This is a genomic window from Cecembia calidifontis, assembly GCF_004216715.1.
Classification (GTDB): Bacteria; Bacteroidota; Bacteroidia; order Cytophagales; family Cyclobacteriaceae; genus Cecembia_A; species Cecembia_A calidifontis.
In genome coordinates this window covers 4,938,529-4,996,199 of sequence record NZ_SGXG01000001.1, presented here as the reverse complement: position 1 = coordinate 4,996,199, position 57,671 = coordinate 4,938,529, and the positions used below count along the sequence as shown (strand labels likewise).

43 protein-coding genes and 1 tRNA gene (2 of these 44 only partly in view) are annotated in these 57,671 nt (G+C 40.5%); 17 read left to right on the top strand and 27 right to left on the bottom strand.

Annotation, left to right across the window (positions count from 1 at the left end; genetic code table 11):
- From BC751_RS21560 to BC751_RS21545, 4 genes are all read right to left on the bottom strand, one after another.
- On the bottom strand, positions 1-1,702 hold the 5' portion of the coding sequence (locus BC751_RS21560; protein ID WP_130277414.1) for an alpha-ketoacid dehydrogenase subunit alpha/beta. It extends 305 nt beyond the left edge of the window; only the first 1,702 of its 2,007 coding nucleotides appear in the window; its start codon is at positions 1,700-1,702; the stop codon falls past the left edge of the window.
- Positions 1,703-1,714: 12 nt separating this feature from the next.
- Positions 1,715-2,593, bottom strand: a complete 879-nt coding sequence (locus BC751_RS21555; RefSeq protein ID WP_130277413.1) for a phytanoyl-CoA dioxygenase family protein — start codon at positions 2,591-2,593, stop codon at positions 1,715-1,717.
- A gap of 95 nt (positions 2,594-2,688) precedes the next feature.
- A complete protein-coding gene (locus tag BC751_RS21550) occupies positions 2,689-3,951 on the bottom strand; it encodes a M48 family metallopeptidase (RefSeq protein ID WP_130277412.1) in 1,263 nt (420 codons plus the stop codon).
- A gap of 11 nt (positions 3,952-3,962) precedes the next feature.
- Complete coding sequence (locus BC751_RS21545) at positions 3,963-5,012, bottom strand: PorP/SprF family type IX secretion system membrane protein (RefSeq protein WP_130277411.1); 1,050 nt, start codon at positions 5,010-5,012, stop codon at positions 3,963-3,965.
- 84 nt (positions 5,013-5,096) lie between these two features.
- On the opposite strand from BC751_RS21545, the gene BC751_RS21540 reads away from it, so the two are divergent.
- From BC751_RS21540 to BC751_RS21520, 5 genes are all read left to right on the top strand, one after another.
- Positions 5,097-10,646 carry a T9SS type B sorting domain-containing protein gene (locus tag BC751_RS21540; RefSeq protein ID WP_130277410.1) on the top strand — a complete coding sequence of 1,850 codons (5,550 nt, stop codon included), beginning with the start codon at positions 5,097-5,099 and terminating at the stop codon, positions 10,644-10,646.
- Positions 10,647-10,650: 4 nt separating this feature from the next.
- The gene (gene yaaA, locus BC751_RS21535) at positions 10,651-11,400 is read left to right on the top strand and encodes a peroxide stress protein YaaA (protein WP_130277409.1); all 750 of its coding nucleotides are present in this window, start codon (positions 10,651-10,653) and stop codon (positions 11,398-11,400) included.
- A gap of 135 nt (positions 11,401-11,535) precedes the next feature.
- Positions 11,536-15,048, top strand: coding sequence for a T9SS type B sorting domain-containing protein (locus BC751_RS21530; RefSeq protein ID WP_130277408.1), 3,513 nt, complete (start codon positions 11,536-11,538; stop codon positions 15,046-15,048).
- Positions 15,049-15,205: 157 nt separating this feature from the next.
- Complete coding sequence (locus BC751_RS21525; protein ID WP_130277407.1) at positions 15,206-16,411, top strand: MFS transporter; 1,206 nt, start codon at positions 15,206-15,208, stop codon at positions 16,409-16,411.
- Positions 16,412-16,455: 44 nt separating this feature from the next.
- Entirely contained in the window at positions 16,456-17,820 is a 1,365-nt protein-coding gene (locus BC751_RS21520) for a glycoside hydrolase family 140 protein (RefSeq protein ID WP_130277406.1), read from the top strand.
- 7 nt (positions 17,821-17,827) lie between these two features.
- On the opposite strand, the gene galK is transcribed toward BC751_RS21520, so the two are convergent.
- From galK to purN, 7 genes are all read right to left on the bottom strand, one after another.
- The gene (galK, locus tag BC751_RS21515) at positions 17,828-18,976 is read right to left on the bottom strand and encodes a galactokinase (protein WP_130277405.1); all 1,149 of its coding nucleotides are present in this window, start codon (positions 18,974-18,976) and stop codon (positions 17,828-17,830) included.
- Positions 18,973-20,043 carry an aldose epimerase family protein gene (locus BC751_RS21510; protein WP_130277404.1) on the bottom strand — a complete coding sequence of 357 codons (1,071 nt, stop codon included), beginning with the start codon at positions 20,041-20,043 and terminating at the stop codon, positions 18,973-18,975. Before BC751_RS21510 ends, galK begins: the two co-directional genes overlap by 4 nt.
- Positions 20,044-20,057: 14 nt before the next feature.
- Positions 20,058-21,089: a LacI family DNA-binding transcriptional regulator gene (locus BC751_RS21505; RefSeq protein WP_130277403.1), complete on the bottom strand. Its 1,032-nt coding sequence runs from the start codon at positions 21,087-21,089 to the stop codon at positions 20,058-20,060.
- A gap of 25 nt (positions 21,090-21,114) precedes the next feature.
- Positions 21,115-22,095, bottom strand: a complete 981-nt coding sequence (locus tag BC751_RS21500; protein WP_130277402.1) for a M28 family peptidase — start codon at positions 22,093-22,095, stop codon at positions 21,115-21,117.
- Entirely contained in the window at positions 22,085-23,578 is a 1,494-nt protein-coding gene (gene cysS, locus BC751_RS21495) for a cysteine--tRNA ligase (protein WP_130277401.1), read from the bottom strand. Before cysS ends, BC751_RS21500 begins: the two co-directional genes overlap by 11 nt.
- Positions 23,579-24,002: 424 nt before the next feature.
- Positions 24,003-25,529 carry a bifunctional phosphoribosylaminoimidazolecarboxamide formyltransferase/IMP cyclohydrolase gene (gene purH / locus BC751_RS21490; protein WP_130277400.1) on the bottom strand — a complete coding sequence of 509 codons (1,527 nt, stop codon included), beginning with the start codon at positions 25,527-25,529 and terminating at the stop codon, positions 24,003-24,005.
- A gap of 109 nt (positions 25,530-25,638) precedes the next feature.
- Positions 25,639-26,196 carry a phosphoribosylglycinamide formyltransferase gene (purN, locus tag BC751_RS21485; protein ID WP_130277399.1) on the bottom strand — a complete coding sequence of 186 codons (558 nt, stop codon included), beginning with the start codon at positions 26,194-26,196 and terminating at the stop codon, positions 25,639-25,641.
- 299 nt (positions 26,197-26,495) lie between these two features.
- On the opposite strand from purN, the gene BC751_RS22690 reads away from it, so the two are divergent.
- Complete coding sequence (locus tag BC751_RS22690) at positions 26,496-26,888, top strand: SPFH domain-containing protein (RefSeq protein WP_341272861.1); 393 nt, start codon at positions 26,496-26,498, stop codon at positions 26,886-26,888.
- Positions 26,889-26,918: 30 nt separating this feature from the next.
- Positions 26,919-27,209: an SPFH domain-containing protein gene (locus BC751_RS22685; protein ID WP_341272852.1), complete on the top strand. Its 291-nt coding sequence runs from the start codon at positions 26,919-26,921 to the stop codon at positions 27,207-27,209.
- A gap of 59 nt (positions 27,210-27,268) precedes the next feature.
- On the opposite strand, the gene BC751_RS21475 is transcribed toward BC751_RS22685, so the two are convergent.
- The 8 genes from BC751_RS21475 to BC751_RS21440 all read right to left on the bottom strand — a co-directional run bounded on the left by BC751_RS21475 (position 27,269) and on the right by BC751_RS21440 (position 35,966).
- Entirely contained in the window at positions 27,269-28,084 is an 816-nt protein-coding gene (locus BC751_RS21475) for an enoyl-ACP reductase FabI (protein ID WP_130277398.1), read from the bottom strand.
- Positions 28,085-28,273: 189 nt separating this feature from the next.
- Positions 28,274-29,926, bottom strand: a complete 1,653-nt coding sequence (recN, locus tag BC751_RS21470) for a DNA repair protein RecN (RefSeq protein WP_130277397.1) — start codon at positions 29,924-29,926, stop codon at positions 28,274-28,276.
- A gap of 41 nt (positions 29,927-29,967) precedes the next feature.
- On the bottom strand, positions 29,968-30,873 hold the full coding sequence (gene porD / locus BC751_RS21465) for a type IX secretion system protein PorD (protein WP_130277396.1): 906 nt from the start codon (positions 30,871-30,873) through the stop codon (positions 29,968-29,970).
- Positions 30,874-30,912: 39 nt separating this feature from the next.
- Positions 30,913-32,121, bottom strand: a complete 1,209-nt coding sequence (gene coaBC / locus BC751_RS21460) for a bifunctional phosphopantothenoylcysteine decarboxylase/phosphopantothenate--cysteine ligase CoaBC (RefSeq protein ID WP_130277395.1) — start codon at positions 32,119-32,121, stop codon at positions 30,913-30,915.
- Positions 32,121-32,435 carry a DNA-directed RNA polymerase subunit omega gene (locus BC751_RS21455; RefSeq protein WP_130277394.1) on the bottom strand — a complete coding sequence of 105 codons (315 nt, stop codon included), beginning with the start codon at positions 32,433-32,435 and terminating at the stop codon, positions 32,121-32,123. The genes coaBC and BC751_RS21455 overlap by 1 nt, the downstream gene beginning before the upstream one ends.
- Before the next feature lie 25 nt (positions 32,436-32,460).
- Entirely contained in the window at positions 32,461-33,378 is a 918-nt protein-coding gene (locus tag BC751_RS21450) for an outer membrane protein assembly factor BamD (RefSeq protein WP_130277393.1), read from the bottom strand.
- A gap of 70 nt (positions 33,379-33,448) precedes the next feature.
- Positions 33,449-34,156: a T9SS type A sorting domain-containing protein gene (locus BC751_RS21445; protein ID WP_130277392.1), complete on the bottom strand. Its 708-nt coding sequence runs from the start codon at positions 34,154-34,156 to the stop codon at positions 33,449-33,451.
- Positions 34,157-34,322: 166 nt separating this feature from the next.
- Positions 34,323-35,966 carry an OstA-like protein gene (locus BC751_RS21440; RefSeq protein WP_130277391.1) on the bottom strand — a complete coding sequence of 548 codons (1,644 nt, stop codon included), beginning with the start codon at positions 35,964-35,966 and terminating at the stop codon, positions 34,323-34,325.
- A gap of 49 nt (positions 35,967-36,015) precedes the next feature.
- Here BC751_RS21440 and tilS point away from each other — a divergent pair, with 49 nt between their 5' ends.
- The 5 genes from tilS (at position 36,016) to BC751_RS21415 (ending at position 43,561) form a co-directional block, all read left to right on the top strand.
- Entirely contained in the window at positions 36,016-37,338 is a 1,323-nt protein-coding gene (gene tilS, locus BC751_RS21435; RefSeq protein ID WP_130277390.1) for a tRNA lysidine(34) synthetase TilS, read from the top strand.
- Positions 37,335-37,871, top strand: coding sequence for a Crp/Fnr family transcriptional regulator (locus tag BC751_RS21430; RefSeq protein WP_130277389.1), 537 nt, complete (start codon positions 37,335-37,337; stop codon positions 37,869-37,871). Before tilS ends, BC751_RS21430 begins: the two co-directional genes overlap by 4 nt.
- 147 nt (positions 37,872-38,018) lie before the next feature.
- Entirely contained in the window at positions 38,019-38,957 is a 939-nt protein-coding gene (gene mdh, locus BC751_RS21425) for a malate dehydrogenase (protein ID WP_130277388.1), read from the top strand.
- 99 nt (positions 38,958-39,056) lie between these two features.
- Complete coding sequence (locus BC751_RS21420; RefSeq protein ID WP_130277387.1) at positions 39,057-41,783, top strand: hypothetical protein; 2,727 nt, start codon at positions 39,057-39,059, stop codon at positions 41,781-41,783.
- A 107-nt stretch (positions 41,784-41,890) separates the two neighbouring features.
- Positions 41,891-43,561, top strand: coding sequence for a mechanosensitive ion channel family protein (locus BC751_RS21415; protein WP_130277386.1), 1,671 nt, complete (start codon positions 41,891-41,893; stop codon positions 43,559-43,561).
- On the opposite strand, the gene BC751_RS21410 is transcribed toward BC751_RS21415, so the two are convergent.
- The 4 genes from BC751_RS21410 to BC751_RS21395 are packed head-to-tail and all read right to left on the bottom strand — an operon-like array spanning position 43,558 to position 49,775.
- Positions 43,558-45,168: a hypothetical protein gene (locus tag BC751_RS21410; RefSeq protein WP_242617564.1), complete on the bottom strand. Its 1,611-nt coding sequence runs from the start codon at positions 45,166-45,168 to the stop codon at positions 43,558-43,560. The genes BC751_RS21415 and BC751_RS21410 overlap by 4 nt on opposite strands.
- Complete coding sequence (locus tag BC751_RS21405) at positions 45,168-46,322, bottom strand: DUF4249 domain-containing protein (RefSeq protein ID WP_130277385.1); 1,155 nt, start codon at positions 46,320-46,322, stop codon at positions 45,168-45,170. The genes BC751_RS21410 and BC751_RS21405 overlap by 1 nt, the downstream gene beginning before the upstream one ends.
- Entirely contained in the window at positions 46,322-49,072 is a 2,751-nt protein-coding gene (locus BC751_RS21400) for a TonB-dependent receptor (protein WP_130277384.1), read from the bottom strand. Before BC751_RS21400 ends, BC751_RS21405 begins: the two co-directional genes overlap by 1 nt.
- On the bottom strand, positions 49,059-49,775 hold the full coding sequence (locus tag BC751_RS21395) for a hypothetical protein (RefSeq protein WP_130277383.1): 717 nt from the start codon (positions 49,773-49,775) through the stop codon (positions 49,059-49,061). Before BC751_RS21395 ends, BC751_RS21400 begins: the two co-directional genes overlap by 14 nt.
- A gap of 158 nt (positions 49,776-49,933) precedes the next feature.
- Here BC751_RS21395 and BC751_RS21390 point away from each other — a divergent pair, with 158 nt between their 5' ends.
- The gene (locus tag BC751_RS21390; protein ID WP_130277382.1) at positions 49,934-50,854 is read left to right on the top strand and encodes a sugar phosphate isomerase/epimerase family protein; all 921 of its coding nucleotides are present in this window, start codon (positions 49,934-49,936) and stop codon (positions 50,852-50,854) included.
- 5 nt (positions 50,855-50,859) lie between these two features.
- On the opposite strand, the gene BC751_RS21385 is transcribed toward BC751_RS21390, so the two are convergent.
- Positions 50,860-52,284 carry an SLC13 family permease gene (locus BC751_RS21385; protein ID WP_130277381.1) on the bottom strand — a complete coding sequence of 475 codons (1,425 nt, stop codon included), beginning with the start codon at positions 52,282-52,284 and terminating at the stop codon, positions 50,860-50,862.
- Positions 52,285-52,474: 190 nt separating this feature from the next.
- Between BC751_RS21385 and BC751_RS21380 the strand changes: the two genes are divergently transcribed.
- The 3 genes from BC751_RS21380 to BC751_RS21370 all read left to right on the top strand — a co-directional run bounded on the left by BC751_RS21380 (position 52,475) and on the right by BC751_RS21370 (position 55,160).
- Positions 52,475-53,062, top strand: a complete 588-nt coding sequence (locus BC751_RS21380) for an HD domain-containing protein (RefSeq protein ID WP_130277380.1) — start codon at positions 52,475-52,477, stop codon at positions 53,060-53,062.
- Between the two features lie 269 nt (positions 53,063-53,331).
- Positions 53,332-54,081 carry a hypothetical protein gene (locus BC751_RS21375; protein ID WP_130277379.1) on the top strand — a complete coding sequence of 250 codons (750 nt, stop codon included), beginning with the start codon at positions 53,332-53,334 and terminating at the stop codon, positions 54,079-54,081.
- A gap of 251 nt (positions 54,082-54,332) precedes the next feature.
- Positions 54,333-55,160, top strand: a complete 828-nt coding sequence (locus tag BC751_RS21370) for an ORF6N domain-containing protein (protein ID WP_130277378.1) — start codon at positions 54,333-54,335, stop codon at positions 55,158-55,160.
- A 474-nt stretch (positions 55,161-55,634) separates the two neighbouring features.
- On the opposite strand, the gene BC751_RS21365 is transcribed toward BC751_RS21370, so the two are convergent.
- The 3 genes from BC751_RS21365 to BC751_RS21355 all read right to left on the bottom strand — a co-directional run bounded on the left by BC751_RS21365 (position 55,635) and on the right by BC751_RS21355 (position 56,863).
- Positions 55,635-55,718 (bottom strand) — tRNA-Leu (locus tag BC751_RS21365).
- A 72-nt stretch (positions 55,719-55,790) separates the two neighbouring features.
- Positions 55,791-56,087 carry a putative quinol monooxygenase gene (locus BC751_RS21360; RefSeq protein ID WP_130277377.1) on the bottom strand — a complete coding sequence of 99 codons (297 nt, stop codon included), beginning with the start codon at positions 56,085-56,087 and terminating at the stop codon, positions 55,791-55,793.
- Positions 56,084-56,863 (bottom strand): SAM hydrolase/SAM-dependent halogenase family protein, encoded by a 780-nt coding sequence (locus BC751_RS21355; RefSeq protein ID WP_130277376.1) that lies wholly within the window; start codon positions 56,861-56,863, stop codon positions 56,084-56,086. Before BC751_RS21355 ends, BC751_RS21360 begins: the two co-directional genes overlap by 4 nt.
- A gap of 104 nt (positions 56,864-56,967) precedes the next feature.
- Here BC751_RS21355 and BC751_RS21350 point away from each other — a divergent pair, with 104 nt between their 5' ends.
- Positions 56,968-57,671 carry the 5' portion of a PhoH family protein gene (locus tag BC751_RS21350; RefSeq protein WP_130277375.1) on the top strand. 298 nt of this gene lie beyond the right edge of the window, so only the first 704 of its 1,002 coding nucleotides appear in the window; the start codon lies at positions 56,968-56,970; the stop codon falls past the right edge of the window.

Below are 57,671 nucleotides of genomic sequence, written 5' to 3'. Positions count from 1 at the left end.
CGGTGACTTTAATGGCCCAGTGTACGCCCATGCCGTAGGTGATGATACTTACGGCTTCACCCTCTTTTTCCAATTTTGCCTTCCCAACTTCTATCGTGTAATAATCATCAGGAACCTGCCCGGAAATCGAGCGGTAAAGCGCTTTGTGTTCAAAAAAGAGATATGGATTTGGGTCTTCAATGGCAGCATTGAGTAATCCTTTCGCATCAGCAGGATTGGATGGATAGACGATTTTTAATCCGGGAGTATGAAAAAACCAAGCTTCATTGGATTGGGAATGAAAAGGGCCCGCAGCTACACCGGCTCCCGTGGGCATTCTGACCACCACATCGGCATTTTGTCCCCATCGGTAATGAATTTTCGCAAGGTTATTGACGATCTGATTGAATCCACAGCTTACAAAATCAGCAAACTGCATTTCTACCATGGATTTATAGCCTTTGATGGACAATCCTAATGCTGCACCAATGATGGCACTTTCACATAAAGGAGTATTCCTTACCCTTTCAGTTCCAAACTGGTCTATGAAACCCTCTGTTACTTTGAAAACACCCCCATAAGTTGCTATGTCCTGTCCCATAAGGACCAGATTGGGGTATTTTTCCATAGATTGTTTTAAGCCCTCGGATATAGCATCCACAAATCTTTTTTCTGTGGATTTTTCCTTATTTGGAGAGATGATGGACTGATGAAAAGGGGCATAAATATCTGCCAATTCTTCTTGGGTATCAGGAGTGATCACCTCCTCTGCAAAAGCTAAATCAAGTCCTTTATTGATAGAGGCTTTAATTTTCTTATTTATCTTTTCTTTAAGCTCTTGGGTCAGTACCCCAATTTCCTCCAGGTATTTTTCGTAATTGTCAACTGGATCTTTTAGGGCCCATGTTTCCATGAGTTCTTTGGGAACATATTTTGTTCCGGAGGCCTCCTCATGTCCTCTCATCCTAAAAGTAAGTGCCTCTACTAAAACAGGCCTTGGATTTATTCTGATATCTTCTGCTAGGTTTTTGATAGTGTCATAAACTTCCAGGACATTGTTCCCATCAATACGGACAGCCTCCATGCCGTAACCTGGGCCTTTTTCTGTAAAATACTTAAAGGCAAATTGTTCTTCACTTGGAGTAGAAAGCCCATAGCCATTGTGTTCAACTACAAAAATCACAGGTAATTTCCATACTGCGGCCACATTCAGTCCTTCGTGAAAATCTCCCTCAGAACTAGCTCCATCACCTGAAAATACCAAAGTGACTTTATTTTCCTTAGAAAGTTTATGCGCTAGTCCAATCCCATCTGCGATGGCCATTTGAGGGCCTAAATGAGAGATCATCCCTACAATATGATGTTCTTTACTGCCAAAATGAAAGGACCTGTCCCTTCCTTTGGTAAATCCGGATTTTTTTCCCTGGAACTGGGCAAAGAGCCTTTCCAAAGGCAAGTCCCTTCCGGTAAAGATCCCCAGGTTCCGGTGCATGGGAAGAATAAACTCATCTTTGTCCAATGCATTCACGGCGCCAATGGAGATGGCTTCTTGGCCCCATCCGCTGAACCATTTCGAAATTTTTCCTTGACGGAGCAGGATCAGCATTTTTTCCTCAATCCTGCGGGGCATTAAGAGGGATTCGTATAGCTTTAATAAAGTGTGGTCATCGTAAGATTTTCTATTGAAAGATATCGCCTGTGTAGCTTCGATCAATTTGGACATATGGGTTTATTTTTACGCCAAATTAGGAGAAAAAAGCAAGGGAAAAAACTGACCTTCCATTTTGTTTCCTTTTGTAATAATCGGTACTCCTTTCAATAATTCTTCATCCGTGTTTGAGACAGTGCCATCGGCAAACACATTCAATACAAAAGCCCTTCTGCTTCGGTTAGACTTGTTTTCGTAACTTCCGTGTACCATCAAAGGATGATGAAAGGTAGCATAACCGGCTTTAAGTTCGACAGGGACAGGCTTGAATGCTGCTTTTTGTTCTTCGGTCAAAAATTGTAACAATCCTTCCATTTGACCAGCTAGTGCGGGTTTTTGGAGTAATCCCCACTTGTGGCTTCCCGGAACATAATAAATACAACCATTCTCAATAGTAGCATCATCCAAACCGCACCAGCAGGTGAGGTGCTGCATTTTAACTGTTCTGGTCCAATAGGAATAATCCTGATGCCAGGCGACAACACCGCCGTGGTGGGCAGGTTTACAAAAAAGCTGGTCATGCCAAAAACGGACACCTTTTCCGCCCAGTAATTGATGGGCAGCCATTAAAAATGCCGGATTCCAAATCACATCATGGAATGCTTTTGAAATCCTCCAATGCCCTAGCGAATGAAAGAGTACTGTGTTGGGATCCGTGGATTCATTAGAATGAAATTCATGAAAAAGGTGATGCAGCGGATGCATGGGGTCTGCTACTTCCTCCAGTTCTTTCTTTAGAACTTCAATCTGTTTTTCATCTAATAGCTTTATTCCGCTAAGATACCCTTGCTCATTGAAAAATTCTATTTGTTCTTTACTTAGGCGGTATTGGTCCCAATCCTGCCTGGATTTGGGCTGTGGAAACAAATCAGTGATAGGGTGATGGTAGTGAGATAGGTCTTCCATTTGGCTTTTAAATTACAATCCATAATTTAAAGACTATCAAGCGAAAGAAAAACAACTATTTGTTAACAGTGTGATTAATCTTTTCAAATTAAATTTTAAGCGGTTTTTTCACTTAAAGCTTCTACCGGTTCTTCCAGCTTGCTTAACCTGTCTAATAAGGGAGGGTGTGAATAATTTACAAAAACATACCAGGGATGTGGGTTAATATTGCTGAGGGTGTTTACAGACAATGTTTTTAAAGCTTCTGCCAAGGGCTTTCCTGCAAAAGTATTTTTGGCAAATTCATCTGCTTCAAATTCATTTTTTCTACTCAAAATATTCATTCCTATTCCCAGGACCATAGAAATGGGAGAAAATAACATGGTAAAGCCAATGATATTGAGGTGGATGGCCATTTGTTTGCCTCCTAAGGCCAGGCTAATGTTTTCACTGAAAATAAACAAAGAAAGGATATAGAGAAGAACTCCCACTTGGACCACCGATGCAAACATTCCCCAGATGATGTGCTTTTTTTTGTAATGACCGATCTCATGTGCCAAAACAGCTACCAGTTCATCAGGAGTGTGCTGTTCGATCAAAGTATCGTACAGGACTACTTTTTTTCTTTTTCCAAACCCTGAAAAAAACGCATTGGCTTTGGAAGATCTTTTGCTCCCATCAATAACAAAAATATTTTCCAAAGGAAAACCCACTGTTTGGGCATAATGGATGATTTTAGACTTCAGTTCCCCATCTTCCAAAGGGGTAAGCTTGTTGAACAAGGGTAGGATGAGGGCAGTGTAAAATAGGTTGACAAAAACCATGAATGCCGCACTGATCAACCAAAATTGCCACCAAAAATCTTTGCCCATGTAGCTGATTAGAGTAAGTAGAACCGTCAAGAGACCACCCCCAATCAGAATGGATAAAAGGTAACCTTTTACTTTGTCACTGATGTAGGTTTTTTTTGTGGTTTTATTGAACCCATATTTTCCTTCGATTCCAAATGTCTGATAATAATCAAACGGAATGGAGATGACATCTGACCCTATAAAAATGACGCCGAAGAAAATTAAGGAAAGCAATATGGGGTTTTCAATCATGCTTCTTAACCAATCATCCACCCAGCCAAAGAATCCAAAATAGATAAAGCAAAAAGTTAAGGTGAAAGAAAAAACAGAGGTTAAGAGCCCAAAGCGGTAATTGGTAATTTGGTATGCTTTAGATTTAAGAAGTTTTTCTCTATCTACATACTCTTTCAGCGTAGAAGGCACAGGTGGTACCTCTCTTTTGATGTTCAAATAACCTAGGATTTTTTCAAAAATAAAACCAATTGTAAGCACACCTAGCAATAGGTATTTGATCCAAACTGCGTCCATGAAAATCATTATTAGAATTTAGGGCAAGGTAGAATGGTGTCCCGGCTTCTGATTTTATTCTGGTTTTTATCTGCCAGAAGAAATGACAGGCTGATTTCATGGGCTCCTCCTGACTGAATACCAAGTCTGGAAACTGTGTAATCAAAGCTGTAACCCACACTCACCCCGCTTATCAGATTGACACCTGCCATTAGGACGATGGCATCGCGATTACTCTGCTGTTCTACCGGTCGGTAAGGTAAACCCCTGTACCAAAGTCCAATGATCAAAGGCTCTGCATAAAGGTACGCGCCCACATCAAGCTGCTCAAAGGGACCCTGTCTTTTGTAATTTAGGGTAGGTACTATATAGCGTTCTTTGAACATGTGGGTAAAGTCATTTCGATAGCCTCCTGTCCCTAAAGAAATTTTATATCCCGTGTGAAAAGAAAGCTTGTAGGGAAGATTACTTATTCCGTTCTCTAAAAAAGATTGATTGGGTTGGTTAAGATGGTCTGCTGCCACACCAAACCAAAACTTATCCGTGAAGAATAAACCTCCTGCTGAAAGGGAAAGTAAATTTACCGGTTCACCAAGTCCAGGAATATCCGATCCGGGCAGTAAAGGGCCTGTTGGATTGTTCCTGTCTATTTGGTTGGCAAATACCAAGTTTTCAAAAAAGCCGATATCTCTCCTTATATAACTTGCCCTGATTCCCGGTCTAAAATATGCCCTTTCACCTAACCTTAACTCATAAGAATACAGGCCGGCCAGTGTAAAAGACCTCAGTTTGGCAGCACCTTCTGTATCGCTCATAACCAAGAGCCCAACTCCGCTGTTATAATCATCCAAAAATGTGTCAAAATAAGCAGAAAATGTTGTAAACTGAGCGTCCAAACCAGGCCATTGGTTTCTGTAATTAAAGCCTACCCTAGGCAGCATTTCAGATCCAGCGAATGCAGGGTTTAAATACAAGGGGGCTGCGTAATATTGACTATATTGGGGATCTTGAGCTTTGGAATCAAAAAATAAAAAAAAGCCAAAGACCAGCAAAAAAAGACGATATAGATAAGACCTTTGCAACTTTTTATTCGTTAATTGGTAAAATGAACACATCAAACTAAACGATCAACTCCTTTAGTTGTTTTAGTGATTATGGTGTAAAATATGAAAACGGCAACAAATTACATAAATATATATTTATTTTTCTTTTTGCTCAGTGGGTTATTTTGTTTTTCGGCCCTGCAAAATGCCTCAGCTCAGGGATTTAATAACAATCAATGGATTTTTGGTTATTGTGGATCCGGCCAGGAAAACAGCTTTTTGTCATTTGGTAGGGGAGAAGATCCGATAGTCCGGACTTTACCGGGGACCATATTAGTAGGGTCAGAGACCGGGAATGTTGATAATAACGCAATTGCAGTAGATCCGATCACTGGGCAAGTTTTATTTTTTACAAATGGTGTCTTAGTTTACAATTACGATAATCTTATTATTCAAGGTGCCCCCAACGGAATAAATGGTCAGACTGATCAAAGACAGTCAGTAGCTATCGGTACTTTGGATTATGAACCCAATGGAGATAGGGTTTTTTATATTTTTCATGTTGCCCCAAATGGTCAGCTTCTGTACTCCGTAGTGGACATGAATGCTGCTGGAGGTGCACAAGGAATAGCACCACCTCTTGGTGCAGTGATTTCACTCAATCAACCTGTAGGGACATCAGCTTCTGGGGCTATTTTAGTAGTAAAAACACCACAGTCCCCTTCTTATCTTATAAGTTTTGAAGGTGGGGAATTGGTGTCGCGAAGAATTGAGCCGACGCAAGGGGATTTTATTGTAAGTGGCAATATCTCATTTCCTTTTACTCCTAAGGCTATTGTATTTGAAGAGTCCACAGGGAAACTGATTTTGATTCCGGAAAATGCCGGGGATGATATTGCCGTGCTTGATTTTGATGCTTCCACCGGTTCTTTTGGTGCCTTTAATTTTGTTTCCCAATCAGGCGGGGCGGACACCATTGAAGGAGCTGCATTTTCGCCCGATGGACAATTCCTTTACTTTTCAAGAGGCAATGAACTTCTCAGAGTTCCTATTAATGACCTGGATGCAGAACCTGAAGTACTCCCTTTAGAAGGAACTATTGATAGGATTTTCGACATCAAAGTTGGTCCTGATGGTAGATTGTATTACATCTATGAGGAGACAGTTGGCGGGCCGCAGCTTATAGGTAGAGTGAATAACCCCGATGAAACGGTGCTGGATGAGTTGGATATTGAAGAAGATCCTTTTAATGGTACAGATTTTTGTGGTCGGGTTTTTCCACAATTTGCGCCTAATCAGGATGTCAACCCTACAGTTGACTTTACATGGGAGCCGGATCTGCCTTGTAGCAATAACCCTGTCCAATTGACCAGTATTATCACTCCTGAAAACTACAGGCCGGTAAGTTTTGAATGGACTTTTAATCCCCCCCTGACCAATGAAGACGGTCAGCCAATTGATATTGATTTTAATCAGGAACACTTGTTGATTCCGGAAGAGGCTACCGCCAATCAAAGTATTCAGGTAACACTTACTGTAACTTTTGCTGACGGTAACACCATTTCGGTTCCAAAAACCATTCAACTGACAGAAAACAACCTTCAGGCAAATTTTAGAGCTCAGGATACTACTGTATGTGAAGGGGCTTGTGTGGATATCGGGTCTTTGCTTGAAGTGCAGCAAGGAGGCGGCCAAGGTGGGGAGAACCCCAATATTGGTGGAGGTGGACAAGGTGGAAATTATGAGTATTTCTGGTCGAATAGAAGAGATGAAGGTTGGGTAACCGATACCAACAACTGTGTTGATCTGCCAGGGCTTTATTGGGTTTTGGTCAGGGAGCCAGGATCGGAATGTTATGCTTATGCGGAAATCAGGGTAAGAATCTGGGATCTTCCAGATCAAAGTAATAATATATGGTATTTTGGAAATGGGGCGGGCCTTGATTTTAACCCTGACCCAGATGACCCCAATGGTCCTGTACCAAGACCGGTTGGTCATAACCGAAATATTCCGGCCGGGACTACCACCATTTCAGATGAAACAGGACAGGTTTTGTTTTTTACGGATGGAGAGTCGGTCTGGGATCTCAATGGGGATCTGATGAACAATGGGGATAACATCGGAGGAAACAATCAAGCTTCCGAGGGGGTAATTGCTGTTCCTGTACCTCAAAATCAGACAATTTTCTATGTATTTACCACTCAAAGAGCTGCTGATGGAAGTAACCGTGTAAGCTACTCGGTGGTGGATATTAAAACGGATAACCCTACCGGGGTAGGAAGTGTGGTGACTAAAAACAATTTTCTTTTCAGTCCGAGTACCGAACATTCAGCCGCTCTTGCGTCCGGTGATACCACTTGGGTATTATTCCATGAATTGGGGAACAATACCTTTAGGGCTTATCCCGTCAGCCAGTTTGGTATAGGGCAACCTGTTTTTTCCTCTGTTGGATCTAATCATAGTTTTAATACCGGTGTTGGAAGTATGAAGTTCAGCCCGGATGGCAGCCAAGTGGCAATTACTATTCAAGACGGAAATTGTTCGAGACTGGAAATTTTTAATTTTAACCAAGGGACTGGGAGGCTTACGGAATACGCTTTATTGGATTTGGGCTGTACGGGTGAGGAAATTTATGGGCTTGAGTTTTCCAATGACGGAAGTAGGGTGTTTGTTTCATTTACAGGTAGTCCTGGAAAAATTGAAGAGTATTTCATCAAACGTCCCGAATCGGCTGTGGTAGGAGAGGATATTGATACAAACCTTTCTTGTTTCGATTGTTTCAATTCGGCCAGCACAAGAGCACAAAGGGAAAATTGTATTTTGGCATCCAAAAATGTTTTGAGTACCTCGGGACCATTTGGGGCTTTGCAAGTAGGTCCGGATGGCCAGATTTATGTTGCCCGTCCTGGCGCCAATGAAATTACAACAATAAGTCCAGGAGTAAATTGTATTGATAGTTTTTATTCTGAGCAGGGTATTTCCCTAGTCCCTGGTTCTTCCATGAATCTGGGGTTGCCTGCATTTGTACAGCAGTCAGGAAGCAGTATTCCGGAGCCTGCTTTGGCAGGGCCGGAAAGAATCTGTCTTGACCCGGAATTTGGTGCCCTTGCCTTGTTTGAGGGTGGAGGTGAGCCTGATATTGACAGTTATTTCTGGACAATTGTCCATGAAGATGGAGAGGTGATTATTGCTGATTTTGGAGGCGCAGGAGAGCAGTTTCAAAATTTGGAGCAAGCTTTACCAAGAGCAGGTATTTATACCGTATCTCTTCGGGTGGACAGATGTGGGGATCCTGAATATTTCAGAGAAGAAATAGAAGTGGAAGTAGTGGATGCACCGGAGATCACCTTGCCGGATGAGTTTACATTATGTGTTGGAAGTCCAGTGCAGCTGACAGCTATAGATGGATACGATCCTGCCGAAGGATTGTATGATTTTGAGTGGAGAAATGCTGCCGGCCAGCTTATTGGTGATGAAAATAGCAATACTATTGAAGTTTCGGAGGAAAGCATATACACAGTTACAGTTAGATTTAGGCTGCCCGACGGTCTCAGTCCTGAGGAATTTGACGTTTGTCCGGCCAGTAAATCTGTTTTTGTAGGACCTGCATTTGATTTTGATATTACCCAAAGTGCCGAAGAAGTTTGCTTTGACGAACCTCTGGTTGTCTTTTCTCCCAATACGCCCATATCAGGAGAGTGGTTCTATAGACCTGCTGGCTCACCGAACAGGGTTTCTTTAGGAACTGCCTTTGAGTTGGAGTTAATCCCTTCAACTTTACCGTCTCCCGGGGATTATGAGATTATATTTTTTGCGGAAGATCCTTTGGTTGAAGGTTGTTTTGTTGAAAAAATTGCTCCTTTAACCATTTTCCCCTTGCCCGAGGTTGAAGTAGTAATCCTTGCTGATTCAGATGATTGTGTCAATCCCAACGGAAGTTTTGTAGTCACTGCATTGACTGCCGTCCAAAGTCTTGAAGTGCTGGAATTAGGGTTGAACTTTGGTCCATTGGCAGCAGGTGAAAGCATTCCAGCCTTCACCGATTTAGATCCAGGATTGTACACAATACAGATGCGTAATGAATTCAATTGTGAATTTGTGCAATCTGTTACCATTCGTAATCTTAATCCCTCTCAGGGAATAGATGGTTATGAAGTTACTGCTGTATCTGAAGCTTGTGATGCGCAGGGTGTTCAGGAGGGGCAGATTGTGATAAGATTTGTCAGCGGGCCTGTCAATGGATCCTATCAGCTTGTCCGACAAGGGGATGGAGCAGTTTTTTTAGGATCCATTTCAAATGCGGAAGAGGTAATTGTGAATGTTCAGGCTGGAATTTATGCCGTTAATATTGAGGATGAAAATGGCTGTTCAGTGCCATTTGATCAGCTAATGGAAATTGATCAGGTAAATTTTGTAGATTTTTCAGTGCCATCAACCGTTGAGGCCTGTGGCTCATTTACCTTTACTCCTCAATCTCCGGATCAGTTGGTCTTTACAGTAAGGAATAGTGCGGGGAATATCATTCAGGCAAATCTGGATGGTAGTTACACTTTGGCTGAAGCAGGTAATTACGTTATTCGTGGTGAAGATCCAAATGGTATTGATTGTCCTTTGGAAAGAGAAACCAATGTAGTTATAATCGCTCCTCCGGTTTTTAGTTTGACAGGTCCCCGGGTCGATTGTGAACTTGGAGTGTTTTATGAGGCAGTCTTAGGTCCTAATGAAGACCCGAATCAAGTCTTTATATTTTGGTTAGATGCTAATAGGCAGGTAGTCAGCCGTAACCCTTTGTTCTTCCCAAGATCTACTGGGGAGTATTTCCTGGAAGTCCAGCCAAGATCAGGAACCTTGTGTGAAAATCAATCCATCTCTTTTGTTGTAGATGACATTGTTCCTGAAATCAATGTGGAACTGGTTGCTGAACCGTTTTGCGCAGATGATCCATTTACTATTATTTCTATAGTGGCGGATTTGACAGATGTTTCCCTAATTGAATGGTATGAAATTGTCGATGGGCAAAGGGTATTGCAGGAGAATTGGATAGGTTTTCAGGATGTCGTGGTTTTATTCAATGGGGTGTTTGAAGTGGAGTTGACCAATTCGGATGGGTGTGTGGTCGGATCTGCCCAAATTGAAATAAGGCAATCCACGATCGTCCCTCCGGTATTGGAATCAAAATATGTAATTTGTGCTCCTGAAGGTGTTACTTTTGAAATTGATCCTGGACAGTATACCAACTACTCTTGGTTGTTAGAAGGAGAAGAAATTGCCACCACAGCTACCTTTACTCCAGTACTTCCTGGTCAATATGAACTGATTGTATCAGATGATCAGGGTTGCCAATTTAATGCAAGGTTTGAGGTGGAAGAAAATTGTGAAGTCGATATTAGAATACCAAATGCAGTGCTATTGGGTGATCCAGATAGAAATTTCAGGGTTTTCCCAACTGAATTTGTAGACGAACTGGAAGTGTTTATCTACAATAGGTGGGGGGAATTGATTTTTTATTGCGAAAATTCAAACATAAACGGAGAGAGGGAACTTTGTATTTGGGATGGTGTTGTAAATGGAAGGTTTGTTCCTGTCGGAACATACGCAGTCGTGGTCAATTATGGAAGTACCCGTCAAAATGTAAAGAGAACTTTGAGAAGCGCAATTCTAGTATTACAGTAAAAATATGATTACCTTAATTTCACCAGCTAAAACCCTCGATTTAAGTACAACTGAAGTAAAATTGAACAGCCAGCCGGAGTTTGTGACAGAAACAATGGAATTAGTGGAAATCATGAAGGGAAAAGGTGCCAAAGATCTCATGCAATTGATGGGCATTAGCGAAAAACTTGCCATGTTGAATGAGTCCAGGTACAGGGAGTTTCAGAAAAAATTTGATCCTGAAAATTCAAAACAAGCCTTGCTTGCATTTAAAGGGGATGTGTATACAAAAATTGATGTTGATAATTATTCAACAGCAGATTTTGAGTTTGCCCAAAAGCACTTGAGGATTTTGTCTGGATTGTACGGGCTTCTTAAGCCTATGGATTTGATTCAGCCTTACCGACTTGAAATGGGAATCAGGTTGGAGAATAGAAAAGGAAAAAATCTTTATGAATTTTGGGGGCAGAGGATTGCAAAAGCAATAGATCAGGCTGCAAAAGGTGCACCTGTAATCAATTTGGCTTCGCAGGAATATTTCAAGGCGGTAGATACTACTGTGCTACAATCAAAGGTAATTTCCCCTGTATTTAAAGAGTACAGGAATGGTAAATATCAGATTATCGGTTTATTTGCCAAGCAAGCCAGGGGACTGATGACAGATTATATCATTAAAAACAGAATCAATGACCCAGAGCAGTTGAAGGTTTTCAATGAAGATAAATATGAGTTTAAAGAGGAGTTGGATAACGGGGAGTGGTTGTTTGTGAGGTAGGATTTTTTAATGGATTTGAAATCAAAGTAAAAAAAACAATTTTTAGATTTAGAAAAATGTATTTTGTTTTTGTTTATGTATATTTCATTTTTTGACTAAATTTAAATCAGGATCTTTGTGGGTTTGCTGTGTCTAATGGGAAAAAAGTCAACATATCTCCTTATTTTATCTCTAACTTTGTTTAACCTGTTTTTGTATTTGGGTTTCAGGCACGCAGCCCTTGCCTATGAAAAGATTGCCATATTTGAAAAAGAGATTGAGGAAAATGTTGAATTTGGGATTTTTGGCCCTGATGAGCTCTGCTTGTATTATGGAAGTATAATTGGCGATTTTTCTGGAGGGGGACTTCCTACGGATGTTTTTTCCTGGAGGATTTTAAAGGAAGATGGTAGTCTAGTGATTAGTCGCGAAGGCGGGTTTCAAACATTTAGTTTTACTTTTTCAGAGGAGGGTCTTTATGTTATTCATCTTAGTATTAGAAGGGGAACAGATTTAGTTTATTCTGGCTCAAAAGAAGTTAAAATTAATCTTGGTGCAAATATTATCCTTCAAAATTCATATTTAATCTGTAAAGATGGGGTTGTGGAATTATCACTCATTCATCCTGAGGACCCTGGATTACCTGACTATTTCATAGAATGGAAAGATCAAATCGGGAATATTGTTGGCACGGGAAATACCGTGTCTCTTAACTCTCCTGGTGTTTACAGAGTTGATTTTTACTCCAGAAATGAACAGGGGCAAATAGTCTGTCCTTTTACACAGTTTACCACAGTATCTTTTCCAGAAGAATATTTTTTGAATGTTTCCGAGTCTGAGGTTTGCTTTGGCTGGAGAGAAATTGATTTGAGCACAAATAGCATTGTTCCAGGAACCTGGTACTTTCAAAAACTTGGGGCTGGTAATAGGGTTTTACTGGGAGAAAGGAGCAATATAACATTCAATGTGTTGGATTTGGATGGTCCTGGTGATTATGAGTTGATTTTTGAGGTAGATAATTCTGACAATGTATTTTGTAAATTAGAAGATAGAATTCCATTTACTCTATTGCCTCAGGCGGAAATTGACATTGACTTTGTGTCAGATGCAGGAAATTGTAGCTTGGGAAATGGTGCGATTCAAATAAACCTTTTGACTGATGTTGACAGACTCCAAATCATCAGAGTTGATCAGGTAATAGAAGAATTCTTTAATTTGACCCCCTCGGATTCTTCTTTAATTATTTCTGGTTTAAGCTCAGGTGTTTACAGCATCAGATATTCCCTGGGAAACTGTACTAGCTTTATGCCCTTTGTGATAGGGCTTGAAGAACAAGATGCTGAATTAAAATTTGAAATTGTGGAAATTATTCCTGAAACATGTACTGAAACCGGGAAGCAAGATGGAAAGATAAAAGTTAGAATGGAAAATGGGCCTTTTAATGGTAGTTATAGAATTCTAAGCGTGAATGGATTGCCGTATACAGAGGATGAACTTCCAGGATCTTCAGGTGTAATAACTAATCTCCAAGAATTTCAAATTAGTTTAAGGTCAGGCTTTTATTTTTTGGAATTAATGGATGAAAATGGCTGTGTCCTGCCGACTTCAGAAGGTTTCAGAATTCTCAATAAAGACCAGGTCTCATTTGATGTACCTATTAGGTTAAATATTTGTGGAGAATATGAATTTATTCCTATTACAGATCAAAATTTATGGTTTGAATTAACTTATCCCGATAATCAGGTAGTTACTAAACTTACAGGAGAACCTTTTACACTTTTTGAGAGTGGAAATTATACCATCAGGGGACTGGAAACAGATCCAGAAAGGGGATTGTGTCCTAGGGAAATGACATTTAGAGTTGTGGCAAATGAGGCGATTGTTTACGAGCCAGTTCTTGTCAGTCAGGATTGCTTTGGGAATAAAACCTATCAGGCAGAGGTTTTTGGTCGTGATCCGAGTAATTTGATATTTACGTGGTATAATGAAAAAAATCAAGTTGTAGGAAATGGTCAGTTTCTGTTTCCAACTTCTTTTGGAGAGTTCAAGTTGGATGTTCAGGTTAGGAATGCCGAACCCTGTCCAAACCCACCTAAGAGATTTACGGTAAATCAAGCCGTATTAGAAGTTGAGGTAGACATTATTGAAGCTCAGTATTGTCAAGAGAAGCGCTATTCTATTCTAAGCATAATTACTGACTTTGATCAGGCAGAATATTTTGAATGGATATTTATTGATAATTCTGGAAATTCTTTTAATCTGAATCAGTTTAATGGACTTTCAGAAATTAAAATTGAAGAATACGGTTTTTATGAAGTGGTTGTGTACAATGAAAGAGGTTGTGAAATTGGTAGAAAGATAGAGGAAGTTAGGGAATTGATTGGTACTGCAGATTTTTCTATTCCTGAGGAATTAGTGGTTTGTGAAAACTATAATTTAGTCCCGGAAACTTCCTTGGATTTTGAATTTAAGGTAATAACGCCCACTGGAGATCAAATTATTTTTACAAAGGGGGAACCAATTATATTGGATAAGGAAGGGGAGTATATTGTTGAGTCAATGGCCTCAATTGAAGATGAGCCTCTTTGCCGGATAATAAAAAAAATCAATGTTAAAATTGCCCAACCCATAGATTTTGAAGTTGTTTTGGTCAGGGAGGACTGTGAGGGAAATTTGATTTACAAAGCTGAAATATTCAATGAAGATCCTGACTTATTTGATTTTTATTGGTATGAAGCAAGTGGAAACGTTATCGGCACCGATCAATTCTTACAGCTAAGTAGTTTTGGAGAATACCAACTTGATGTGCGACCGAAGAATAGTGTAAGCTGTCCCCGGCCTTTAAAGGATTTTACAGCAGAACAGCCAATTGTATCCATTGATATTTCTTTAGAAGGATTACCAATTTGCCCTGACCCAGGTTTTACTTACATCAACCTTATTTCGGATTTGAGTTTATTTACTCCAACAATAAAATGGTATCATACAGACAGCCAGGGAAACCGTATTGAAAAAGACGGGTTTGAAAATGAAACTGTGGTAGCTGTAATGGAAGAAGGATTGTATGAAGTTGAGGTTTATAATTCCAAAGGATGCCTATTGGCCAATGAAGCAATCTTAATTTCAAAAAGCCAAGACCAGCTTAGACCGGAAGTTGATGAGGAGTATGTTTTTTGTCCTTCCTTAGGAGAGATCCCGGAGATCGATCCGGGACAATTCAATCAATATGAGTGGTACTTAGAAGGCTCACTTCTTCATGAGGGCAGTACTTTTATGCCTTCTGAACCAGGGAACTATACCCTAATCGTAACCAGCAGCGAGGGGTGCAGATTTTCGACTTCATTTATTGTAAAGGAAGATTGTAAACTCCAATTAGCCTACCCAAATGCCATAGTTCAGGGGGATCCCGAAAGGAATTTTGTGATTTTTACAAATTATCTGGTGGACGAGGTGAGTGTTTGGATTTATAATAAATGGGGACAATTGTTGTTCCATTGTCTTGATGCAAATGTTGTAGAAAACAAGGTTTCCTGTGAATGGGACGGTAAGTTTCAAGGAGAATATATACCTCCCGGTTCTTATGCCGTCAAAATTGAATACAAAAATAAAGCTGATAACATTGTCAAATCAGAAATTAGGACCTTAATGGTCTTTGATAAAGCGGATTAAATTGATTTTGATCCGAAATAATATATTGAAATTGAGCTTGTTTAGTTTATTTTTATCAACGGCAAAAACTAATTCAAATATTTTTTTATATTTTCAGGACAATTCAACCAATCATCCTATAGTTTAAGTCAATTTAAACCTTTTAAACCCAACTCAAATGAACGAAAACATCAATAAGAGTGCCTTGTTTAATGCAAGTTGCCTGGCTCTTATCACCACTGCACTTTCATTTTCCATCCGTGCCGGTATTCTTCCTCAATTGGGGGCTGAGTTCGGCCTATCCGCGGAACAATTAGGATTTATCAATTCCATGTGGTTTTTGGGATTCCCTATATCCATGATCTTGGGCGGGATCTTTTACCATACAGTAGGTCCCAAAAATATCATGAGGATTGCGTTTATCGCCCATACTTTGGGTATTGTTTTGACAATTTATGCAAATGGGTATGCCTTGTTGTTAATATCAACTTTGTTTATTGGTTTTGGTAATGGCTGTACCGAAGCCGCCTGTAATCCAATGATTGCGGATATGTATTCAGGGCTTACCCTTAACAAAATGTTGAACAGGTTCCATATGTGGTTCCCAGGCGGAATAGTAATCGGTGCTTTAGTATCCAAATTCATGACAGATGCAGCCTTTAGCTGGCAAGCGCAGATGTGGGTAATCATGATCCCTACAATCGCCTATGCTATCCTGTTCTTTGGAAAAGCATTCCCGAAACCAACTGTGGAAGGGGTTACTTCTCTTTCAAGTAATGTAAAAGCCATGTTCTCTCCGGTTTTTATATTCTTGTTTATTTGCATGGCATTGACGGCCATCACAGAATTCGGACCACAGCAATGGGTAAATATTGTGATGAGTGAAAGTGGAGCAAGTGGTATGTTGATTTTGGCGCTTACTACAGGTATTATGGCAGTAGGAAGGTTCTTTGCTGGTCCAGTTGTCAAGACATTAGGACAAACTGGTGTACTTTTAGGCGGAGCGATTTTTGCCGCAATTGGTATTTATTTGTTTAGCACCGTCACCGGACCTATGGCATATTTGGCTGCGGTATTCTTTGCAATCGGTGTTTGTTATTTCTGGCCTGTAATGGTAGGCGCTGTTGCCCAAAGGGTACCCTTGAGCGGGGCCTTGGGGATGTCTATCATTGGCGGGGTAGGAATGTTTTCCACTGCGATTTTCCAGCCGATTATCGGTAAGTGGATCGATTCAGCCCGCCTAGTTCACGATACTGAGTTGGCCGCTGGTCAAGACACCCTTTTGAAAATGGTTTCATTTCCTGGAATATTGATCGTTCTGTTTGCCATTTTCTTTATTTGGCAAAAGAATGCAAAACCGGCAGAAGGAGTAGCGCCTCATTGATTAAATAATAATTCAGCAGCCCGCATGGGCTGCTTTTTTCTTTTATGCCCAGGTATTCATTGTTTTTTTTCTTTTTCTTCTTGATTGCTTTTACTTCTGTAGGGCAAATAGAAGGACCTATTCGTGTTTCACAAAATAAGAGGTTTTTTCAAAATCCAGATGGAAGCCCGTTTTTTTGGATGGCGGATACCGCTTGGGAACTTTTTCACAGAACTACCAAAGAAGAGGCAATTTACTATCTTGAAACTAGGGCAAAACAAGGATTCAATGTTGTACAAGCCGTAGCTCTAGCGGAATTAGATGGGTTGAATACCCCTAACAGTAATGGGGATAAGCCCTTTCATGCATTGGATCCATTTCAGTTCAATGAAGATTACTGGAAGTATGTAGATGAAATCATTGATCTTGCCGGAGAGAAAGGAATTCATATAGCCCTATTACCGACTTGGGGGGATAAGCTTTACAAAAACTCATGGGGTTCAGGTCCGGAAATTTTCAATGAAACCAATGCATATGAATTTGGAAGATGGATTGGAAAAAGGTATGCCGATAGAAAAAATCTAGTATGGGTTTTAGGGGGAGACAGGAATCCAAGGCAAGGATCTAAAGATGTAGAAATCTGGAACTTCATGGCCAAAGGAATTACGGAGGCAAGGAGAGAAGATAACCCCATTTTAATGAGTTTTCATCCACAACCCAATAGACCTGCTGGATCATCCACTTGGTTTCATCAAGAGGAATGGTTGGATTTCAACATGCATCAAACGGGACATTGTCCCAATCAACCTACCTACAGGATCATTGCCCATGATTATCATCTTCATCCAATAAAGCCCACATTAGATGGAGAACCATTGTACGAAGAGCACCCCAATTGCTTTAACGCCAAAGAGCTTGGTTATAGCAATCCAGATGATATCAGAAGGATTATGTACTGGAATGTTTTTGCGGGAGCGGCTGGTCAGACTTATGGATGCCATGCTGTTTGGCAGATGTATACCTTAGATAGAGATCCTATTAATGGGCCTTTAAAACCATGGCAAATCTCTTTGGATTTACCCATGGCCAACCAAATGAAGCACTTGAAACAATTGATACTTTCTGAGGCTTATTTTTCACGGATACCAGATTATAATATTGTATTGGAGCAACAACAAGATGATGAAAATTTTGTGATAGCGACAAGGGATGAGTCCTGGTCCTATGTCATGGTATACTTCCCTACCGGAAAATCCGTCACCCTGAATTTATCGGATCTTTCTGGGGATTTAAAAGCCCTTTGGTTTGACCCACGAACAGGGGTTTCTTTTGGATATTCTGGTGATCCGATCAGAAGGGGGATCAATAGCGTTAAACCTCCTTCATCCGGTAGAGGAAATGATTGGGTTTTGGTGGTGAGCAAGCTTTGAAAAAAACTCAAAGTCTTCCAGTCCCATCTTCCAAACTGATTTCGTAGAATTTCGGGGATTTTTTAAATTTATCGGTATATGCGGATGTGATAATTTCCTTAAAGTCCTCCAATTTTTCTTTTTTCAGGATATTGATGGTACAGCCCCCAAAGCCACCTCCCATCATTCTACTGCCTAAGACAAAATCCATTGCTTTAGTAAGATCTACTAAAAAATCCAGCTCCACACAGCTCACTCCGTATTTTTTACTTAATCCTTCGTGGGAAGCATACATGAGTTGACCTACCTTTTTTAGATTTCCTTCCTTTAGGGCCTTGGAGGTTTCTAATACACGCTCATTTTCTTCAATGATATATTCTCCTCTTCCTAGACCTTCTTCATCAACATAAGCTTTGATGTCAACAAGATCCTTTAACCTCAAATCCCTTAAAGATTTTACCCCCACCAAGTTTTGTTGTGCCATCAGTACAACTTCAGCACATTCATGTCTTCTACGGTTATATGCTGTATCTGCAAGAGAATGTTTCACTTGCGTATCCACTAGTAGAATTTGAAAATCTCCTAAATCAAGGGGAAAATATTCATAAGATAAGTCCCTACAATCCAAGCGGATTACATGGTTTTTTTTTCCCATGACCGAGGCAAATTGATCCATAATGCCACATTCAACACCCGCAAAGAGATGTTCGGCTTTTTGGGCATAGTGGACAAGGGAAAGTCTAGGAATATCAAATCCAAAAAGTGAAGCTAAAGCAAATCCTACCGCACATTCCAGGGCGGCAGAGGAAGAAAGACCTGCTCCAACAGGGATATCTCCCCCAAAAACCATATCGAACCCTTTGACTGGATAACCTGCTTGCTGTAATTGGGCAGTAACTCCCATGATGTAAGTGCCCCAATGTCCTTTTTTAGGACCAAAAGAATGAAGGTCAAAAGCAAACTCTTCATTGAAGTCAAGAGAGAATATCCTTGCCTGAGAAAGGTCATTCTTTGCAATTCCCACATACATTTTTTTGTCTATGGCTGCAGGCATTACATACCCTTCATTGTAATCAGTGTGTTCGCCTATTAGGTTGATTCTTCCAGGCGAGTAGACGATCAATGGTTCTGATGGGCCAAAAATTGACCTGAAATTTTCAATTATCTTTTCTTTCATTTCTCTATTGAAAAAGAAAAAACAGTCCTTGACTGAAAAACTTCACCGGGCAACAATAGAATACTTGGGAAATGATCATGGCTGCAAGAGTCAGGAAAATGCTGGGTTTCCAGACAAATTGCTGAGTTTTTGCCATAAGGAATATTCCCTTTACCGACAAAAGACTGATTCAGATAATTGCCTGTATATACCTGTAAACCAGGTTCTGTGGTTGACAAAGTCAATTTCCGCCCACTTTTTTTGTGGAACAAAATGGCACAGTCATCGGATTGGTTGAGTACAAAACAATGATCTATACCTCCTGCAAGTTTGATTTGTTGGTCTTTTTGGTGAAGTGCCTTAGAGATATTTGTCAAATTCCTGAAATCAAATGGAGAACCCGCAACGTGCTTGATTTCTCCCGTTGGAAGAATCTTTTCGTTCAAAGATAAATAGTGATCTGCATCTACAAAAAAATCATGGTCTTCTATGGATTGACTAAAATCTCCACTGAGGTTAAAATAGGCATGATTGGTAGGGTTGATGATGGTTTTTTGGTCTGTAATTGCCCTGTATTTTATTTCTAAAGTACCTCTTTCATCTAAAGTATAGGTCACCCAGATTTCCAGGTTTCCTGGATAATTTTCTTCACCATCGACACTTTTATAATAAAAAGTTACTCCTGCGGAGTTTTCTGTTTCAAAAGGTTCTGCCTCCCACAATTTCTTGTCCCAGCCTTGCATTCCACCATGGAGGTGTATATTTCCCTGATTCAAAGGTAAGTGATAAGTTTTTCCATCGATTGAAAACTGATTGTTGGTAAATCTTCCGGCAACTCTACCTATCGTTGATCCCAAATAACAATAATTGTCCAGATAATCTTTTTGGAGATATCCCTCAAAACTATCGAAGCCCAATACTACATCCTCCATTTTGCCGTCACGGTCAGGTATGAAAAGATGAGTCAAAGTGGCTCCATAGTCCATGACCGATACTTTTATTTTTTTTGGGATACTCAAAGTGAAAAGTGTCACTTCTTTCCCATCTGGAGTGGTTCCAAATCTTTTGGACTCAAGTTTCGGTGTCATAAATGGGATGGATTTTATTTTGATTTAATTTTTTTTGAAGAATTTCTAGGGATCAAAGTTGTATGCAATACAAATGACTGGGGTTCATCGGACACTATATCGTCCAATTGGTCCAGCAAATGATTGGCAGCAATTTGGCCCATTTCATAACCCGGTTGTGAAACTGTTGTCAAGGAAGGTTCTATTACTGCGGAGGTGGGATTATTTGTGAATCCTGCCAAAGCAATTTCTTCAGGTATTTTGATCCCTTTTTCTTTCAATACCATCATAATATCAATAGCTAGAGGATCAATCATGGCGAAAATTGCATCTGGCCTATCCTTATCTTCCAACATTTTCATGGTGACACTCCGGTTCATCTCTGTTGTAAGGTCTGTGATATAAACCTTACTTTCACTTTCGGATATGCCAAATTCTTTCAAAGCTTGTAAATAGCCTTCTTTTCTTTTTTTACTGATATAGAGGTCTTCAGGGCCTGAAAAGTAGGCGATTTTCCTACAACCTTGTTCCAATAAGTGATGTACAGCCATATAAGCACCATGGGCATCATCTACAGTTACTTTTGAAACGGGAATTTCCTCAGTTACCCTATCAAACATGATGAACGGGATCTCTCTGTCATATAATTCCCTCAGATGATCATAATTCTTGGTTTCCCGACTTAGCGAAATCAACAGGCCATCTACTTGAGAGGATACTAATGTTTTGATATTGGCTTTTTCCTGTTCATAGCTCTCATTTGACTGGCAAATCATAATGTTATACCCCCTTTTGTAGGCAGTGTCCTGGATGCCACTAATATTACTAGAGAAAAAATGTGAGGTCAGCTCAGGAACAATAACACCCAGAACCTTACTTTTACTGATCCTGAGACTTTGGGCCAATAAATTATACTGATAATTCATGCTTTTGGCCATCTCAACAATCCTCTTCTTGGTGTCTGGATGTAGTTCTGGTGAATCTTTTAACGCCCTGGAAACAGTCGATACAGAAACGCCAAGTTTCTTGGCGATTTCTTTCATTGTAACCTGATGGCCTTTTTTCATCTTTTCAGTGGTTTAGGGAACGTTGTTATTCCTGGTAAAGCGTGAACAATACAGTTTGTCCAACAGCTTTCAAAGTTCTCCGGTCAATGATATCCATATTGTCGGCATGGGTATGGTGGTAATGTCCAAACCCATAATTCGGAGAAAATTCCACGATATTGATCATTGGAATTTTGGCATCCCTGTTGACAAAAACGTGATCGTCAATTATTTCAGGAGCATCTCTGGGAATAAAGAAGTCTGAATATCCTAATTCTGAGGCAAAATTCCATACTTTGTTCACAATGTTTTTGGCATATCTCAAAGAGTATCCTTCTCTGTAAAATCTTGCCCCCTTAGCCCCGACAAGATCCACTAAGATGCCATAATAAGCACTGTACCCAGGTTGATGAGGGTTTTTGGACCAATGTTGGGAGCCCAAACACCACCAAATTTGGGAACTGTTCCTAGTGTTGCTGAATTCTGGTTCACCATCATCCTCACCGTCAAACAAAATAAAATCAATTCCAAGGTCAAGCTTTTCTTCAGAAGAGGTGATGACTCTTGCAATTTCAAGTAAAACCCCCACGCCGGATCCCCCGTCATTCGCACCGTCAATGGGTTCATTGATCCTTTCGGTATCCTTATCGGCCATTCTTCTTGTATCCCAATGGGCTCCTAATAATATCCGTTTTTTGGCTGAAGGGTTATACGAAGCAATGATATTGCTGAGGTTCCAGGTGAGATTATCATAGGTCCTGGCTTGGAAATCCTGGGTTTTAACATCAAGTCCATAACTTTTGAACTTTTCTATCAACCACTCCCTGGTTTTTCTATGGCCTTCAGAATTGGGCACTCTGGGGCCAAAATCCACTTGTTTTTGAATGAAAACATAGGCCGAGTCAGCATTGAATTCGGGGGTTGACTGGCGGATAATTGGCTCTTGTAAGGAGTCATTGACCTTATCCCCGCTGCATGACCATACAATAAGGAATAACAATGAAAATATCCAATACTTATTCTTCATACGCCCAGTCAATTTTGTTTTTCATGTCTTTAACTATATACCCCATTTCTTTGAGTGCAGCCCTTATCTCATCCACCTTTTGGTAATTTCTGGCAGTTTTTGCTTCTGCATAGATTTTGAGCAATACATCAATCAATGCTTCCTGGTTTTCAGGTTTTTCATCTTTCAGCCCTAGAATTTTTTCTACAAAAACAACAAATGTGCCTATCATTTTTTGAAAAACCTCTTCCCCAAAGACTGCCGGATTTAATTGACCTGTATAGAGGGAATTGATTTTTTTCAAAAGATTAAACAGATGGCCAATAGCTTGTGCAGTATTGAAATCATCATCCATGGCCTTGTAGGCATTTTGTATGTTGGATTCGACCTGTTTGATCTGTTCTTGATCCAAGCTTATGCCTGGATCTGCTTCGAAAGTTAGATGTTTGGCAATCCTTAGCCCATTGATGATTTTTCTATAACCTTTTTGTGCTGCTTTTAGGGCTTCATTAGAGAAATCCAAAGTCGACCGGTAATGTGCCGTCAACATGAAATAACGGATTGTCATAGGGCTATAGGCCTGCTCAAGCAATTGATGCTTGCCAGTGAATAATTCTTGGAGTGTTATAAAATTACCCAAAGACTTACCCATCTTTTGCCCATTGATGGTAATCATGTTGTTATGCATCCAATATTTGGCAGGATCTTGGTGATTGCAGGCATTTCCCTGGGCGATTTCACATTCATGGTGGGGGAACATAAGGTCCATTCCACCTCCGTGTATATCAAAATGCTTGCCCAAATATTTGGAAGACATGGCTGTACATTCCAGGTGCCAACCGGGGAAGCCCTGACCCCAAGGGGAATCCCATTTCATCAAGTGTTCAGGGGCTGCTTTTTTCCAAAGGGCAAAATCAACAGGGTTTCTTTTTTCCCCTTGCCCGTCTAAGTCACGCGTTCCCGCGATTAACTCCTCCAGCACCCTGCCTGAAAGCTTGCCGTATCTTTCTCTTTCATTATACTTCAACACATCGAAATAAACTGAACCGTTAACTTCATAAGCCAATCCTTCATCCAGAATGGCTTTTACCAATGCAATCTGCTCAGGAATATGTCCGGTAGCTCTTGGTTCTATGCTCGGTTTTATGGTGTTCAGGCGCTCCATGTCCCTATGATAGGTGTCGGTATATTGCTGGGCCACTTCCATAGGTTCCAATTGCTCCAATTTGGCCTTTTTAGCAATTTTATCTTCACCTTCATCTGCATCTCCAGTCAAATGCCCCACATCTGTAATATTTCGGACATACCTAACTTTGTAACCAAGATGACTCAAATAGCGGTATACGGTGTCGAAGGTAACAGCAGGCCTGGCATGACCTAAATGGGCATCCCCATACACCGTAGGTCCACAGACATACATGCCCACAAAAGGCGGGTTGATTGGTTCAAAATTTTCTTTCTTTCTCGAAAGTGTATTGTAGATTTTGAGTTGGTGTTGTTTCATTATTTTTGGGTACAGGGTACAAGCTAATTATTCATGGGATTACCAGCCATAAGGTCCAAATAACAATCCCATGATCATTTTTTTTAAACCAATCTGCAAAATAGCAGATTGAATCCGGTAAATAAAAAAAATGACAGGGTATTAGGTGTTTGAATTACGGATTAAAACACTTCTAAGTTGTTCAGGAACTTTGGCCAACTGTCTTTTCTCTCCTAATTGAAGTTTTTGGAAATGGAGGTAATCCTGCAATTTCTGGAACACAAAGTTCAGGAGGATTTCAGACTATGGCGAAATTCCCATTGAAGTCAGCAACTCCCAAATGGAGCCAATGGGGTACTAACAAAAATCTTAATGCTTCAAAAATCAAAAACCCTCATCAAGCGCTCGATGAGGGTTTTCACCTTTAAAATACTGATTTCAATTTTTAGTGCTTAAAGTGCCTTATACCGGTCATCACCATACTCATCCCATGTGCATCACAGAAGTCTATTGAATCCTGGTCTTTGATAGAACCTCCCGGTTGAACAACCGCTGTAATTCCCGCTTCATGGGCAATCTCCACACAATCTGGGAAGGGGAAGAAGGCATCAGAAGCCATTACGGCTCCTTTTAAATCAAAACCAAAAGATCTTGCTTTTTCAATAGCTTGATTAAGCGCATCTACCCTGGAAGTTTGTCCAACTCCTGAAGCAAATAACTGATTGCTGTTGCTCAATACTATCGCATTGGATTTGGTATGTTTGCAGACCTTAGCGGCAAAGACCAGCGCATCTTTTTCAGCCTCTGTTGGTGCCAATTTGGTAACGATTTTGAAATCTTCTTTGGTTTCTGTTTTAAGATCTTTATCCTGCTCTATGAAACCGTTGAGAAGGGTTTTTATCTGTTTCGTACCCGGAACATCTATTTTTTGAAGCAATAAAATTCTGTTTTTCTTACTTTTCAATAATTCCAGGGCATCAGCATCATAGGAGGGGGCTATAAGGACTTCAAAGAAAAGGCTGTTCATTTCTTCCGCAGCAGCAAGATCGATGTTTTGATTGGTGACCAAAACTCCTCCAAATGCAGAAGTAGTATCCGCTTCAAAAGCTTTTTGGTAGGCTTCTTTTACTGTCGGTGCAGTGGCACAACCACAGGCGTTTGTGTGTTTTAGGATAGCGAATGCCGTTTCTCCTTTAAATTCAGCAATCAATGCTACTGCAGCATCAATATCCACCAGATTATTGTAAGAAAGTTCTTTTCCATTGAGTTGGTCAAACATCTCACTCAAGTCCCCATAAAAGCGGGAAGATTGGTGTGGATTTTCTCCATAACGAAGGGTTTTTGCCCTATTTTCGGAAATTTTCAAGGCAGGAATACCTTCAGACTGATTGAAATAATTAAAAATATGGGTGTCATAATTTGAAGAAACCTGAAATGCCTGCGCTGCAAAATACCTTCTGTCTTCCAATGTGGTGGCACCGTCCTGAGTTCTCAATCTTTCTTCTAACTCTCCATATTGAGCTTTGGAAGCGATGATGACTACGTCCTTGAAGTTTTTGGCAGCTGCACGTATTAAAGATATTCCCCCAATGTCAATTTTTTCAATAATTTCTGCCTCTGAAGCACCTGAAGCTACTGTTTCTTCAAAAGGATACAGATCTACAATGACAAGATCGATGGCAGGGATGTCGTATTCCAAAGCTTGGGAAATGTCATCTTTATTATCTCTTCTGTGAAGAATACCTCCAAAGATTTTGGGATGCAGAGTTTTGACCCTGCCTCCAAAGATGGAAGGGTATCCGGTAAGTTTTTCAACCGGTATTACCTCTGCCCCTTGTTCCTCAATGAAATTCTGAGTACCTCCGGTAGAATAGATATTGACACCATGCTCCTTCAAAAGGGCGATGATGGGTTCAAGGTTGTCCTTGTAATAAACAGAAATGAGAGCGGATTGGATTTTTTTAGTAGCCATGATTTTTGACGGCCACAAAGGCGCTAAGACACAAAGGAATTGGACGGGACTTTGTGGCTATATTTTGGTGGATAATTTTTCAAGTTGCAAAGGTAGGAAAATCAGGTAATTAAAGCAGACTTTCTATCACATTTGGGAAGTATTTGTATTCCAATTGATGCACTTTTTGTGCGATACGCTCAGCACTGTCGGAGGGTTCAATTTGGACTGCTGCCTGAAAGATTATTTTGCCTTCATCATAATGTTCATTCACCAAATGTATGGTAATACCTGATTCAGCATCTCCGGAAGACTTGACCGCCTCATGTACCTTCATCCCATACATCCCTTTTCCTCCGTATTTTGGTAGAAGTGCCGGATGGATATTGACGATTTTATTTGGGAAAGCATGAATCAAGTTGTCTGGGATTTTGAGCAAAAATCCGGCAAGCACCACAAAATCAATTCCTTCTTCCTGTAATTTTCGGGTTACTTCTCCTGCTTCCAATTGGCTTTTACTGAAAGTAAAAGTGGGGACTTGAAACTTTTTTGCCCTTTCCAGTACAAAGGCATCTTTTTTGTTGGACCCAATCAATACAACTTTCCCTTTGGAAGATTGACTGAAATACTTCATTATTTCTTCGGCATTGCTGCCGCTACCTGAAGCAAGGATGGCAATTTTTTTCAAAATCAGCAGCGTTGGTTTGATGAATCAAAATTAGAAGGATTATCTAAACTCTCAAAAGTTCCTGAAGGTATATATTGAAGGTATATCTCCTTCATGGTCGAATTTTTATGCAAAATCTGGTTGAACGAATATTATTTACAGTAGTTTGAAAATTAAAAATAAAATTTTACAGCATTCAATTATTTGGAATTTTGTTGACTCTTACATGAATTTGACCGTATAACTGCATAAACTAATTTAACACTTACGAAAAAACCTTTGTATTCTCAATCGCTTTTGTTTTGTTGTCATCCTGTACAGTGATATGTCAAGGGGAGGTTGGTGTGGAAAGGAAATTTGGCAAACTTTCCCCGAATGTGTCTGAGGCTGGGTTAGTTGGATTTAATCCCTTCACGACCAAAGTGATAAAAGTTCCGGTGCAGACGGTAAATCAAGAAGAGCGACTCAATCTTCCGAACAAGGAAGGTTTAACTATCGATTCGGAAATTCCCATTTTGTACAGTATCGAAAAGAATAAGGTCCCATTTATTTTGGAGGATGTGGGTGAAAATTATGAAAGGGTATTGACTCTGAATGTATTTCGGTCTGCTGCGGCTGAGGTAACCGCCCAATATATGGCAAAGGATATGCATTCAGGGGTGAAGACTAGAATAGAAAACAAAATTCAAGAACGTATGCATGAATCTTTATGAGATAGGGGTTTTGTCTTGGAGAGAGTACTCATGAAAAGTATACGTTTGCCGGAAGAATTGAGCCTTGCTATTGAAAGAACCCTCCAGGCTGAACTGGAAGCTTTACATATTGGATTTTTCTTGGATAGGGAAAGACAAGATGCAGAAAGACGAAGAATTGAGGCAGAAGGTACAAGCGGGGCACAATTGATTTTGGCCGAAGGCTTGGTCCGGGAAATTATCGAACTGAGAAGTATTGAAGCATTTAGGGAATTGGCAAAGTCCCCCAACAAAAAAATCATCATTACCGACGGTAAAACACCTTACCTGATCAATACCTAAGAAAAATAAAAAAGAGGGGGATCCCCCTCTTTTTTATTCCAAGAAACTTAATTTGGTTTTTAAAGATCTTTGAATTGGTCCATCAACTCCTCTGAAATTCCAGTAGTAGAATAACCTCCATCATGGAAGAGGTTTTGCATGGTCACATATCGGGTAAGATCTGAGAACATGGTAATGATATAATCGGCACAGGCTTCGGCTGGAGCATTTCCTAATGGGGACATTTTGTCCGCGAAATTGAAGAAGGCATCAAAGCCTCCTATGCCGGTTCCAGCAGTTGTTTTGGTCGGTGACTGGGAAATGGTATTTACCCTCACCTTTTTCATTTTACCAAATCTGTAGCCATAGCCTCTGGCTATGCTTTCCAATAAAGCTTTTGCGTCAGCCATATCTGTGTAGAAAGGATAAACTCTTTGGGCTGCTATATAAGAAAGGCCCATAATGGATCCCCATTCGTTCATGATGTCCATTTTTTCGGCCACATGCATCATTTTGTGAAAAGAAATGGCAGAAACGTCAAAAGATTTGTTCATCCAGTCATAGTTAAGGTCTCCATAAGATCTTCCTTTGCGGATGTTAGGTGACATGCCAATGGAATGGAGCAGGAAATCAAAGTTTCCACCCAAATATTCTTTGGCTTCAGCGTAAAGCTTTTCTATATCTTCCAAAGAAGTCGCATCTGCTGGAATGACAATGGTCTTGCAATGTTCGGCCAGTTCTTTGATTGCACCCATCCTCATGGCAATTGGGGCATTGGTTAAAACAAATCTGGCTCCCTGTTCATGGGCTTTCAGTGCAGTTTTCCAGGCAATGGAGTTTTCATCCAATGCACCTGTAATGATACCGACTTTTCCTTTCAATAAATTTTCTGCCATAATATCAATATTTAGGTTGGTTCTGTGTTGAGCCCGTAAAAATAAGGAAAAAATTAGGATATGGGATTTGGAGTATGGGATTTCGGTCATGTATTCCCAAAATGGGCTCCAAAGACCCAGTTTTATCAGGGTCCCTTAGAAAAGGAAAGTTAGTTCCGGAAGAAGTTTAAAAATTGATTTTCAGTTTTTTCAATTTGCTAATAATTCTTTGGCGCTTTCATAGGCAGATGCAGAAGGATTAGCTCCGGCGATCATTTTTGCAATTTCTGTAACCCTTTCTTCCTCGGTAAGCAATTTGATTTTGCTGACCGTTTTATGACTGCTGTTGTCTTTGAAAACAAAGTAATGCTGGTCCCCTTTTGCTGCCACCTGGGGTAAATGGGAGATGCATATGACTTGGTGCTTTCTTGCAATTTCCTGCATCATTTTGACCATTTGCAGAGCAATTTCTCCCGATACCCCTGTATCAATCTCATCAAAAATTAAGGTAGGTAAGGCCATTTTATCTGCCATAATATATTTGATAGCAAATATTAACCTTGAAAATTCACCTCCTGAAGCCACCTGTTTTAATGGCTGTGGTGTAACTCCCTTATTTGCTGAAAAAAGGATATCAATCTGATCTAATCCTTCTTTGGAAGGAGGGATGGATTGATGGGCCATTTCAATTTTGGCATTTTCCATCCCCAATTGTCTTAGAAGGTCTTCAAGTTCCCTGGAGAATGGCCCAAAAGAGGATTTTCTTTTTTCGCTGAGCACCTTACCTTTGGACAACATCTCCTTTTCAGCTTCGGATTTCAGCTGTTGCAATTTTTGAATTTCCTCATCAAGATTTTCAACCTGAAAAACCTTCTCAGCAAGTTGCTGCTCCAAAGAGATGAGGGCCTCTACACTCTCTGCTCCATGTTTTTGTTGGAGATGGTAGATTTTACTCAATCTTTCTCTGACATTTTCCAGTTTGTCAAAATCAACTTCAATTTCACTGTCTTCATCTTCTATACTGGCTGCAATATCTTTAAGCTCTATCAAGACACTTTGGATTCGCTCACTGAAAGGCTCAAATTTATGGGCTAAACGGGACAGTTGTTGTGCTGTCTGGTTGGCTAAAGAAAGCATACGGATGGCACCAAATTGTTCGTCTTGTAGCTGACCCAAAATCTCCTGAATTTTTGCCTTGATTTCCTCAGCATTTTCCAGAATTTCCTGTTCGCTTTCAAGAATACTTTGTTCTCCTGCTTCAAGCTTTAAGGCAGCAAGCTCCTCCAACTGGAAGCGGTTAAAGTCCGCTTCTTTTTTTAAATCCAGGGCCTCTTGGGTCCTTTTTTCAAGGGCTCTTTTGGCGGAAAGATAGGATTGATAAGCCTGTTGGTAGGCTGTTTTTTCCAATTGGCTATTGGAATAGGCGTCTATGAGGCTTAGTTGATAAAGTCCATCCGCCAACATCAATGTATCATGTTGGGAATGGATGTCCATGAGAAATTTACCCAGTTCTTTGAGGGTTTCGAGTCTCACTGGCGTGTCGTTGATGAATGCCCTGGATTTGCCTGAAGGGCTGATTTCCCTTCGGATGATACATTCCCTGTCAAAGTCGAGGTCTTCCTGATTGAAAAAATCCTCAAGTCCGTAATTTTCAATCCCGAAACAACCTTCAACTACACATTTGTTTTCAGGATCTGAAAGTGCTTTGGTATCTGCTCTGTTTCCCAATAGCAAACCGACGGCACCCAACATGATGGATTTACCAGCACCGGTTTCCCCTGTAATCATGTTCAATTCCGCACTGGGGGCCATCTCCAGTTCCTGGATCAGGGCATAATTGGAAATATTGAGTGATTTGAGCATTTGTATAAAAAACGGACCAAATACAAAGCTAATAAAACTGCTTAACCTTTCAGAATGTCATTGTATCTTCTGGCGTTGTTGGGGTCAATTTTCATCAAATATCCCACCGCCTCAGTCCTTACATCCAAAGGTGCTCTTTTCAAAATTTTGCTCACTTCATCTCCCTTGGCATCGATAAAGGCAATTGTAAAAATTCCATTTGGCTGTTGGGTATTTGCTTCTGCTACAAGCCTGATGGCTTCCACAATATTTTTGTAAGCTTCTTCTGGATTCGTAGTCAGTTGATCCAATCCTTTTCTATGGTAGATATAAATGGCTTCCCTGATGGGGGCGAACACGGAAGAAGTATACACATCATTTATCAGCCAATACCGGTTTCTTCTGTCATTGGGATTTGGTTGCCACCCCGGTCTGAGAGATTGTTGGGCATTGTTGACGATGTTGTTTGCAATTTCAAAGTAAGGATCACCTCCCCTCAATGAAAAGCTGTCATAATCAAAGCCTAAAGCTATATATGCGTAATAAGCCAAAAGCGAGCTGATATTGTTCAGGAAAGAAAAGCGGTTAAATTCAAGAGGCTGGGACTGTAAGAACTCAAATGACCAGTTTCTGTCAATAAAATTGAGGACCATACTTTCATAATTGGTTCCATAGACAGGTCTTACCGTTTGGATTTGAACTGTGGCATTATAAAAGCCGACCTGAGGCATGTCGCTTATGGTGATAAGCATATTGCCTTTGATTCGCTCAAATGCCTGGAACTGATCTGTGGTCCAGTTTCTGCCATTGAGGAATTGTTCGAAATTGATCTTCATGTCCTCAAAGACCCCTGTTTCCTGGGTCCTGGCCCTATCACTGTTGATGATAACAGTAAAATTCAGTTCCTGGGCATGTAACTGCCCAAATTGAAGCCCTATCATCACGATAAAAAACCAGTACCTGATCATACTTTATTTCCTTTGAATAAGGTAACGAAAATTAGGGATTTAAATTTTGACTGGAATCTTTTTCACACCTTCCAATATCATTTTGGCTATTTGCTCTTTGGGTAATACCTCTGAATCTATAGAGGTACCATCTTCAAAGAAAAGGCTCACTTTATTGGTGTCAAGCTGGAATCCTGCCCCTTCTTGGCGCATGGAGTTCAATACAATCATGTCAAAGTTTTTCTTTTCCAATTTTTGCTTGGCATGAAAAACTTCATTTTCTGTTTCCAGTGCAAATCCAACATGAATTTGATGTGCTTGTTTGGCTTTACCCAGGGTGTATGCAATATCTACATTTTTGACCAGTTCAATGGTCATGCCATCACCTTCTTTTTTGATTTTTTCGCTTGCTATATTTTTCGGGGCATAATCCGCCACAGCAGCAGCAAAAACACATATGTCCATTTTTCCATGCAGTTTGGATGCCGCTTCGTACATCTCATTTGCACTTCTAACGGGATATATTTTAATGTGGGGATTTTTAGGCTTTTTGGCACCAACACCCAAAACCAAATGAACTTCAGCGCCGCTATTGGCAAATGCATCCGCTATGGCAGCGCCCATTTTTCCGCTGGAATGGTTGCTGATAAAACGTACCGGATCTATCGCCTCCTGGGTGGGGCCTGAGGTAATCAATACTTTTTTCCCTTCAAAATCTGTGTTATAATGGAAATGAGCCACCACTTTTTCCAAAATGTGTTCCGGTTCCATCAATCTTCCCTGTCCGGAAAGCCCACTTGCCAGTTCACCACTTTCAGCGTCTAAAATGATATTTCCAAATGACACCAATCGTTCTAGATTTTCTCTGACGGAAGGATGCTGGTACATATCCAGGTCCATGGCAGGGGCCACCATCACTGGACACCTGGCAGAGAGGTAGGTTGCTGCCAGTAAATTGTCACAAAGTCCATTGGCCAATTTCCCTAAGGTATTTGCGCTGATAGGCGCGATCAAAAATAAATCCGCCCAAAGGCCTAAATCGACGTGATTGGTCCAAGAGCCGGTTTTGGGGTCAAAAAACTCATGATAAACCGGATGCTTGGACAAGGTTGCCAAGGTCAAAGGGCTGATAAAATCAAGAGCAGAAGTACTCATGATTACTTGTACTTCCGCTCCTTCTTTTACTAATAATCTGGTCAGATGGGCAGCTTTGTAGGCTGCAATACTACCAGTAATACCTAATAAAATTTTTTTTCCTTTTAAAAGCATTATTCTTCAACAGTTTCGTCCGGATAGCGGAAATATAATTTCCCTTCCAAGAACTCTTCCATTGCTAATGTACTAGGTTTTGGCATCCTTTCATAAAACTTTGAGATTTCTATTTGCTCTTTGTTTTCAAAAACCTCTTCCAGGTTATCTACGGTGGAGGCAAACTCAGAAAGCTTGTTGTTCAGTTCTTCTTTCATGGAAGAAGAAATCTGCTTTGCCCTTTGGCCAATGATATGAATAGATTCATAAATATTGCCAGTAGGTTCTGAAATTTTGTCCAGATCTCTTGTGATGATGGATGGATTGATTGCCATATATTGATTGTTTTTAATTTCAGTTCTATTTTTTCTTTTCGTTGACTTCAGCTGAAGGGGCAGTTTTATCCTGTTCCTCTAGTTTAGCTTTGGCCAATGCTTCCTCATATTCTTTTTTAAGCTTGAGATGGGCAGTCAATTCCTTCTCCGCTTTGTTGACAATGGGTTGGATAGCTCCTAAATATTTGCTCTCAGGATATCTTCTTTTGAATTGATCAGCAAATTTGAAAACATCATTCAGTCTATCTTCTTTTTTGTCAAAAACACTTCGCTGTCCATAGCTGAGAGAAACCTCGACCAATTTGTAGGCCAACTCCTCATTGTATTTACTGTCAGGAAATTCCTTCGCGAAATTTTGGAAATTGATAATACATGCCCTGTAAAAATCACCTGGATACAGTCCTTCGGTCAATCTCAAGTAGAGCATAGATTCCTGGTAGGCTTTTTCTTCAAACCTTTTTTGAAGGTCTTCAATCATGGTCATTGCCCGCTCATAAGAATCTGACTGAGGGAATCTATTGATGAAAAGCTGTATGGCATTCACCGCGTCTCGACTACTTTTCTGATCCAGGTTGTAATCAGGAGAGTCCAAATAGAGGGAATAGGCATTCATGAATAGGGCTTCTTCCGCTAAAGGGCTTCTGTTGTAGGTCTGATAAAACGTATTGAAATAGCCAGCTGCTTCAATATATCTTTTGGTCCGGAAGTGGCTGTAGGCATAATTGAAATCGGCAAGTTCCGCTTTTTCACTCCCCCTAATGACTGGTAGGACCTTATCATAAAGGATGATGGCCCTGCTGAATTCTCCCTTGTTGTAGTAATCGTTGGCCGCCTCATAGAGCTCTTCCCAGTTGGTGCTTTTTTCCAACTTGTAGAATTTCCCACAAGAAGACAGTAGGGTTAGGGTAAATACCAGCAGTATAGTTGATTTGTTTACTTTCATGTTTTTTTGGAGGCGCAAATATAAGGGATAAATCATTGTTATCAAATTAAACCTGTTGTGCTTAACCGGTTTACTTCTTCACAACGAGTTTTTTGGTGACAATATTTTTGTTATCTACGAATAAGGTGTAAAAATATACCCCTGGGTTCAAGTCTGCAACATTGATGACCAAGGTCTTTTGATGCGGATCCAACTCATATTCCGCGATGGGATTTCCAATGAAACTGTTGATGGCAATCTTGGCTTTTGCATTGGGGTTTTTAAATTCATAATCAATTTGAGCTATCCTATGGCTTGGATTTGGATAAACACTTCCCAAAGAGATATCCTTATGGTTGGTTTCATCTTCAATAGGGTTATATACTTCATAGACAGCTTCTATTTGAAATACATCTCTGACATTGGCAATGTTGGCAAACTGCAGGTCGAAACTTCCTTTGACTTCACTGATGCCCATTTCAAATTCCAAATACAGATCTGTGAAAATTTCGTTGGGCTTTAAAGTGATTTTTAATTTGCCCAATTCTTTTTTGGGATCGTAGCATTTTTCCCCAATACAGATTTTTACATTTTGTGAAGAACCAATATTCCCTCTTAAAAATTTGAGTGAATATTCTTTAGTTTGGCTGGATTCGTTTTGAATGATAAGGGATTTTCTTTGGGAGCTGCCTATTTTTCCGCTGAATTCAATATTTTCAGACAAAACACGCACCTGAGCCACGCCCCATACTGGGAATAGCATAATCATGCAGGTGAGTAGTGCCAAAATATTTTTCATGTAGAGTTTTATCAATAAGCCTATGTTTTGTTTCCCTCTGGGTTTAATTCTGTTACGTATAAATTTACCAAATTGGTTCGAACTTTTAACCACTTGCGGGTTAAATTTTGTTAAGGTTGATAAAATTTTTTCCTGCTAAAATCGTTCCGAAAAAATTTTCGTTTTCCTATCGGCGGGATGTATTCTTTTCTTCTTGAGAATTTAACTTTTCCTGTATAGATTTTTGTATTTCTTCCTCATCTGGGAAGGGAATGTTGATTAACGGTTGCTCAAAAAGATTTTTTTGATCTTCTTCCCTTCTCTTGGGTGTACGCCAGGCAAAAATCTGCTCCATGTTGGGTTTTTCATCTTCTCTCCAGACGAAGCCTTCCAGTTTTTTGTCTTCTTCTTTGATCATGTGGGGTGGATTGAAAGCCCCTTCCGGTTTGACCAACCAATTGATCCTTTTGATATTCCCGTCTTCAAAAAACATCATGATGTTCGCGCAGAGCATTTTGTTCATGCCCCTCAACACGGAATCCCCGACAATGTCAAAATAAATGGATTCACCATTTCCTTCCACATGAAACCTGCTGATCTGACCTTCTGAAAAGTAACCGGTCATTTTACGCCCTTTGATCTGATTGAAGTTGCCTAGGGTGTCTTTGGTGATGTTGAAGGCCCTTCTATTAAGGTAAACCCTGTCGATTTCCTCATTAGCGATCAAAAAGCGTACACTGTCTGCTGTAATCTGACTTTTATCATTCCATATGACCGGATCTTTGTAAAGGAAAATGGTAGAATCAGAATAAATATAAGCCAAAGAGTCAGTGATACCGTAAAGGTCAGATTTGATCATTTTGACCCTATTGTAGGCCAATAGGAACCGCTCATCCGCATTTTCGCTATCCTGGGAGATCAGGGTGTCCGCAATCATATAAAGCGTATCCTTTTCGAAGTATTTCTGGACCATGGCATTCCCATAAACCAGGCTGTATTTCCTGTCCTCCCAATATTTTCCTTCATCTCCAAAAATTTCTACCTGCCGTTCTTTGTTGAACAGACTGACATTGATCCTTCCTTCATAATATTTTGCCAATTCATCATAGAAGAGGATTTCAGCATATACTTTGCTGGTCTCTGTTTCCACATCTCCCTCGTAAAATCGGAATTGCTTTCTTTCTGTATCGTAAAAACTTCCTTTCTGAGCATTCAGTTTATCCCCTTCTGCGGACACAATATTGGTCAAGCCAACAGTTTCTGCTGTTTTTGGAACAGTCATATAAATCAAAAAATTGGTCTTCATGGTGTAATCTGGATTCACCAAAATGACATCATCAGTGAAAGTAATCCGCTCGATCCTGGTGTCATAAGTCGCATTAATACTGGTAAGTACATTCGTGGAATCCACTACTTTGCCGTTATTGAAATAACTGGCAATGCCCGTTTCCCTGTTATAATCTAAAAAATCTGTATACAGGGTTGTTTCTTGATTCTTGAAAACCACATTATTCCGCAGCTTTGCGATTTTTGTAAACCCATCATATTCTGCATAGTTGCTCGTGGTTACCACTGGGTCATTGGTGTCTACAATGCGCACCCGGCCATAAAGTTGGGCCCTGTTCTCAGCTCTATAAAAATGAGCAGAATCACAGTAAATCAGCGAGTTTTGATGCTTCATTCTTACATTATTGAGCAGCCTTTCAAATCCACTTGCCCCTTGCAAAAGGTCTGCCTGTTGGATTTCCAGCATATTACTCTGCTGGGCCATTGCACCTGAAATGAATAAGAGGCAAAGAGAAAGAAGAAAGAATGTGTTCTTTTTAATCATTAGAAATCAGCTCAGCGACAAAATTAGCTAAAAATGATATTTTTGGGTTATGGTAAGTCTTTTTATCGAACATATACGGAAAAAAAATCTTTTAGATCCAGAATCCACTTATTTATTGGGACTAAGTGGTGGGATTGACAGCGTGGCGCTAGCTTACTTGCTCAAATCTGCAAGTTTCAATTTTGAAATTGCACATGTCAATTACGGACTTCGTGGTTCTGAGAGTGATGGAGATGAATCTTTTGTTAAAAAGCTGGCGGAATCATGGGGTTTGCCCTTTCACCTGAAAAAAGTGGATGATACTTCTTTTGAAAAAAGCAGTACTTCGGTACAAATGACCGCAAGAGATATCCGGTATAGCTGGTTTGAAGAACTTGTTCAGGAAAGGAACCTTCAGGGAATATTAGTGGCCCACCATTTTGAGGATCAAATAGAAACCGTATTTCTTAATTTGTTGAGAGGTACCGGAATTGAAGGGACATATGGAATGTCCGAAAGAAGGGGAAGGATCATCCGCCCTTTGCTCCCCTTTCATAGATCAGAAATACTCGATTTCATGACTTCAAATGGATATCAGTGGAGAGAGGACAGTTCTAACCTAAAAAGCGATTACAAAAGAAATTATTTAAGGAATGAAGTGTTCCCTTTGATTGAGGCCAGGTTTCCGGAGGGTATGGATAGTTTGGACAAAAGCTTCAAAAGGTTGAAGGATACAGGTAAGGCATTTTTCCACCTTTATGGGGATTGGAGAGACCAGCATATTCTCCATCAAGAGGGATATCAGATTCTGGAGTTTAAGCATCTTTCCTATTTGCCTGGAAAACATTCTCTTTTATTTTATTGGTTGAGAGATTATGGATTTGGCTTTTCCGAAGTTGAAGATATTCTGGAAACTGCCGAAAATGGACACTCCGGCAAGGTTTTTTATTCCAGGGAATTTATGCTCAATGTTGACCGGGAGCGTTTGATTTTAGGAAAGCTTGAAATTGACTGGGAGCCGGTGAGTATTGAAAAAAATGATATCAGGGTAGAGCTTAATGCCGGCAGGTTTGATATCCTATATTTGAACGGAGACGTTGAAATAGACAGGAATGCAGAAAACGCGATGCTGGATAGAGATAAACTTTCTTTTCCGCTTACCGTTAGGAGATGGGAGTTAGGGGATAAAATAGTCCCCTTAGGCATGAAATCAGAGAAAAAAATATCTGATTTATTAATAGATTTGAAAGTTCCTTTGATCGAAAAGAGGAAGGTAGCTGTTTTGTTGAGCGGAAATGAGGTGGCCTGGGTTTTGGGTTACAGAATCAGTGAAAAATTTAAATGTGATTCCACCACCAAAAATATCCTGTACTTTAAAAAGATACATTCATGATCAATCCATTTTCAAGAACTTTTAGTGTCAGTGAACTGGAAACTTTTCAGTTTTTGTCTCAGGTCATGCTTTTCGAAAAGCTTAAAAATATGGAAATGGCCAGGTTCCTGACGGCTTTACACGAAAGAAAATACAGGAGAGATGAGGTGGTCTTTTTTAGTGGGGATCCCAGTCAGGCCCTGTATGTGGTCAAATCTGGAAGGATCAATCTCACCATTGATATCAAGGAAAATTTCGAAATCATCAATGAAGTTAATAAAGGGGAATTTTTTGGTGAAAACTCTCTGCTTGAGAATGTGACCAGGATATATACAGCAATAGTGGCATCAGAAGAGGCTGAACTGTTGGTGCTTCCTCATTTTGCCATTCAGGAGGTGTTTGACAGTTATCCTAAAATCAAGGCTAAAATGATGACTTCTTTGGCGGAGTTTTATAACCAGAACAACAAAAGACTTTTCAAATCCTATCGGAACTCTTTTGGGTTTTTTAATCTCCAGGAGATGTTTGATAGAAACAAAGAGGAAACAAGGTAGTTTTATCCAAGCCGTCTATATGGTTTAGCAAGATCATCTGCTTAATTGACAAGTATTCAAAGGGATTGTTTTATTAAATCTCCTTTGTTTAATAACTTAGCGACGCTTTTGAAACAAATGTTAAAACTTAAAAATAAATCCATCATCATGACTAAAGTAACCGTAGTAGGTGCCGGTAATGTAGGGGCCACCTGTGCAGATGTGTTGGCATACAGAGAAATCGCTGAGCAGATCGTTTTGGTAGATATCAAAGAAGGAGTTGCTGAAGGCAAGGCACTTGATATCTGGCAAAAGGCACCTATCAATCAATATGACAGCAGGACAATAGGAAGTACCAATGACTACAGTAAGACAGCAGATTCTGATGTTGTAGTTATTACATCCGGTCTTCCAAGAAAACCTGGTATGACCAGGGATGACTTGATTGAAACCAATGCAGGTATCGTTAAATCTGTTACTGAAAATGTGATCAAGCATTCTCCAAATGCCATCATCATTGTGGTATCCAATCCATTGGATGTGATGACTTATCAGGCACACATTACTTCCAGGCTGCCAAGAACCAAAGTAATGGGAATGGCCGGTATTTTGGATACTGCCAGGTACAGGGCTTTCATTGCTGATGAGCTGAACATTTCTTCCAAGGAAATTCAGGCCATTTTATTGGGCGGTCATGGTGATACCATGGTTCCACTACCCAGATATACAACTGTAGCTGGTATTCCTGTGACAGAATTGATAGCTAAGGACAGACTGGATGCCATCATCGAAAGAACAAAATTCGGCGGTGGTGAATTGGTGAAATTGATGGGAACATCTGCTTGGTATGCGCCAGGTTCTGCTGCGGCTCAGATGGTAGAATCTATCTTAAAGAACCAAAGGAGGGTATTCCCAGTATGTATCAAGCTGGAAGGTGAGTATGGAATTGATGACTGCTACCTTGGCGTACCGGTTATTCTTGGCAAAAATGGCGTTGAAAAAGTTATCGAGCTTGATCTGAATGCTGATGAAAAAGCTTTGTTGGAAGTTTCCAGAGGTCATGTGAAAGAAGTGATGAATGTATTGGACAAACTTTCCACTAAATAAATTCCGATCAAATAGATTATCAAAATCCCGGTTTCAAATCGGGATTTTTTGTTTATTTTGACTTGAAAAATTGAATCTTGCAATAAAGAATAGGTTTAAGTGAGTACTAGAAGAATTGTTTTCGTCTTGTTGATAGCGGTTGGTATCGCAGGGGCAGTTTTCTATTTTGTTAAATCAGGTTTTCCATTTTCAAAAAGAAATGCCCTTGAGCTTGTTTCTTCAGAGGCGGTTTTGGTTTTTGAAACTACTGAGCCGGTAATGGCATGGAATCAATTGGTAACTCAACCGTTTTGGAGCCGAATTTCAGAGCTGCCTTCTTTGTATCATGCACAAAATCAGGTAATGGCACTGGACAGCCTATTGGGGAAAGGAGGGAGACTGGAGCGGGCTTTAAAAGGAAATCAATTTGTGCTTTCACTTCACCCAGTGGGAAGGGAGGAATTTGACTTTTTGTACACCATTGCTTTCAAAGACCTTTCAAATCTTGAGATTCTTAAGGATTTAGAGAATAACTTGCCTCCTCTTTCCAGAATCAACACCAGGAGTTACAGCAACATTGAGATCAAAGAATTCCAAAGTCTTGATTTGGAGCGGAATCTGAGTTATGCCTTGATCGGAAATGTGTTTGTTGCCAGTTACAGCTCTTTTTTGGTGGAGGATGCTATCCGTTACGCCCAAAATAGTAACCTATTAAATTTCAAATCGAATAACAAGCAACTTTTTGATGCTTTACCCAGTGCCAAAGGCTTGGGGGTAATAAGGATTTCAGGTCAGGCAATAGCCAAAATAATTAGTGGGATTAGTAGGAATACCGATTTTAAAATGATTGACAGTTTCTCCAGAAAAGGTGTCTCTGCCAATCTTGAATTGAAGTTTTTGGACAACCGTGTAGTCATGGAAGGCCAGGCATATTTTCAGGATGGAAAGGGTTTTGATTTTGAAGCTTCAAGCACGGGCAATCCCAAAACTTTCCAGAACCTGATCAGCAATAGAACAGCTGTGTACCATCAATATCACCTGAAAGATATTGAGCAGCTTTCTAAAATAGAGGATAAAGGCTTCAAGGGGACCAGTACGCTAAAAGGAGATATTGAGAAGTCGCTTCTGAACCAAGGTTTTTTGAAAGGCCTAACGGGGGAAGTAGCATTTATCCTTTTTGAATTGATTGCCAACGAGCCCCAAGATAAAATACTCCTCATCCAGTCCGATCAGATCCAGGAAAAGATCCAATTATTAAGAGCATTCAATGCCAGTTTGGATCGGTCTGGCCTGGAAGATTCTCCTTTGGATTACTACCAGCAACAGGAAATATTTATGGTGGGAGCAGAAGAGTTTCCTGCCCATTTATTTGGAGGTAAATTTCAGGGCTTTCCTGATACTTATATTACTTCAGTCAATGATGTGCTGGTATTTGCGAACAGTAGCAAGGCCATGAAACTTTTTATCGATGATGTCCATAATGATTATACTTGGGGCAAATCCCTCAATCAGAAGAGGCTGATTGAAAATATATCTCCGGAAAACGGCTTTTTCTTTATGATCGATATCCAGCGGTTTTGGACTGCAGTTATTGAAAATAGCTCTCCAAGTTGGAAATCTTTTTTTCAAAAATATGCTCCTCAATTGAAATCCTTTGAACTGCTTAACCTGAGTGTCAAGGAAATGGGAAAGAAAAATGCGGTTGTCATGGAGTTGGGTTATAGCATGAACCCCATCAAATCGGTTCAAGATGTATTATTGACAGAAAACAGGGCAGTTTCATTCAGTAACCGGCTTATTTACGGGCCTGTAATCGTACAAAATTTTATTGACCGCAGTCAGGAATTTGTAGTGCAGGATGAAGCCCATAATTTGTACCTTCTGACATCCGAAGGCGAGCAGGTATTTGGTTATAATTTGGATGGTCCAATTGTGTCCGGCATCCATCAAGTCGATTTTTATAAAAATGGGAAACTCCAACTTTTGTTTGCTACGGAGAAGCAGGTTTACATTATTGACAGGTTGGGTAATTTGGTTTCGGGATTCCCTGTTCGAATAGAAGGCCAGACCATTACCCATCTCAATTTAGTGGATTATAATAATTCAAGAGATTACAGGTATTTTATTGCCACAGCAGAAGGGAATCTGTTCCTATTGGATAAAAACGGCAAAGCTTTAGAGGGATGGAATCCCAAAACCATCAGTGGCCCTGTATCTTCGGCGCCTGCCCATCATAGAATTGCAGGTGTTGGCGATAGAATGGTAGCATTATCCTCCAGGGGGCAATTGTATTTCTTTAATAGAAGGGGGGAGCCTGAATTGGGTTCTCCTATCAGGTTAGGAGAAGGATTGGCGTCTGATTATATTCTCCTCGAAAGAGGAAGTGCGCAAGAAAGCCGCCTTGTTACCATTACCACGGAAGGAGAAGTGGTCCAGGTAAATCTTAAAGGGGAATTGACTTATAGAAATCAGCTTTTGAGGCCTGACCGCGAAAGCAAGTTTTACCTGATCAAAGACCAGAAAGATGACCGTTATGTTTTTGTAGTCCATGAGTACAATAAAGTGACAGTCATGGACCGTGAATACAAAACGGTTTTTACAATTGATGTTTTTTCAGATAACCTGGAATTTCAGTTTTTCTCCTTCGGTTCGGACAAAAATATTTTTGTTGTGGTGGACAAAAGCCAGGAGTTTATTTACCTGTACAATTTGGAAGGGACGCTTCTTAACACCCTTCCGATCGTTGGGGACCATAAAGTGGAGATCAAATATTCAGGAGGTCAAAACGATTACACCATCTATACCATCTCAGGGAATAAGTTTTCGGAATATAAATTACCGATTTAAAAATGCAGCCTCCCCAAATACCCTAAGGGGAGGCTTTTTCCTTTTTTCTTTTCCTACTTTTTCCGATGTTATTACTTTTGCGGTGGATAGATTGAAAAGTTACCACCATGCAGCATTTTAAGTTTACATACCTTCTGATTCTTTTTTTTGTCAGTTTTTCTATATCAACTGTTGCACAGGTAGTGTTGGATGATCAAATAATCCCCCTGGAAGAGGAGGATTACCATAATCTTCGGACTCCTTATCACACTACTTTGACCTTCTTTCTGAATCTCAAGGAGGATAATTATGATCCAAAAGCTGCCGCTCAGGCTCTCAATGTGAGTTCTGAAAGGGAGAAAGAGGCTGAAAAGTTGGCTGTTCAGCTGAAGCAGATATTTGATGGAAACGGTGTCTTGATAAAGTTTTCTGAAATTCCCAATGAGCCTGATTTTTTGGATACGGTATTCAGCAATCAGGCCAAATTCTTTTTTGATACCAAAAAGCTTCCCTTGGTTTATCTGGAGAAAGTAAATGATGAATGGAAATTCAGTGCATTTACTGTTTCCCAAATCGATGAGATGCATAAAGCAACCTACCCTTATGGAACGGACCGCTTGTTGAATGTGCTTCCTAAGATGGGGAACCAAGTTTATCTCGGCTTGCATTTTTGGCAATTGGCCGGTTTGTTTTTGCTTATTCTTTCTCTTTTTGTTGCGCACAAGCTGATTACATTCCTATTGGATAAAGTCTTTCTGTACCTGGTGGCCAAATTGGGCTATGCTTATGTCGGTGAGAAGTATCTTTTACCTGTGGCGAAAATCACCAGTATTTATTTGATCCTTGTTCTCACTACCCTTTTTATAAAATTATTGCAGCTGCCTGTAGAGGTCGTTTCCTTTGTCATCAAAGTCTTGAATGCAGCCAAGCCCTTGGTCATCACTATTGTTTTTTATAAAATCGTAGATATAGTTTCGCTCTATTTTGCCAAGTTGGCAGAGAAGACGGAATCCACATTGGATGATCAGCTGGTGCCCTTGATCCGCAAGACCTTGAAAGCTTTTGTGGTAATCGTAGGAACCTTGTTTGTACTCAAAGAAGGGCTTGAGGTAGATATCGTTCCTTTTCTTACAGGGCTTTCTATAGGAGGCTTGGCATTTGCTTTGGCTGCCCAGGATACCATCAAAAACTTTTTTGGTTCGATTATGATTTTCATTGATAAGCCCTTTCAGGTAGGGGACTGGATCACCTCTGGTGATGTGGATGGAACGGTGGAAGAAGTGGGTTTCCGATCCACAAGGGTCAGGACTTTCAGAAATTCGGTCATGTATATCCCGAATGGTAAAATTGCCGATGCGACCATTGACAATCATGGTCTGAGACAATACCGGAGGTTTTCCACTACCCTGACCATCACTTATGATACGCCGCCCGAATTGATAGAGGCCTTTGTGGAAGGCTTGCGAAAAATAGTAGAGAACCATCCAAACACCCGTAAGGACCTGTATAATGTTTATTTTAACAACCTTTCCACCTATAGCCAGGATATCATGTTTTATATATTCTTTCAGGTACCTACCTGGCAGGAGGAATTACGCTGCAGACAGGAAATTTTGATACAAATTGTCAAATTAGCCAAAGGGCTGGGTGTAAGGTTTGCGTTCCCAACCCAAACCTTACACATGGAAAATTTTCCTGAAAAACAGTCGCTTGTACCCGGATACCCTAAGGATCAGGCAGTTTATGCTTCCAAACTTCAGGAATTTTTGGTCAAGGAATTGGGCAAGAAGGATAATTAATCAATAATGTCAAAGCTGGATTGAAGGAATTGGAGCATTCCTGTTTCATCGACAAAGGAAACCTTGATTTCAAATTTGCCGGTTATTTCTGAGGTGAAAAACCGGGCTTGAGAGGAAGATATTTCAGGATTCCACAGCAGGCAAGTTCTGAAATCCGGGTAATTTGCTGCTCCGATCTTTGGATTGAAATGGGGCGATTCCAATTTTTTGGGCTGTAATATCGGCCAGTAATTCAAATACAAAGCGTTTTTGGGGAGTTCAAATTTCCCAAAATCATTTTGAAACGATGTTAAACTCAAGACACCCGAAAACTTATCCTCGTTGAAGGAAAACTCCCTTGTAAGTACTTCCAACTTTTCGATGTCCTTTGGGTCAAATTTCGCCAACTCACCAGTATCAAATACGGGCATGGCATCTATTAATATCAAAGGATTTTCCTGGAACAGCCCACCCAATGGCGTGTTGAGCAATTTAAAAACCATGCTTCGGTTTTGTCTTCTTACCAATACTTCAGGGACATATTCCCTAAGGGTCGTTTCCATATTTTCAAAGCGTGAATAGTCATCCAATAAATAGGTCCTGTCTGCCACAAACCCTGTAACTATGGGAAGTTGTTCAGCTCGTTTCACTGGATAAAAGTGTGGTTTAAGCTGGGCTGCCAGCATCAACATTTCCAGAAACTTCCTGTCTCCTTCATTCAGGTTTAGTGGAGGAAAAACAAAATCATCTATTAATTTCAAATTCCAAAATGGAGATTGGGGAGCGAAATTGAGCTGTTTTTCATAATTCAGGGACTGGGCTATTAAAAACTCATATTCCTTTAATGGGCCCAGCTCAAAAAACAGGTTGCCTTCCTGGTCTGGTTTAGCAGAATGCAGTACAGATTGCCTTCCATGTGCTGAAAGGAAAAAGGTCTCGGTAGTATCAATTTCAGTTGCAAGGTTTTTCCCATGAACGATATGGCCATACAGTTCAGGAATGACCCTAATTTCCCCTTCCAATGGCTGATAGATTTCCTGTCCGATAAAACCTTGAAAATTTTCCGGTAAATATGGGTTTTGTATGCCGACAGAAATTCGGTAAGTGTTTTGGACGAAGTTAAGTGGCATTTGAATCTCTGAGTTTTTCTTCAACCTACTTTCCGGAATGTGAAAATCCCTGGCTTTTTCAAATTTGTATGTGCTTTTTGCTTGAAATGGTTTTTGGGAAACCGGGCCTTTTTTCGGATTGATGATGGTCACCAATTGATTGTAAACTCCCGATCCATTTTTGTCATGGAGTGGGCTGGTTCTGGTGTAAAAGCGGAGAAGATAGTGATCCGATTCCAGATGGGGGGGTATTTCCAGTACTCCATCATTCTTACCTTCGTATAGGGGTACGATCAATTGCAAGACAGGCAAACTTGCCCTGTCAATTAGTTCTACATAAGCTATCTTGGAGGGACTGGGTTCATTGCCATTGCTTACCTGAAGTGAAAACCAGATTTGATCATTGACCAAGCAAATGTTTTTGGATAAATGGGCAAAAACTTTCTCGCCATCCCTGGTTTGGCCAAAGGCATTTAAGCTTAGTAATAAAATAAAAATCAGTTTTATAATTCTCATCATTAATCCTCCCAGAATTCAGGTCTGACATTGGTCCCTCTTAGCGTACAGTCTACACATTGGGTGGGAGCTCCAAAATACCCTATAATCTCACCATTGCTTGCCCTCAAGTCCCTGGCAGGCATTCTATCTCCTCTCCCAAATGCTTCAAAAATAGCTTTGTCAGTGGGAGGAATAGTATCCTGAAAGGATATTCTGCAAAATTCGTATTCGGGAATAAATACAGGCCAGGGAAAAACATCATTGATGTCTATATAAATCCTTTTGGTAGCGGATTTTCCCATACTTATATACCCAATGACAGGTTCTCCTTCATCGCTTACATTATAGATGTTGCCTCTGATTAGAGAAGGCAAAGGGCTGAAAATCCCTCCGATATCATCGGAATTTTTTCTAAGGATTTCCCAAAAGTCAAAAGCTTCTTGATTGATGGCCATTTGTTTTACTTCGATGCTGTAGCGCTCTGTGAGTTTTTCTGAATTGTTGGGAATCAGCACCAGTTCTCTCTGAAGGATGCGGTTGTCTTCAAACCTTGCCGCATTTTGAAGGACAATTTTAGGGTTAAGGTTATTGTTCCAGCAGAGGTCAATCCTTTCATCTTCTTCCCTGAATCTTACAAGTCCATTTTCAAAAATCAGCCGGGAAATGACCCCCGGCCTAAAAATCCAGTGTTCTTGATAGGTCCATAAGAAATATTGGGCCTGATCATTCCCTCTCGTGCTGACAAAAATTTCTACGCCATTTTGATCCCTGACAAAACCCAGTTCTTCAATTTCAGGAGAAACAACCGGCTGTAAATTTTCTGTTCTGTACACTTTAGCTCCTGGTAGTTCAATTTGTAACTGATAGCTGTCAAAAGGTGGAAAATTACCTATCAATGAATAAATGCCTTCCTCTTTTTCAACAAAATCCCATCGCCCGTTATTACTATTCAAAAGAGAAAGTTTGGCCCCTGTGATTACTGGACTCGCTTGGGTACTTCTTACTGGTACAGTCTTACTCAGTCGGATGAACGACTCTCCTTCCACTTCAATATAACCTTCTACCACAAGCACTTCTGTCGGAATGTCTCTCAATTTCGGCTCGAAAGGATCCCTGCATGAAAACATTATCAGGAAGACCAATATCAGGTGGGTATGGAAGATTTTTTTCAACATTAAATTCTAAAGTTATAACTGATGAATGGAATAGGTTGGGCAAAGATGGATAACTGAAAACCTTCCAGGATTCCGTTTACAGGGGTAAAGTAAACGGAATAGGGATTTCTCCTTCCCAATAAGTTGTAAACACCCACTGACCAGGAGGAATGGGCAAGTTTTCTCACTTTATGGTTGCCTTCTATATTGACTGATAAGTCAATTCTAAAATAATCCGGAATCCTGTAAGCATTTCTGTCAGAGAAAAATACCCTTTCAGAACCTCCATATTCAAATTTGGCCACAGGTAAGGTGATGGGTCTTCCGGTGCTGTAGTTGGCATTAATGGAAGTGCTGAACCTTTTGCTCCATTCGTAATTGCCTACCAGTACGGCATTATGTGGTTGGTCAAAATTATTGGGATACCATTCACCGGTATTGATTTTTTCAGCCTGTTCATCTTTTGCGGTTCTCAATAATGACCTGGAATAGGTGTAACTGATCCAGCCATTCAGTTTGCCTGTATTTTTTCTTAGTAACACCTCGGCTCCATAAGCCCTTCCCTCAGACCGAACCACAGCCTGTTCTACTGCATTGTTCAAAATCAAAGTGCTTCCTGAGCGGAAATCCAAAAGGTTTCGCAAACTTCTATGGTAAGTCTCTATGGAAAATTCATATTTGTCCACCTTTAGATTTCGGTAATAACCCAATGAGATTTGATCTCCCCATTGTGGTAGAATATTGTTGTCGCTGAGTTTCCAAATATCTGTAGGAGCAATGGCGGCATTGTTGGTGATCAAATGAATAAACTGTCTTCCTGTATTGTATCCTGCTTTGATAGAGGAAATGTTGTTGAGAATATATCTGCCGGAAATACGGAACTCTGGACCATGATGGGTTTGAATCACTTCGCCTTGATTGAAGATTTCCTCTCTGATTAGGGTAGTGCGTGAAACAGGAAGCCCAGGAGCATACACCCTACTGGTATTAGGGCCTAAAAAATTATAGATCGCATACCTCCCCCCGATACTTACAGTCAGTTGTTCACTGATCTCAATATTGTCGCCAAAATAAAGGGCCGTCTCCAGTGCTTGTTCCTGATTGACTTCTTCAGGCACTACAATAGATTCTATTCCTGAAGGATTGATTTTTCCAGGGTTTAGCCTGTATCGGGTGCTATGTACACCAAAATTGAATTTGTGTCTGAAGTTGTAATCGTAATTGAAATGTATTTTGGCGAAGTCCTGACGGATATTGAACCCGAAATCATAGGAATTACTTGGATTGTCCCTTCCTTCAATGCCAAATGAATAATTATCCCTACCGACCACAAATTCAGCTTCCATCCTTTCATTGAAATAATGGGTCCACCCCAGATTGAAATTCAGATTTTCGTAGCGGAAAGTGGTATCTCTATCAAATCTGAAATTGTCATTGCTGTTGTAGGCATTGGCCCGGAGGATGTTTTTGTTATTAAGTTTATGGGAAATACTGAAATTGAGGTCATAAAAGGAAGCTCTGCCATTTTTGAAATCCGTGTTTTCTTCCAATAACTGAAGCAGCCAATCGGAATAGGTACTTCTTGCCCCCATCGAGAAAGTGGTGTTTTTTCCTATTGGGCCATCAATAGCCAGCCTTCCTGTCAAGAGACCTATGCCTCCGGAAACCTTTATTTTTTCATTATTGCCATATTTTGCTTTGACATCCAGGACAGAGGACAACCTGCCCCCATATTGTACGGGGATACCTGCTTTATATAGTTCCACAGACTCCACCACATCCGGATTGAATGCGGAAAACAGTCCAAATAAATGGGAGGGATTATAAATCGTACTATGGTTATAAAGGATCAGGTTTTGATCAGCAGCACCTCCCCTGACGTTGAAGCCGACAGAAGCCTCCCCAACAGTTTGAACGCCTGGTAATGTCAGAATAGACCGGATTACATCCACTTCCCCTAAAATGGCGGGGATTTTTTTCATCGACTGGATATTCAGTTTTTGGACCCCCATTTCAGGTCGGGAAATATTGGTCATGCGGTCTGAGCTTACCGTGACCTCCGATAAGGAAATGATATTTTCTTCAATCGCCACATCCAGAATGCCATCTCCCTGAAGACTGATTTGCCTTTGTTCAATAAATCCCCCCAGGTTCTGAATAAATAAGGTGTGCCGGCCCACAGGCAAGAGAATTTGGAAGAACCCTTCCTCATTGGTGATCGCACGTCTGTATTCTGCCCTTTCAAAAACAACAGCTCCAAAAACCGGATTACCGGTTTCAATTCCTGTGATTTTTCCGCTTAAAGTAACCTCCTTTTGATTACTGGGATTGCCGATTACATAGAGTTTGTTTCGGGAATAAGCCCTCTCGATATCAGATTGCCGATTTAGGCTATCTGCTTCTCCATCAGTTTTGAGCCTATCAAAAAAATCTTTTGAAAGCCTAAGATCCAAAGGAGTGTTTTTAGTGATAAATACCCGGTTTTCTGAATCTATGCTGAACTTGAAATCCGTCTGATCAAAAATAGCCTCCAGAATTTGTGTGAGCGTATTTTCTTTTGCACTGATGTTGACCTGAAAACCCTGTAATTCCATGGAATAATAGAAGCGGTATCCGGTCATGGAGTTCACTTGCTGGGCAAACCTTGGAAAAGGAATGCCCGGGAATAATCCGGAAATTTTTTCCCGGTCTTGGGCATGCAATTCTGAATGGAAAAGTAGGCTTGCAAACAAGGAGAAAATCAAAATCAGGATCTGTTTATTTCTTTTCATTCTGCTCCTGATTATAAAGTGAAACCAAAAAATGCAAGTAACCTTTTCTATCTGTTCTGTAATCCAAGTTGGAAGCTTTGGTTAATTTCCTGACTTCCTTGTTTTCCAAACCCAAGAAATCGATGGCCTGTTTTTTATTGGATACTTTTAGGATCTCAGCATTTTTTTGAAGGAAATAATCCTGTGTTTCATAAAACACTTCACTGTAAATACTGTATTCCCGTTTTGGCTTGGTTAATTTCCTGTGTTTGATCAAAACCCTCGACGGGCCATCTCCGACATATTCATAAATACCACTGCCATGGTGGCTATAAGAGGGATTATTCGGTAATCTCACAAAGGATAAAGGGGATTCTAAGCGAAGCGTAAATGCATTGATTTTGTCTGATCTGATCAGGATTTTTTGTTTGTGGATGGGCTGGAATGTCAATACCTGATCTTTCCAGATGTTATAGAGAATGGGAACATCGCTATAGGTCAGTCCGTTAATGGTTATTTCACTTAATTCAAAATTTTTGGTGATCAAATAGGGATGGCCTTCAAATTCCTTAGGTGGATCCACAAAGTAACCTCCGCTGACCACATCTTGATCAAAAGGGATATTGCTTCTGTAGGATTGTTCAAGACCGGTAACAACTTGGGCAAAGACCTTATTCGAAAATGACAAAAAGACTAAAAAAGACAAAAACGTTAAAGACTTCATGTGAAGGGCCAAACTGATTAAAGCTTAATTTACCAAAATAATTAGGTCTTGAAGGTTTTTGGCCGCATATTTTGATGAATGGTTGATTGTTGATGCCTAATTCGCTTAATTTTAAGATCAGTAGCAAGATTATCTTCCAAACCTAAAACCTCAATTACATGATTTCCAGAAGAGATGCCATCAAATCAATCGGACTAGGAACCGGGGCTTTTTTGACAGCCAATGCATTGCAGGCGGCTCCGGCCAAAACAGTTGGTAAATTCAGTTTCTGTCTGAATACAAGTACTATTATGGGGCAACAGCCCGGTTTGAAAGGTTATCTGGAAATAGCAGCCCGTGCAGGTTATGATGGGGTAGAATTATGGATCAGAGATCTTCAGGAATACATCAATTCGGGCAATTCTGTTTCCAGTTTAAGAAAACTTATCAGCGACAGCGGGCTTAAATTTGAAAATGCAATTGGTTTTGCGCCTTGGATGGTGGATGACGCTTCCAAAAGGAAGGCCGGCTTTGAGCAAATGGAAAAAGAAATGGAGCTTTTGGCGGCCGTTGGGTGTAAACGGGTAGCAGCCCCGGCTTTTGGTGTTGATGCGCCTTTGGATCTTTTCAAGGCGGGGGAGCGATATAAGGCTTTATTGGATTTGGGAAGGAAGACCGGTGTCATTCCTCAATTGGAGTTTTGGGGGGCCTTTCCTTTTTTCCACCACCTTGGGCAAGTCCTCATGGTGGCAGCTGTTGCCAATGACCAAGATGCCAGGATTCTGCCAGATGTGTACCACCTCTTTAGAGGAGGCTCGGGATATGATGGGCTGAAAATGCTCAGCGGAGACTTGATTGAAGTTTTTCATATGAATGATTTTGTGTCCCATATTCCAAGGGAAGAACAGCAGGACAAAGACAGGGTTTATCCGGGTGATGGATCGGCCCCTATGAAGCAAATCCTTGCCGATCTCAAAGCCATGGGCGGAGAAAAGGTACTTTCCTTGGAGCTTTTCAATCAGGACTATTGGAAGCAAGATGCTTTGACTGTGGCAAAGACAGGATTGGAAAAAATGAAGACCTTGGTGGCCCAGGTATAATGGTATCAGGTGAAAATCCAGGAATAAATCAGCACGGTTAAAAATGCCAAAACCGGCCCTACGAATATCATTAATAGCCCCCCTGATCTGAAACTTTTCTGTTCGATCATTCCTGTAGAGAAGGCTATGGCGTTGGACGGAGTGGAAACAGGAAGCATCAGGGCTGAAGAACAACTAAGTGCGATTATTAAAGGAACTGCAAGTCCCCAGATTCCCGGAAGGGATAAGCCCAATGGAACAAGTATAGATGCTGCTGCGGTATTGCTCATGATGTTGGAAATTAATACTGCAATAATGGCAAATACCACGGCCACTCCGAACATGGGCATTGGCAATGAAGATATTTTTTCCATTATTATATCTGTCAATCCTACATCTACCATCGCAATGCCCAATGCAAGGCCGCCGGCTACCAGCATCAATGTATCCCAGGGTAACCTGCGCACGTCTTCGGCCTTGATGACTTGGAACAATGTTAAAAGAACGATTGGGATTGCGGATGTGGCAGCAATTGGAATCCCATGGAAGGGTTCCGTCAACCACATACTGACGGTTACAAAAAGTGTGAAAAGCACGGCATTTCTTTCAAAGCCCTTCTTCATGCTGAGAGGGGTGTTCAATTCCGATAAGTCCAGATGAACCTGACTGAGTTGCAGTTTTTTTGTGAGGAATTTCCAGAAAATCAAAATGGCTATAAGGGCGGTGGGCAGTCCAAAAATCATCCAGTCAATAAAAGTGATATTGATGCCTTTCTCCTGTAAGGCGCCGACTGCAATGGCATTGGGCGTACTTCCGATGATGGTGCCCATTCCTCCCAAGGTAGCTGCTGCGGGTATTCCTACCAATAGGGCTTTGGTGTATTCGGAATTCTTACCCATGATCCTTGCCAAAGGTAAAATGGAAGAAATCATCATGGCTGTAGTGGCGGTATTGGACATGACCATACTTCCTATAGCTGTTGTAAGCATGAGGCCAAGCAAAAGCCGGTTAGGGTCTTCACCAAACTTGTTCAAGGTGAATTTAAACAGGGCCCTGTCCAAAGACACGATACTCATCCCCTCTGCCAGGAAAAAACCTCCCAATAAAAGCCAGATTACGTTACTGGTCCAGGTACCCAGATACATCTCTACAGGGGTTTTATATTCCTCTTCCAGGATGAATTCGGTGCCAAAGCCCATTAGCAGACCAGCAATGATAAAAATTCCAACCGAAAAGGGTGGAATGGCTTCAGTTACCCAGAGCCCGATAGCTAAAACACTGAGGAAAAATACATAGTTGACCTCTTCCGTATAGCCCAGGTTGTTGAATAGGGAAGTGACAAAGAGAGCAAAGATAAAGTTGCCGGTGAAAGTAGAAGAGGCCCAGATCCAGCCGTACTTTAATTTTTTGTACAGACGGATGGCTGCGCGTCTGGAATCGTTGTAAGCCATAAAAATTCATTTCTGATGAAAGCCTTAGGTAAAGGTAAGAAAAACTGATGTGGTTTGGTAGGGCATCGGTAATTTAAAATGAAAATTAAAACTGACATTTTATGTCAATTATTTTAGTTCAAGATAAAATTTCAATAGTTTTATCAGGTGAACAAAAGGAAACAAGTGTCGGAAAAAATAAACAATAGATATGGAAAAGAATATTTTTGATGCCATTGAGTTTGTGGCACAAGCTCATCGCGGACATTTCAGGAAGGCAACTCAAATACCTTATATCAGCCATTTGATAAACGTCATGAAAATATTACTGGAATATGGGTATTCAGAAAAGGTAGCCATGGCAGGCTTGCTTCATGATGTAGTAGAAGATACAGCAGTTAAAATTGAGGAAGTGGAAAGCCTGTTTGGTGGTGAAGTGGCTGCTTTGGTAAGAGGGGCCACTGAGCCGCATAAGTTGCATTTGGAGGAAGGGGAAGCAGAGGCTCCTTGGTTAGAGCGGAAAATACATACACTGGATTATCTAAAAAAAGAAGCTTCAGAGTATATTTTGGCTGTTTCTTGTGCTGATAAATTGGATAATATCAGGTCTATTCAGTCAGATATTGAGAAAGTTGGGGATGAAGTATGGTCTCGTTTTAACGCACCTTATGAAAGTCAGAAATGGTATTATACTGGTTTAGCTATTACTTTCGTAGGTAGACAAAAGGACTTTGGTGCTGAGTTTAGGGCTTTAACGGATAAGTTTGAAGCAACCACAAAAGCCGTTTTTCTACGATAGGTTATTCCTTTTGATATTGAAGTTATGAAATATAAGCATACTGTACCTCCTAGCTTTTTATCCAAATTTTCGCAGTTTGTCTTAGGATATGCCCAAAAACTGGTTCAGGAATAACAGCTATTACCCTCCCGCTTGATATTACTTTCTCCTTTGGATGGCTTTGACTATGCTTCCTGAGTCTAGGTCAGTAGTAAAGCAGGTTGGGGAATTGCTAAGGAGGTAAATTGGATGATGCTTTTTTAGTTTAAAAAATAACAGTAATAACACTTATGATTTTATCACATATGACCATTTATGGGTGTCCCAAATGCGGGGAATTCGTTTCCAAAACCTCGCCTTCGAGCAGCTATCGCTCCACGGGTATCCGCTTTACTGATGGAAAATTAAGAGGATTGGATGCCATTCATGATTACATTGTCAATGAGTGTAAAAAGTGTGGACATTTATTTTGGATCAAGGACGACTATAAGATTGGTGTGTATGATTTCGGTCCTTTTGGCCGCAAGGATGAAGAGGGCAATAAGGCTTTGGAGGCTAAAGTGCCCAATATGGGATTTGTCAGCTCTGCCAGATTACCGGATATCTATGGGCTACATAGGATGTTGGCGACAGGTGATTTTACTGGAAAGAAACAAGAAATTTATCTGAGAAAAAATCTGCATTGGTCCTTTAATGACCGGTATTGGGATCTTAGGGTGTTGTTTTTGAAAGATGGAGATCAGGAAATCTGGGAAGAAAATTTAAAGGCTTTGATCCCCTTGATCAGATTTAGGTATAAGGATACCCTCTATCTGGCGGAAATTTACCGTAATCTGGGCAAATTCTACAGGGCCAGGTGGGTCCTGTTGAGGGCAGTACTTCCTTCTATGAAGAATGCCCGAGAAGTTATCTGGCATGAATGCAAAAAGAAGAACAGTTTTTTAGTTCCTTATGGCAAAGGGAAACTGAATGAGTATTATGTAGATGGTTATCCGGATTATGTGCAGGTGGACAAAGGTAAGATTTTGAATGGAAAGTAGGGGTTAAATCACAATTTATGATCTTGGAAACTTGAGGTTCCATTCTGGCATCTTAAAATCCTTGACTTTTCCAAAGTTTTAAACTTTGGAAAAGTTATCTTGAGGTCACAAATTGTGACCTCAAGTGTAGTTGTAATAATAAATTAAACTGATTACAGGTGGTGCCATCGTTTTAAAATGACAAAGACTTTTATGGAGACGATGAAGGTAAATATTGAAAGCTACATTATACAGTCAGGGGAGTACAGGTAATGCTTGATTATCATTTGGCTATGGTATATCATGTTGAAACGAAAAGGTTGAATGAACAGGTTAAGAGGAACTTGAAGCGGTTTCCAGGTACGTTTATGTTTCAGCTTACTCAAGAAGAATGGGATACACTACAGCTTCACCTTTCTAATATGATATCTTCGGAGAGTTTGCAGTCGCAATTTGCGACCGCAAAGCGAAGGTCACTACCCTATGCTTTTACAGAACAAGGCGTTTCGATGCTCTCAGCCGTACTTAATAGTGATACTGCAATTGAAGTCAGCATCCAAATCATGCAGGCTTTTGTAGCCATGCGTAAGACCTTGGGCAATCTGCATGGTGTGATCCAACGACTGGAAGGAGTGGAGCTGAGGCAGCTGCAAACAGACAGTAAACTGGAACAGATCTTCCAAGCTTTGGAAAAAGATACCAAACCAACACAGGGTATTTTCTTTGAAGGGCAGCTATTTGATGCTCATGTTTTTGCATCAGACCTGGTCAAAAAGGCAAAGAAATCCATTGAACTTTTGGATAACTATTTAGATGAAACAACCCTGCTATTGCTTAGCAAGCGGAGGAAGGGTGTCAGCTGTATCGTACACACACGCATCAAGCCTGTCTTGCAGAAGGACTTGGAGAAGCACAACAAACAATACGAACCCATCACCTTGATAGAAAATAGGGGCAGCCATGACCGCTTTTTGATCCTGGATGATCAGGAACTGTATCATATTGGCGCCTCCCTGAAAGACCTTGGCAATAAGTGTTTTACCTTTTCCAGGATGGACAACTTTTTAGAAGTTGTAAAAGGGAAGTTGTTGAATTGTTAGGTAAAAAAAACGAAAAACCCCTCCAAAATTGCTTCTGAAGGGGTTACAATCCAAGTAAACCGGACTGAGGAAAATAATATGGTTATCACAAAACGTGATGTCCAAAAATCAAGGAGCGTGATGGTGGGGGCTCTGCCGGTCTTGTCTCCGGTATTGCTCCGGGGATTGGCTTCCTTTCGGGTTCAAATATTTATAAATATGAATATGCCTTAAAAACAGGGGAGCATAGGCTTGGATTTTATAAAATACTTTATTAGTTTTATAGTAGTGGTTCTCTCAAAATCCACTAAGTTGTTCTCAATTGGTCCCGGAAAATTTTTCCGGGATTTTTTTTGCCAAAAATTTCCTCAAACAAAAAGGCATAAAAAAAGGCTTACTGTGCAGGACATTTGCAGGAAATTTCCCGCCAAATATTATTCTGCACTGTAAGCCTTTGAATTTGAATTACTTACAAGGGTTATTTTGTAAGTGTTGTACCCAGGGCCGGAGTCGAACCGGCACGAGTGTAACCTCATTGGTGTTTGAGACCAACGCGTCTACCAATTCCGCCACCTGGGCATTTCAATCTTCCGCGTTCCTTGCTGAACGGGATGCAAATATGAATACTATTTTTTTTCCTTGCAAGCGCTATCAAGGCAGTTCTTCAATTTTTTTTGCTGAAAAAGCCATGGGTTTTTCTGAAAACAGGGTTTTGGTATAAGTCCATACCGATTTAAATAATTCAGAATCACGGTATTGATTTAAGGCCTCCTCTGATTCCCAATGACTGTAAGTCATGAAAATATTTTTAAAATTTTTGTCCTGCCAGAGTTCCAGGTAGCGGCAACCGGGGAAATGCCTTATTTTTTCTTTGTTGGCCTCAAAGTTGTCCAAAAAATCCCGCACCTTATCTTCCTGAAAGGTCATTCTCACTACGCGTATCATCATGTTCCCTCTGTTTCAAAATTGATAAATACAGGACTGTCATACCTGAGTCCCAAAAGTTCTGCCCCATGCCCGTGATTGATTCCGATTTCCAATAAGCCCAGGCTGTTAAAGAAGGCAAAGCAATCCCCGGGTTCCACCTGGTCATAATTCGTGTTGAGCTTGGTCAATGTTTCCCTGCTGAATTCTATATTGAACCTTCCCGGATTCAAAGTATCAAATACTTCTTTGGTAATATTGGTGATCAAGTTGCCATAATTGTCTACCCGTATCACATGACCTGTAATCTGTTTTTTGGTGGCCTTGAAATTTCTCGGGATCATCTTTTTAATTTGGCTTAATGGTCCCCCAAAATCATGTATGGAAGCACCGGTGGCCACTTTTGCTGCTACGGGGGCCAGGATGTCTTTGGCGGGGAAAGTGCTATCCTTGATATGCACATCTCCTAATTTTACAATGATACCCGGTTCCTCTTCAGACAATAGGCTTAATATACCATTGTTAGGCCCGATGAATATGTGTTCGTTCAATTTAATTCCGATATAACCGTCGGTCACATTACTTGTGGCATTCATGGCCACCAAATGGACGGTTCCTTTTGGAAATTCATTGTAAACATACTTTAATACAAACGCAGCATGGGCAACATCATAGTTTTCCACTTTATGGGTAATATCCACAATCGTAAGCTGAGGGTTGATGGATAACATTTTTGCCTTTACCGCGGGTACATAATAATCCATGTCTCCAAAATCCGAAGTGAATGTTATCAATGCCATATAAGCAAGTCTGTTAAAATTTTATATTTTTGTGATAGGTGTGAACAAAATTAGAAATTTATTCATTACACCATAGGAACAAATCATAATTCAAAAGTATCGGATTGGTAGAGAAAGTAATTACTTTGGAAAATATTCCCTTGCTGGATTTTTTAGGCCCGGGAAATGAAAATATCAGGCATGTAGCTGCCGCTTTTCCACAAAGCAAAATAGTGTCTAGGGGAAATGAAATCAGGATTCAGGGCCGTGCCCCTGAAATCCTGCGCATCAATGACCTGCTCAATATGTTGCTCCAGCATTTTCACCGTTTTGGTCATATCACACCGGAAAATATTCAGGAATATATTGCTTTAGAAGGTGCACCTTTTGAAGAAAATCTCAAGAATGATGTGATCATCTACGGAAACAAAGGGCTGGTGGTCAAACCCAAATCTGCCAATCAGCGGAAACTCGTGGATGCCTCTTTTAAAAATGACCTGGTGTTTGCTTTAGGGCCGGCAGGAACAGGCAAAACTTATATCGCAGTGGCTTTGGCGGTGCGTGCCTTGAAAAACAGAGAGGTAAAAAGGATCATCATCACAAGGCCAGCCGTTGAAGCAGGTGAAAATCTTGGCTTTCTGCCCGGAGACCTTCAGGAAAAACTAGACCCCTATTTGAGGCCCATTTATGATGCGCTGAGTGATATGGTGCCGGCCGAGAAACTCAAGTTTTACCAGGAAACCAGGGTAATCGAAATTGCACCTTTGGCTTATATGAGAGGTAGGACTTTACACGATGCCTTTGTGCTTTTGGATGAGGCTCAAAATAC

Excerpts from the sequence above, each read along its gene's own strand:
- BC751_RS21555 (WP_130277413.1), bottom strand. The coding sequence starts at position 2,593 with ATGGAAGACCTATCTCACTACCATCACCCTATCACTGATTTGTTTCCA.
- BC751_RS21550 (WP_130277412.1), bottom strand. The coding sequence starts at position 3,951 with ATGGACGCAGTTTGGATCAAATACCTATTGCTAGGTGTGCTTACAATT.
- BC751_RS21540 (WP_130277410.1), top strand. The coding sequence starts at position 5,097 with ATGAAAACGGCAACAAATTACATAAATATATATTTATTTTTCTTTTTG.
- yaaA (WP_130277409.1), top strand. The coding sequence starts at position 10,651 with ATGATTACCTTAATTTCACCAGCTAAAACCCTCGATTTAAGTACAACT.
- BC751_RS21530 (WP_130277408.1), top strand. The coding sequence starts at position 11,536 with ATGGGAAAAAAGTCAACATATCTCCTTATTTTATCTCTAACTTTGTTT.
- BC751_RS21525 (WP_130277407.1), top strand. The coding sequence starts at position 15,206 with ATGAACGAAAACATCAATAAGAGTGCCTTGTTTAATGCAAGTTGCCTG.
- BC751_RS21520 (WP_130277406.1), top strand. The coding sequence starts at position 16,456 with ATGCCCAGGTATTCATTGTTTTTTTTCTTTTTCTTCTTGATTGCTTTT.
- galK (WP_130277405.1), bottom strand. The coding sequence starts at position 18,976 with ATGAAAGAAAAGATAATTGAAAATTTCAGGTCAATTTTTGGCCCATCA.
- BC751_RS21510 (WP_130277404.1), bottom strand. The coding sequence starts at position 20,043 with ATGACACCGAAACTTGAGTCCAAAAGATTTGGAACCACTCCAGATGGG.
- BC751_RS21505 (WP_130277403.1), bottom strand. The coding sequence starts at position 21,089 with ATGAAAAAAGGCCATCAGGTTACAATGAAAGAAATCGCCAAGAAACTT.
- BC751_RS21500 (WP_130277402.1), bottom strand. The coding sequence starts at position 22,095 with ATGAAGAATAAGTATTGGATATTTTCATTGTTATTCCTTATTGTATGG.
- cysS (WP_130277401.1), bottom strand. The coding sequence starts at position 23,578 with ATGAAACAACACCAACTCAAAATCTACAATACACTTTCGAGAAAGAAA.
- purH (WP_130277400.1), bottom strand. The coding sequence starts at position 25,529 with ATGGCTACTAAAAAAATCCAATCCGCTCTCATTTCTGTTTATTACAAG.
- BC751_RS22685 (WP_341272852.1), top strand. The coding sequence starts at position 26,919 with ATGAAAAGTATACGTTTGCCGGAAGAATTGAGCCTTGCTATTGAAAGA.
- BC751_RS21475 (WP_130277398.1), bottom strand. The coding sequence starts at position 28,084 with ATGGCAGAAAATTTATTGAAAGGAAAAGTCGGTATCATTACAGGTGCA.
- recN (WP_130277397.1), bottom strand. The coding sequence starts at position 29,926 with ATGCTCAAATCACTCAATATTTCCAATTATGCCCTGATCCAGGAACTG.
- porD (WP_130277396.1), bottom strand. The coding sequence starts at position 30,873 with ATGATCAGGTACTGGTTTTTTATCGTGATGATAGGGCTTCAATTTGGG.
- coaBC (WP_130277395.1), bottom strand. The coding sequence starts at position 32,121 with ATGCTTTTAAAAGGAAAAAAAATTTTATTAGGTATTACTGGTAGTATT.
- BC751_RS21455 (WP_130277394.1), bottom strand. The coding sequence starts at position 32,435 with ATGGCAATCAATCCATCCATCATCACAAGAGATCTGGACAAAATTTCA.
- BC751_RS21450 (WP_130277393.1), bottom strand. The coding sequence starts at position 33,378 with ATGAAAGTAAACAAATCAACTATACTGCTGGTATTTACCCTAACCCTA.
- BC751_RS21445 (WP_130277392.1), bottom strand. The coding sequence starts at position 34,156 with ATGAAAAATATTTTGGCACTACTCACCTGCATGATTATGCTATTCCCA.
- BC751_RS21440 (WP_130277391.1), bottom strand. The coding sequence starts at position 35,966 with ATGATTAAAAAGAACACATTCTTTCTTCTTTCTCTTTGCCTCTTATTC.
- tilS (WP_130277390.1), top strand. The coding sequence starts at position 36,016 with ATGGTAAGTCTTTTTATCGAACATATACGGAAAAAAAATCTTTTAGAT.
- BC751_RS21430 (WP_130277389.1), top strand. The coding sequence starts at position 37,335 with ATGATCAATCCATTTTCAAGAACTTTTAGTGTCAGTGAACTGGAAACT.
- mdh (WP_130277388.1), top strand. The coding sequence starts at position 38,019 with ATGACTAAAGTAACCGTAGTAGGTGCCGGTAATGTAGGGGCCACCTGT.
- BC751_RS21415 (WP_130277386.1), top strand. The coding sequence starts at position 41,891 with ATGCAGCATTTTAAGTTTACATACCTTCTGATTCTTTTTTTTGTCAGT.
- BC751_RS21410 (WP_242617564.1), bottom strand. The coding sequence starts at position 45,168 with ATGATGAGAATTATAAAACTGATTTTTATTTTATTACTAAGCTTAAAT.
- BC751_RS21405 (WP_130277385.1), bottom strand. The coding sequence starts at position 46,322 with ATGTTGAAAAAAATCTTCCATACCCACCTGATATTGGTCTTCCTGATA.
- BC751_RS21400 (WP_130277384.1), bottom strand. The coding sequence starts at position 49,072 with ATGAAAAGAAATAAACAGATCCTGATTTTGATTTTCTCCTTGTTTGCA.
- BC751_RS21395 (WP_130277383.1), bottom strand. The coding sequence starts at position 49,775 with ATGAAGTCTTTAACGTTTTTGTCTTTTTTAGTCTTTTTGTCATTTTCG.
- BC751_RS21390 (WP_130277382.1), top strand. The coding sequence starts at position 49,934 with ATGATTTCCAGAAGAGATGCCATCAAATCAATCGGACTAGGAACCGGG.
- BC751_RS21385 (WP_130277381.1), bottom strand. The coding sequence starts at position 52,284 with ATGGCTTACAACGATTCCAGACGCGCAGCCATCCGTCTGTACAAAAAA.
- BC751_RS21380 (WP_130277380.1), top strand. The coding sequence starts at position 52,475 with ATGGAAAAGAATATTTTTGATGCCATTGAGTTTGTGGCACAAGCTCAT.
- BC751_RS21375 (WP_130277379.1), top strand. The coding sequence starts at position 53,332 with ATGATTTTATCACATATGACCATTTATGGGTGTCCCAAATGCGGGGAA.
- BC751_RS21370 (WP_130277378.1), top strand. The coding sequence starts at position 54,333 with ATGCTTGATTATCATTTGGCTATGGTATATCATGTTGAAACGAAAAGG.
- BC751_RS21360 (WP_130277377.1), bottom strand. The coding sequence starts at position 56,087 with ATGATGATACGCGTAGTGAGAATGACCTTTCAGGAAGATAAGGTGCGG.
- BC751_RS21355 (WP_130277376.1), bottom strand. The coding sequence starts at position 56,863 with ATGGCATTGATAACATTCACTTCGGATTTTGGAGACATGGATTATTAT.